Raw genomic sequence first — 44,887 nt, forward strand, 5'->3', positions numbered from 1 at the left:
AAAAGTTTTTTGAAAATCCATTTTATAAAACTGTATAAGTGTTTCTATTAATTTTGGATGAAATAACCTATAAATCATGTTTTATCCTCAATATGAAATTTAGATTTTAAAATTGCATAACTGAAGTAAATAAGAAGTTATTCATACTTAGGCAGTTAAAAAACTTACTTGGCATAAAAGGAATTGCTAGCATAATTAAAAACAAAAACCAAATATTGTACTGCCATTTTATTGAAATATGCTTTTTTAATATTTTCTTAAATAATAATATGCAAATACCAAGAATAGATAAAACGAATGTACTTAACAAGAAATGGATAAAAAATAAATTATACATTTTTATTATTTCCTTTCGCTTTTTTATCTAAAATATCTTTTAATTCATTAATATCATCCTCTGTTAATTTATCCTTTTCTAAAAAGCTTAGAACCATAGAAGATAATGTTCCATTATAAAATCTATTTAAAAAGGAGCGGCTTTCTCGTTCTAAGTAATCTTCTTCTTTTACCAGTGGAGTATACACAAAAGTTCTACTGTTTTTTTCGTAAGTTAGTGCGCCTTTTTTTACTAGTCTTGAAAGTAAGGTTTGAATTGTTTTAGGACTCCAGGTGGTAATTTCTATAAGCTTATCAATAACTCCATTAGTGCTTATAGGAGCATTTAACCATATGATTTTCATAACTTTATATTCTGCTTCTGAAATTTTAGGTAGATCTGACATATAAAACCTCCCAATTATTACATTTGTAATAATTAGATTATAATATTTTAGTTTTTTCTTGTCAATTGTCCTAAAATGTAGAAAAGTTTTTATTGACTTTTAAAAACTACAGCTGTAATATTTTAATTATTACAATTGTAGTTTTTGATAATATTTTTATAAGGAGGCCATTCTGGCTTATAAAGATTAGCGTGAAAAGTTTTTGTATGTGCATTTTGCTTCGATAACATATCTCTATGTATGGTTAAATATCTGGCGTGGGTATTTATAAAAATGAGGGGAGAGTAAGTTAATTTATGAAAAAATTTAAACGTGTATTTATTATATTTTTAGGTTTTGTATTAATTGTAACTATGAGTTCTTGTTCCAATAAGACAAAGGAAACAACTTCAATGAGAGATAAAAAAGTGCAAGAATCTATATTTAAAAGTGGAACCAATGATTCTAATTTTGTGCAGTTAACTAAAATTAATGATAATGTCTGGGTGCATACCACATACTATAACATTAATGGAGTTAGAACTTTATCAAATGGTTTATTGGTTTTAACAACTAAAGGATTGGTATTGCTAGATACACCTTGGACTAATGATCAAACGAAAGAATTAATTAAACTAACAAAAGAAAAATTTAATCAAAACATTATTGCTGCAATAGTAACACATGCACATATGGATAGGATTGGTGGAATTAAAACTTTATTAGATAATAAGATAGATGTTAAATCTACTCCACTAACAGCTCAAATGGCTGAAAAATTAGGTTATGACAAGCCCAATCCAGTTATTACTAATAATGATGAAATATTAAGCTTTGGAGAAACTAAGTTGGAAGTATATTTTCCAGGTGAGGGGCATACAGCGGATAACATTGTTGTATGGTTGCCAAAGTATAAGATTTTATACGCTGGATGTATTGCAAAACCATTAGAGTCTAATGATATAGGAAATACTAAGGATGCAAATATAAAGGAATGGCCTAATTCTGTTCAAAATTTGATAAATAAGTTTCCTAGTGTAGAGATTGTCATACCATCACATGGCAAGTGGGGAAGTAAACAAATACTTACACACACATTTGATTTATTGAAGAAATTATTTTAAGAGGGATTATTTAATGAAAATGAATTTTTTAAATAACAAGTTATATAAAAATAAAAAGTTAGTTCTATTTGTCTTTGTCTTTGCAGTAATTATGCTAATAGCATTTATATCTATTCTCTGGTGGAATAAAGCTAAAGCTACTTTAGCTAAAGAGGCTTTTAATAGTTATGTGAATGCATGGAATAAGAAAGACTTTAAATTTATGTATAATATGATAGACGAAGATAGTAAGAGTAAGATTAGTGAAGTAGATTTTGTTCAACGTTATAAAAATATTCATAATGGAATTGGATTAAAAAAAGTTGATGTAAAGGTTAAAAGTTTAGAGAAAAATAAATACGACAAAGGTATAGAAAATATTAATTTTGAAGTTACAATGGATACTGCAGCAGGTAAATTAACTTTTTCTAATGTTGGTGAGCTGAGGAAGAATAAAACATGGAAAATTATATGGAGCAGTAAGATGATTTTTCCTGAACTTGAGAATGAAGATAAAGTGTGGATAAATACTTTGAATGCTAAAAGAGGTGAAATAAAAGATAGAAATAACAAAACTTTAGCACTAGATGGCACAGCAGCTGAAATAGGCATTATACCAGGGAAGCTTGGTAATGAGGCAGACAAATCAAAGGAGGAGGTTTCAAAAGCACTGCAAGTTCCAGTAGAAGATATAAATAAAAAACTGTCAGCATCTTATGTACAGTCGTATATGTTTATTCCTATAAAAACAATATCGGAAGATGATAAAGAAAAAATTGACTCACTTTTAAAAATACCAGGAGTGATGGTGAATGAAAAGAAAGCAAGGGTATATCCACTAAAGGAAAAGGCTGCACATTTAGTAGGATATGTTCAAGCAATAAATGCAGATGAAATAGAAAAAAATAAAGATGCAGGTTATAAAAATGGTGACGTAGTAGGTAAAACTGGATTGGAAAAGATATATGAAAAGGTCCTTAGAGGAAAGAATGGATATGAAATATATATAGCTAATAAAAATGGGAAAAAGAAAAAGACCTTAATTAGTACAGCTGTAAAAAATGGTGAAGATTTAAAGTTAACAATAGATTCTGATATACAGAATCTTCTATATGATGAATTAAGTAAAGATGCTGGAGCTGCAGTTGCAATGAATCCAAAAACTGGAGAGGTACTTGCTCTCGTTAGTACACCTTCTTATAATCCTAATGACTTTGTAATGGGATTATCACAGGATTTGTGGAAAAATTTAAATGAAGATAAGAAAAAACCTTTGTATAATAGGTTTCAAAGCAATTTATGCCCAGGATCAGTTTTTAAGCCTGTAACTGCTGCAATAGGACTTAAAACGAAGAAGATTGATAAAGAAGTTTCCAAGAATATTTCAGGACTTAAATGGCAGAAGGATAAGAGTTGGGGAAGTTATTTTGTTACAAGAGTTGATGATTACGGACAACCAACAAACCTTATAAATGCATTAGTTCATTCTGACAACATATATTTTGCACAGGCGGCACTAGATATAGGAAAGGGTACACTTCAAACAGAACTTAAGGAATTTGGTTTAGGAGAAAAGATTCCTTTTGAATATGCAATGTCTAAATCACAGTTTGATGCAGATGGAGATATGAAAGATGAAATTCAATTGGCAGACAGTGGATATGGTCAAGGCCAAATATTGTTAAATCCTCTTCATTTAGCAGCTATCTATAGTTCTTTTGTTAATAGTGGAAATATGATAAAACCATATCTTAAGTACAATGAAACTGGAAAATCGGAGATATGGAAGAATAATATTTTTTCAAAGGAGATAGCAGATACAATTTCAAAGGATTTAACTCAGGTTGTTGAAAATCCTGGTGGTACTGGACATGAAGCATATATTCCAGGGTTGAATTTAGCTGGAAAAACTGGAACTGCAGAAATTAAGCTTTCTCAAGGTGATGTTAATGGTACTGAATTAGGATGGTTTGCAGCAGTTAATACGGATAACCCTAACCTTTTGGTAATAGCTATGGCTCAGGATGTAAAAGAGAGAGGCGGAAGTCATTATGTAGTTCCAATGGTAAAAAAAGTATTTGAAAACTTTAATGTTGCTAAATAGTGTTTTTTACATAAGCATGTTAGTTAAGTTGTATTTAGAAAAAGTTTTCTATCATGTTTATTCATTAGGAAATTGCTATTTAGTGGATTTCATTATCCATGTTTCTATCATAAAGCCCATGAAAATTTTAGATTTTCATGGGTTATTTTAAATATTATAATACTAGGGGTAGTGCTATTTAATTATATATTGTGTTAAATAATAATATATAATTAAATTGTAATAGAGTATATTTATTAAGAGGAGGTATCACATTTTGGAAAAGGAAGAAGTAGAATTTTTACCATCAGGAATTTTAACCTGTTTATTAAATGACATGGAAGTACGTATATTAAAAATATCTCCTAAAAAGTTAACTGTGCGTTTGGCTGATGAAATAGACAACATAGATTGTTTAAAAGTAATATTTTATATATTTGATGAAGGCAGATATGAAGAAGTAATAATAAAAGATTATAGCATTATAGAAAAAAGAAAAGGGGATTTTAGTTTAATATATGTTTTTTCTATTGAAGGACAGGAGTATTCAAATAATGTAAGAAATATTTTTAAAAATTATTCAAAGTATGTTAGGCTAAAAGCATTTGGCGATGATAATGAGTTTTCAAAGGAAATGGTTGGATACCCAGCAGAATTGGATTATGAATTTTATAAGTATTATCTACAACAGAAAAAAGATTGGATGTCAGGGTTAAATTATTCAGAATGGAATGATAACATTATTGATTCAATAGAGTTAGCTATTGTTTTGGATAATAATATTTTATATAAGAAGTATATGGACAAAGATATCAGAAACTTTAAAAAAGATTATTTAAAAGAGAATTTTGTAGATAATCATAAACTATTTCAAAAAGATATTACCAGGCTTTACATTGGAAATGAATTTTGCCATAATTTATTTCCACAGATGAAAGAGTTAATGAATATGATGCAAAAGGCCAGAGAAGAAGGACTTCAAATAACTTTATGTTTTACATATATAAGAGATTGTTATATAGAAAAAACAAGAGATATTATAAATAAAGTATATAATTGGTGTGATAAAAATAATACAGAAATAGAGATTATAGTAAATGACTTTGGAATGTTGAAATTGGTTGAAAATAAAACAAATTATTTTAAGTTGTTACTAGGAGTTTTATTGAATAAGAGAAAAAAAGATCCAAGATATGTTTATAAGAAGGGATACATGGAAAATAAAAAACTAATGTCAGAAAACAGCCTTAATAGTTCAATTTTTAATAAGTTTTTGAAAGACTACAAAATACGACGATATGAATATGAAAACTGTGGTTATAAAATTTCTATTGCAGAAGGATGTCACAGTATGCATATTCCTTTTTATCAAACAAATACATCACAATATTGTCCACTATATGCAATGTGTACAACCATGGACAGAGGAAATCAGAAGCTTGTTACTGGATGCCCAAAGTATTGTAATGATTATGTATTCTCTTATCCCAAGCATTTAAAAATGGTTGGAAGGTATAATTCTTTATTTGCTTTTGATGATACTTTACTTAAAAACCCAAAGGAAGTAGAGTATTACATAAATAGTGGCATAGATAGATTTGTTTTGAATTTTATATAATGTAAGGTGTGAGCAGGAAAGTAAACCAATAGGCTTGATACCTTTCCTATTGTACTTAGGAGGAAAATATGATGAAGATAACAGCAGGACTAGGATGTATTGATGATTATAAAACATTAGTGAAAGCTGGGGCAGATGAAGTATTTTGTGGATATGTACCCTATGAGTGGAATGAAAAATATGGCAATCTGTTTCCTTTAAATAGAAGAGAAGTGCTTTACTATAATATTCAGATAAGTTCTCTGGAGGATATGAAAATACTTAAAAGAATGGTTGATGTATATAAGGTGCCAGTGAGTATAACTTTTAATTATTTATACTACCTTGAAGAACAATATGAAATGATAGCCAAAATAATAAAAGATTTAATAGATATTGGTTTTAATGAATTCATTATAGCAGATATTGCACTTATATTATATTTGAAAGAGAAGAATATAAAATGTTCCATACATTTAAGTGGAGAATGTGCTGAATTAAATCGTCTTTCCATTGATTTTTTTAATAAACTTAATATATCCCGCTATATATTTCATAGGAAAAATTCAATTGAAGATATGAAATCATGTATAAATAATAATAAAATGAAAAACTTAGAGTATGAAGCATTTATTCTAAATGAGAGATGTCACTATACCGGAGCTTTTTGTAATTCTCTACACTGTGATGAAATGATACATTTGTGTAAAATGCCATATCAGTTATCAAAAGTGAGTGAATATGCAGATAAGTTTCAAGAAGTAGATAGAAGGCTTGAGCTATATTATAGAGAGTTGGACAATAAGTATAATGAAGAAATTTATATGAAAAATCAATGTTATGCAGGAAATGAAGAGGAAATGGAAGATTCATATGTTTTGGGTAAGACAGGCTGTGGATTATGTTCTTTAAAAGAACTAAAAAAGGCTGGTGTTACACATTTAAAAGTGGTTGGAAGAGGCAATTCTATTGAGAATATGGAGAGAGATGTACGAAATTTAAAAAAAGCTATAGATATGCTGGAGTACATTGAAGATAGCAAGAGTTATGAAAAAGTAGTAAAAGATAAATTGGTACATAGAAAATGTAGTGGGGAATGTTATTATTAACTTAACTTTTACACTATAAAATTTTAGTTTAATATAGTAAGCACATTGTGACACAACTTTTTCAGAGGACAGTGAAGGAGGATTTTTCTCCGCTTTGCTACGAAAAATCACCTTCATTGTCCTATGTCCCCTGTCAATTGTCCTCTTAAAAAAGTTGTGCTGTATAATTTTTTAACTGTGGAAAAAGTTGAGTAATTAAATTTACCTTTAGGAGGGTGCAGCTTTGGACATAAAAGAAAAAATTAAAAAACTGCCTTTTTCACCAGGAGTATATCTTATGAAAGATTCTCTAGATACTATTATTTATGTGGGAAAATCCAAAAATCTAAGAAATAGAGTTGGATCTTATTTTGTAAATTCCAAATCACATTCTCCAAAAGTAATAAAGTTAGTGAAAAACCTTAAGGATTTTGATTATATACTAACAGATACGGAATTTGAAGCTTTACTTCTTGAATGCAAATTAATCAGAGAAATTAAACCAATATATAATAGGCAAATGAAAAATACTAAAGGTTATTGTTATATCAAAATAAACATGCATGAGAAATATCCCAATATTGAAATTGTTAGCGAGACTAATAATTCCGATGGAAATGTTTATTTTGGACCTTATACTAATAAAAATACTATAGAAAAGGGACTTTATGGTATAAAGGAACATAGCAAAATTTTGTGTACTAATAGTTCTCGAAAGGCTTCAGGCTGTATAAAGTATTCTAGAAATTTGTGTATTGGTATGTGTACAGCTAATCCTTCTAAGAAGCACTATTTTGCTTTAGTAGAAAAGATAATAAAGCTTCTTAATGGAACTGATTTGACTATTCTTGAAGAAATGGAGCAGGAAATGAATACTGCTGCTGAAAACTTTGATTTTGAACGTGCAGCTAAATATAGAGATTATATAAGAGAAGTAAAACATTTAATAAGTACTGCGAAAATTATTGCATTTACAGAAGCCAATAAAAATATTGCTTTAGTAGAGTTTTTAAATGATAAAGAAATTAAGTTATTTTTGATAAGATATAATAAAGTAATTTTCAGTAAAAAATATAAAATTAGTGATTTTAGTGTTGATGAAATAAAGTATAAATTAAAAAGCAATATTATATCCCATTTTAGTAATGCTTTAAAAACTTCAATTAATATTGGAAAGAATGAAATAGATGAAGTTCATATAATATATAATTATTTAAAAAGTAAAGAAAGTGCATGTAAATATATAGTCATTCCAGAAGGATGGATTAATGAAGTAGATGGTTTAAGTATTAATAGAGCTGTTGATGAATTTATTTTAGATGATTTGTAATTAATGGGAATGATTCTTGCGGTGGTATAGAATGTGATACTGTGAAAAGTACTACAAATAAGGAGTAATAAGGTAAATTAAAGAGATTTAATGCCTATTGGAAAATCAATTAAAGATAAATGTTTATTTTTATTCTAAATAAGAAGTCTGTAATATGGCAAGAAAAATCTTAAAAGATACTAAGTACTGTCAAATACTTAATCAAGGCAAGTTGGGCGATAATGAATACACTTACTGCATCACTGTCCATCACTGTGTTGCATTGACACACTGTTTATTTTTGGTTAGTATTATATCACCAAGACAGAACATTAAATATTGTGTAAATATATAATAATATATCCAAGTAAGGATTCATATTACAGGTGAATATATGAAAAAGATTATGAATGAACAATTAATTTATGAGATACTTTCCGTTGTGGAAGAAATCCCAGAAGGGAAAGTGGCTACATATGGGCAAATTGCCAGCCTTATTGGTAGAGACAAAAATGCACGACTTGTTGGGAAGGTTCTTAGCCAAGCAGAATTTTATGGGAGATATCCATGTCATCGTGTGGTAAATTATGCTGGAAGGTTGGCACCTGGGTGGCAAGAACAACGATTTCTGCTGTTAGAAGAAGGTGTATCCTTTAAAGATGCAAATCATGTTGATATGAAGGAAAATCAGTGGGATTGTTAGGATGCAGATTAAACATGAATGAAGATTTTAAGTTTATTTATGTTGCTTCTGGTAAGCATACCTTACGAGATGATAAAGGATACATTGAGTAAATTTCACAAGTTTCTAGAAATTACTGTTTCAGGATATGGGAAAACTTTACTACAATTGGTTATAATTATCAACTTATTTGTCTAATCAAGACATTTGCTGTTAAACAAGATATAATATAGATATAAGTTTATACGAAAGTAAAGGAATTGAAATAGATCATGAAAAAAATAGTAGTAGGAATATTGGCACACGTAGATGCGGGAAAAACAACATTATCAGAAAGTATGCTATATTTAAGTGGAAAAATTCGAAAGCTAGGGAGAGTAGACAATAAAGATGCTTATCTAGATACCTATAAGCTGGAGAAAGAAAGAGGAATAACCATATTCTCAAAGCAAGCCATATTTCAGGTAGATGAAGCGCAAATTACTTTGCTCGACACTCCAGGGCATGTAGATTTTTCAGCAGAGATGGAAAGAACACTTCAAGTATTAGATTATGCAATATTAGTCATAAGTGGTGCTGATGGAATACAGGGCCATACCCAAACTTTATGGCGTTTATTGTCTATATATAAAATTCCAGTGTTTATATTCATTAATAAAATGGATCAAGTAGGCACTGATAAAGAAAAGCTTATGAAAGAGCTAAAAGATAGATTAAATGATGGGTGTATAGAGTTTCAAGAAAATGATATGGAGATTTTTTATGACCAAATTGCAATGTGTGACGAAAAGGTTATGGATAATTTTATAGAAACAGGTGAAATTAAAAGCGCTCTGATTTCTGAATTAATAAAGAGTCGTAAGGTTTTTCCATGTTATTTTGGGTCTGCACTTAAATTAGAAGGTGTAGAAGAATTTATTAATGGAATAGTAAAGTATTCTGAAAGACCTTTCTATGGGGAGGAGTTTGGTGCAAAAGTATTTAAAATTTCTAGAGATGATCAAGGAAACCGTCTAACCTTTATGAAGATAACTGGAGGAAGTTTAAAGGTTAAGACAGCTTTAACCAATAAACCTAAAGACATAGAAAACAGTACAGATAATATTTGGGAAGAGAAAATAAATCAAATTCGGATTTACTCAGGTCAGAAATTTGAACTTGTAAGTGAAGCAGAGGCTGGAGCAATATGTGTGGTGACTGGACTTACAAAAACTTATCCAGGTGAAGGGCTTGGCGCCGAAAGTGCATCTTCTAAACCATTACTTGAGCCGGTATTGTCATATAAGGTTATATTACCAGAGGGCTGTGATCCAAGAATCTTGCTTCCAAAGCTGCGTGAAATAGAGGAAGAGGAACCTGAACTTCATATTATTTGGGAGGAGAATTTGCAGGAAATTCAGGTTCAAATAATGGGAGAAGTACAAATTGAAATTTTGCAAAGCATTATAAAAGATCGTTTTGATATTAATGTAACCTTCGATTCTGGAACTATACTTTATAAAGAAACAATTTTGAATACTGTAGAAGGTGTTGGGCATTTTGAGCCTCTAAGGCATTATTCTGAGGTACATCTATTGATGGAGCCTGGGGAACTTGGCAGTGGGCTACAGTTTTTTACAAACTGTAGTGAAGATTGTTTGGAAAAGAACTGGCAGAGATTGATACTGACTCATTTAGAAGAAAAGGCTCATAAAGGTGTTTTAACTGGCTCAATGATAACAGATATGAAAATAACATTAGTTGCAGGAAGGGCCCATAAAAAGCATACTGAGGGTGGTGATTTTAGAGAAGCCACTTATCGTGCAGTGAGACAGGGGCTTATGCAGGCAAATTCTATATTGCTAGAACCATATTATGAATTTCAATTAGAACTGCCGGAAAAAATGGTGGGAAGAGCCATGACGGATATTGAAAGAATGCATGGGACCTGCGAAATAACCGGGGTAAATGGAGACATAGCAACAGTTGTAGGAAGCGCCCCTGTGGTTACCATGAGAAACTATCAAAGAGATGTGATTAGCTATACCAAAGGCAAGGGAAGATTATTTTACAGTTTAAAAGGATATGCACCTTGCCATAATTCAGATGAGATTATAAAAAGCATTGGATATGATCCAGAAAGAGATATAGTAAGTCCTACAGGTTCAGTTTTTTGTGCTAATGGCACTGGTTTCTTAGTGAATTGGGATGAGGTTAAAAATTATATGCATTTAGAGAACTATTTTCAGAAAGAAAAAAGCACTAGTTCACAAATAACAAAGAAATCATCTCAAGCACAGGGAAAATCTATAGGCTTAGATGAAATTGACGAGATTATAAATAAAACCTTTTATGCAAATCAAGGTAAAAAATCTATTTGGAAAAAAAGAAGAACTGCCCTAGAGAGCCATTATAAAACTGATACTTACAGCAGTGTAAATAATATAGCAAAGGAAAACTATCTATTGGTGGATGGTTATAATATTGTTTTTGCTTGGGAGGGTCTAAGGGAAATTGCAAAGGATAATATTGATGCAGCTAGGACAAAATTACTAGATATTTTATGTAATTATCAAGGTATTAAAGGAAATAAAATTATCGTAGTTTTTGATGCTTACCGTGTTCAAGGGCACCAGGTGGAAATATATGATTATAATAACATTCATGTTGTTTATACAAAAGAAGCGGAAACTGCAGATCAATATATTGAAAAATTTGTTCATCAGAACCACGGAAATTACAGTATAACAGTTGCCACTTCAGATAACTTAGAACAGATAATCATTAGAGGAAACGGAGCAGCGTTATTATCTGCTATGGAGCTAATGAGCGAAGTAGAGTGGGCTAATAAAAAAATGATGGAAGAATATAGTGAAAAATATAGGATGAAACGTAATGCTTTATCCGATACGTTATCTGAAGAAGACAAAGAACAATTTAATAAATTTTTAAAATAGTGGAATGGCAAATATAAAGTCCAGTAGAAAGGTACTATAGTTTTTTTATACTGAAATTCAACTTATGCATGCTGAATTCTTCGACGTTTCAACGAAGAATGGCATGTATAAGTTAATAGTTTCAGCAGCTCATCCAACTTTAGGAATTTCTATAAGAAAAGCTATTCTTACTTATGAGAATATTGTTAGAAACAAGGTGTTTACAGTTAATATTCCTAGTGAGAATTATATAAAGGTAATGTGGATAAGTTAAAACCTCCGTTACAATCGTTACGGTGAACCATATCGTAAATAAATGAGAAATTTACTAAAATTGGATATTCGAATGAGAAAAATGAGGAGTATAAGAAAAAATACTCCTCATTTCTTATAGAAATATTAATATCAGTGTATTTGTATTAAGTAATCAGGACCACCCGTTTTACGGGTGGTCCTGATTTTGGAAAATGAGAGCTTTAGACTATGTATAGCAAATTTGATGTGCTCACAAGTATTTCCAGGAGGTGTAAGCAAATTGTTAACAATTTGATCTGCTACATGCATAGTAATTTTAGAAGGATGGATTAATAAAGTAAATGGTTTAAGTATTCATATAGCTGCTGATGAATTTATTTTAGATAATTTATAATTAATGAGAATGATTCTTGTGGTGATATAGAATGTGATACAGTGAACCGTACTATAAGTAAGTGCGGTTTTTAGTATTAGGTATTGATATGATTTGCCTAAAGTTATTTCTATAGGTAAAAATACCGTATCACAAGTAAGTAGGTAAATTGTTTCCTAAAATGCAGTATTTACTAAAAATGTTATAATGTATAGTAATAAGTGTGATGTAAATATAGATTATAAATAGGAATGTGTAAAGGAGAATAATAGTGATATTTACTATTGAGGATAAGTTCCAGAAAGAAGAAATAGCAAGGGAAGTATTATCTAAGCTTCCAGATTGGTTTGGCTTGCTAGAGAGTACAGCGGAATATGTTAATTGTAGTAGAGGCATGCCGTTTTGGGCAGATATAGAGAATGAACAGGTAAGAGGATTTATTGCACTAAAAGAGACAAGTCCTTATACTGTTGAAATTTATGTTATGGGAGTATTAAAAGAGTTTCATAGAAATAAGATTGGTAATAAGTTATTTAGAACTTGTTATAACTATGCTAAAGAACAAGGTTATTTATATATGCAAGTTAAAACGGTAAAAGAAGGATGTTATGATGGATAGTAAGTATGATAAGTGTATAAATGAATGGAATAATATTTTGTCAAAGAAAGTATCTAACGCACCAATAAAGTCAACCTCTGGAAATGAAACTCTTGATAAAGGAATTAGATAGAAAAAACAATAATCAGAATTGGCATAAATCTTTCAAGTGTTATGTTTACATTAATAAAATAGGATATAATATAAACAAGGGAAAAGTTAAATGCTTTTATTGATTTGGATGTATGTTAAATTGGAAAATTATAATCTGCTTTGATGTTATAATTATTGTAAATAAGTTAAAAATTAAAGTGAGTATAAGTTAAATAATAGATTACAATAATTATAAATGGGGGTGATTTCATGGCTATATATTTGAACACTAATAAATCTTTTGAAAATTATAGAGAACTTGTAAATGAAGAATATTTTGTAGATAAATCTTCTATGATAATGTTGCTTAACAAAAAAATATCTACAAAAAATAAATGTATATGTGTAACAAGGCCAAGGCGTTTTGGAAAATCAAGCGTTACCTTTATGTTAGAGTCTTATTATTCCAAGGCTATGGATTCAAAAAAGATTTTTGATAGACTTAGTATAAGTAAGTCTGATGATTATGAAGAGCATTTAAATAAATATAATGTTATAAGTATAACTTTCAATAAGATACCAGATAAAAATAAAAGTTATGAAGGGTATATAGATTTAATAAAAAGTGCATTAATTGATGATATAAAAAGTATGTATCCTAACTTAGAATTTAAAGACTATTTTACTATAAGTGATATGTTATTTTGTACAAAAGATAAGTTTATATTTATATTTGATGAGTGGGATTATATTTTTAATAATAACCTCTTTACAGAAAATCAGAATGATTTTTTAGAATTTTTAAGAAATCTTTTAAAGGATCAGCCTTATGTATCTTTAGCCTATATGACGGGGGTTCTTCCTATAAAGAAATATTCAAGTGGTTCAGCTCTTAATATGTTTGATGAGTTCACTTTTTTAAAGGATAGAATCTTTGGAGAATATTTTGGATTTACAGAAGATGAAGTTATAAGGTTATGTGATAAAAATGGGGAAATGAAATTCAAAGAAATTGAAAGTTGGTATAATGGATATTTAACTGCTAAAGGTATTAAAATATATAATCCGAGGTCTGTAGTAAAAGCACTTCAAAATAATTACTGTGAAAGTTATTGGACTAATACTGGTGCTATGGATGAGGTAGCAGAATATCTTAAATACAATACTTTAGAAATTAGGGACGATGTTATAGAAATGGTATCAGGCGAGGAAATTGATATTATAATAGATGAGGAATTTAGAGCTGGTCAAGGAGCGCCAAAAACTAAAGAAGAGATATACGCTGCTATGATCGTACTTGGATTTTTATCATATCATGATGGGTATTTAAAAATACCTAACAAGGAGCTTATGAAAGAATTTGAAAAGGCATTAAAGGATAAATCATTTGGTTATGTTTCAAAGATATTGGAGAACTCAAAAACAATGCTAAAAGCAACAGTTAATGGAGATACAAAATCTGTGGAAAATATACTACACTATATTCATAATTCAGAAATACCAATACTTCAATATAATGATGAGAATAGCTTATCCTGTGTGTTAACTTTGGCATATCTTTCTGCTAGAGATACATATAGGATAGAAAGAGAAGAGAAAACTGGAAAAGGATATGCAGATTTTGCTTTTCATCCTAGAAGGAAGAATGATATTGCTTTTATAGTTGAACTTAAGAAGGATGAAACTTTGGAAGTGGCAATTAACCAGATAAGAAAAAAAGAATATGTAGAGAAATTTAGAAAAGAGAATGAAGGTAAGAAGATACTAGCAGTGGCAATATGTTATGACTCAAAGAAAAAAGAACATAATTGTAAAATCGAAGAAATTTAGCACTTACGTAAGGAAACCCTGGGTAGAAAAGATTTCAACTCAGGGTTTCTTGTAATTAAGCCTACTTGTTATTTTCAACATAAAACTTTAAGGCTTCTCCAATAAATTTAGAGGCACCATCGCCATAGTTTTTATCCATTGCTTTTTTTGAAATAGACTCTGACAAATACTGATTTGCCTGATAGCCCCAATAATTTTCACCTACTTCTATTTCTAAGGCTTCATGTTGCTTTTCTGTTTCAGCTACTATTTCAGATATAATTTTTTGAATTTCCTTTGATAAAGGGTCTTTACTTAAGTTGGCTGTAAGTCTTTTATATAGTGTTTCTATTTTAGGTTCATAATCTCCTAAATAAGTTTTTAAAGCTTTTCCAATAAATTTAGATGCACCCTCTCCATATCTTTCGTCTATCCATGCCATACCAACTCCGCCATTTTCCTTATCAACTTTTTCTAACTCCTTAGGAAATGTTGAATAAAGTCGTACAATAGTAAGCCAATAATAATCCCCAAGTTCATTTTTAAAAGCATCATAATCTCTTTTAGCAATGTTAGTTATTTCACCAGCAATTTTTTGAATTTCATCTGATGCAGGATCTTTACTTAAGTCAGCTGTAAGTTTTTTATACAGTCCTTTTAGTTCAGGATTTCTTTCATAAAAACAATCTTTTTTAAACTTATCAATTTGTTCCGCTTTAGTCATTGCTACTGAATTATTCAAGTTTTTCTTTACAGCCTCAGCATATTTTTTTATGCTTCCGTATTCTTCCATGGCCATTTTGGCAATTTTTGCTTCTGTATCGGTACCTATTTTAAGCAGTTTATCAAATTTATCTACACTTCCAAAGTGTTTAATTACTTTATCCATATTTTCTTTCTTAAATTCTTCCAGTACATTATAATATTCACTCATATCAAATTCTTTAAAACTCATTGTATTCGCTCCTTTTAAGGTTTTATTTATAAGCTCTATCAAATCATTTAATCTATCTCTTTTTAAAATGATTAATTTCTTATGATTTTTTAGTGCTTCCATCTTATTAAAGTGAGGACTGGTTATGATTTCTTTAATTTCCTTTAGGGGTAAATCAAGTTCCTTAAAAAATAAAATTTGCTGCAGGGTTTCAAGAGCTTCATTGTCATAAAGTCTATAACCTGCTTCTGTCAATTTAGTTGGTTTTAATAATCCAATTTTATCGTAGTGGTGCAGCATACGCACACTTATTCCTGTTAAATCTGAAACCTGTTTTACTGTTCTCATAACTTCACCTCAAACTTTGATTTTAGAGCTTTAATACCGCCTAATACTCTGCCGGCATGAGTTTTATTAGTATTTTTAACCCTTGATTATATATTACACTATGACATAATGTTAGGGTCAACACTTTTAGTAAAATTTAATTTTATATTAAGAAGTAAGTCAATGATATTAAAAAATAACTTGTTTAAGTTATAATAAATATATAAACAGCTTTGTTGATTTTCTGGAATATTACAGAATTTTCAATTGAATATGATATTAATATAAGTTTAGAAAAAAGGACTTACTTTTGTATTATGTAAGTCCTTGATTTGTCCAATAAGAAAGTTATGAAGTAAATTCAAGTATATTATAAAATAGCGTAATGGCTTCATTATTTAGCATATTTTGATTCAATCTTTAAATAAGCAATATAATAATTATTGAGTTAAAGTTGGATTTTTTCTAGATTGTTTGGTACAAAAATTTTTTCACTTGGTGCAAATTACCTTCTTGCTTTACCAGTAATATGCTCAATATTTATTTTTATTACTTTAGTTTTTGCTCCTGCATTTGCAATATATATCTTACCTTTTTCTATGTAATCTGGTGAATATTTTTCTAGCACATTCAAAAGTACAGCATTTTTTTCATCATTGAAGATTTCCTGTGCTTTTCCAAATATAATTACACTCTCATATTTTGTACTAAATTTATCTGGTAATACACAAGTTTGCCCAACTACGCAAAAAGATACTTTATCAGTATTTATTATATTATTTAACTTTTGTCCTTCTACAGCGCAATGAAAATATATTGAATTATTCATATAAACATAACTTATTGGTACACCATATGGATATCCATTTTCACCTATAGTTGAAAGAATACCATAAGTATTGTTTTTTAAAATTTCAATAACTTCATCATTTTTAATTTCTCTGTCTTTTCTTCTAATTTCTTTAAACAAAACAATCACCTTCCTATTTTTTAATCACCTTTATTTTCAATCATTTTAATCTTAGCTATACCATAATGCAAAGCTAAGAAAAGAATAAGTATTCATAAAAGTGTTCGCAGGCTTGGAAATCTAAAAAGTAATTTAGCCTTGTGTATAATTTATAAGAATTCATTTTATTGTAAAAATCATTTGTAGATATAGATCAATTTCACTTTCTTCATACAATATTATATCTAAGGCTAACAACTTATTTAGTATTCATACCTGATCCTCCCTTTTTTATTATAGTTTTAATCTGATATAATAAAAAGTATCAGTTTTAATATGTTTTATGGTATTAGTTATTGGAGTATATAAAATATGCTTGAAATTACACCTATTTGGGACCAATCAAAAAACACTCCATTTTATGTGCAATTGTATAAATATATAAAATATGAAATAGAAAATGGCATAGCTTATTTAATAGGTTGATATTTTATAATTTTATCAAAGGAATGAAGATGATATCTTTTTAATTAAGGCCATAATAAAAACCACCAGTTTGGTGGCTTTTATCATTTTTATTGATTAGTAGTTGTTGTTGATTGAACTGCATCATGAGTTTTTGGAGCAGGCATTGCAGCTTTAATAGCGTCAGCCTTATCTTGAGATATAATTCCAGCAGTTACAAGTTCACTAAACATATCAGTTTTTGTTGTAGTCTTTTTGCTTTCGAAGTAAGCCTGACGTTCAGATTCAGTCATATTTTTGACTTTATCCATTTCAGCTTGTCTTTTAGTTTGCTTTTCAGTAAAGTAGTTTACTATTTTAGTTTCTTCATCCTGAGTAATAGTTCCAGCAGTAACTAGAGTGTCAAGTTGAGTTTTAATTTTATCAGCAGACATACTGTCGCCTCTTTTGCCTTCTTTTCCATCATGACCTTGTGGAAGTGCACTCTTTATAGCATCAGCTTGAGCTTGAGTTAAAGTACCATCAGTTACAAGAGAGGCTAAAAAATCAGCTTTTTCTGAAGCTTTTTTGCTTTCAAAGTAAGCTTGACGCTCAGCTTCAGTCATATTTTTAACCTTATCCATTTCAGCTTGTCTATTTGTTTCTTCCTGACTAATTTTATTTAATATAGTAGTTTCTTGAGCCTGAGTAATAGTTCCAGCAGCGACCAACTTATCAAGTTCTGATTTCATCATGTCTGATTTGTTTCCTTTATTCATTCTAACTTCCTGCTTAGTAGTGCTGGTATTTGAAGAACTTCTAGTACTATTTGCGGCAAAGGCAGCAGTTCCAGTTGAAATTAGTACACCACCAGCTATTACTGCAGTTATTATTTTACTCATTAATTTTTTTCTGTTCATTTTAATACACTCCTTTAAATATCTCGGGCAGCGTATGCTACACGGATTGATTTTTCTATGTTCTCGATTTTTTTAATTTCACAATTTGTTCCTTGGTATGTATATATAATAAATCTTTTGTATTACAAAAATGTTACAGCTTCTTAAAAGTTTTGTGTCAGGTTTAGTTTGTAATTTGATAATACACAATTTTTTCTAAGACATTTATGTGGATAAATATAATATATGGAGAAAAGAGAGCAATTTTATTTTAAAAATGACTATTTTAACATTGTTGAAATAGAAACAAAAATTTAATATAATATTGTTAATGTGCCAACGGAGGGGAGGACAGACTATGAACATGAATAAAGCAGAACAGGTTGTAAGAGGTTTTAGTGATGTATACAACAAAATGGTTTCACTTAATAAGTTTAAGATGGAAGATAGTCTTAAAGATTATAAGTCTTCTGAAGTGCATTGTATCGAATATATTGGAGAAAATGAAGATTCTAACGTGACAAAACTTGCTGAAGCCTTTTATATGACTAGGGGTGCTATAAGTAAAATAACCAAGAAGCTCATAAAAAAAGGGGCAATTGAAAGTTATCAGAAGCCGGATAATAAGAAAGAAATTTATTTTAGGCTTACTGAGCAGGGACAGGAAACTTATAAAGTCCATGAGGAGCTGCATAGGGAGTTTCAAGAGAGGGATAAAGCCGTATTTGATCAGGTAACTGAGGAACAATTAGATATGATGCTTAGTTTCATGGAAAAGTATAGTAGTCACTTGGATTCAGAAATAAAGAAACAGGGTCTAGATATAAAAGATCAAAGTGATTTTGAATAGTGTGATTGTATAAAAAAATTTAAAGCAGAGCTGTATGAAAACGCTGAAATATAAGTGCTTTCATATAGCTCTGCTTTATTGTTGACAAGGAAACAATAAGATGATAGAATAATTATGTTGCCAAGGAAACAAAAATGCAAGTTTTGAAAGGAGAATTTAAATGTCCAAATTTAGATCATACAAGGAAGTGAACACAGAACAAACCATAGATAAAAAAGCTTTAATGTTCGGTATTATATCTATGTTTCTTTGCGGATTAGGCTTCACTATCGCAGCACCTGTTGTCCCATTCTTAGTTAAGCCTTATATAAGCAATCCTGGAGATCAAGCTATAGTTGTTACACTGCTAACTTCTGTTTATGCAGTCTGCGTGTTCTTTGCGGCCCCAGTACTTGGAGCTTTGAGTGACAAATATGGCCGTCGTCCAGTACTTTTAATATGCATTTTGGGTTCAGCAATGGGGTACTTAGTTTTTGGTATAGGAGGAGCTCTATGGATACTATTTGCTGGACGCATAATAGATGGTATAACAGGTGGGGACATAAGCACTATATTAGCATACTTTGCAGACATTATTCCGCCAAATCAGAGAACTAAATACTTTGGATGGGCCAGTGCAGTTGTAGGTGTAGGTACTGTCATTGGACCAATTCTAGGTGGATTACTTGCTAAGCTTGGTTATTCTGTCCCTATGTATTTTGGAGCAATAATAACTATATTGAATGTTGTTTATGGATTCTTTTTTATGCCTGAAAGCCTTGATAAAAATAATAGACTGAAAGAGATTACCTTTATAAGACTGAACCCATTTACACAGCTTGTAAACATACTTTCTATAAAAAATTTAAAAAGGCTGCTTATTTCAGCCTTCTTACTTTGGATACCTAACGGTTCTTTACAAGCAATTTTTTCGCAATTTACAATGGATACCTTCAATTGGAAGCCTGCACTAATTGGACTTATGTTTTCAATTATGGGATTTCAAGATATCATTTCGCAAGGTTTCATAATGTCAAAGCTTTTGATAAAATTTAGTGATAAACAGATAGCAATTATTGGAATGGTTTCGGAGATTATAGGCTACAGTTTTATTGCAGCATCAGCTTTGATTTCATTCTATCCTCTTTTTATTACTGGAATGTTTATATTTGGTTTTGGTGATTCAATCTTTGGCCCTTCATTCAATGGGATGCTATCCAAATCTATTGATTCTAGTGAACAAGGGAGGATTCAAGGAGGCAGTCAATCTATTCAAGCTTTAGCAAGAATGATTGGACCTATCATTGGAGGTCAAATCTATGTATTACTTGGACATGCTGCACCTGCTTTTATGGGTATGATCCTTACAGCAGCAGCAATACCAGTTTTGTATGAGGGTATGCATGTAAATAAGTAAATATTTAATTTACATTGAATAACTATGAAATAGGGCTGTTTGTGTATAGCCATGACTTTAGATATTCCCCAAACTTAATGTTTTATATTTCCTATGTAAATTTTAGAATTTATGCTATGCTATTTTAAATAAGGTGAAAAAGTATTAGTGAATGGATATTTAAAAGAGGAGAATTTTTGACATGAATGAGAATGCATACAACGTTTTATTGGCGAATTTTTTTAAAAGTAAGGGGATTTCTCTTGATGAGGAAAGCATTTCTTTATTAAGTAATATTTCTAAGTCTAGAGTATTAAAAAAGGATATGTTCTTTTTACAGGAGGGTGAAAAATCTACTGAAATAGGTTTTATTATTAAGGGTGTTTTCCGCTCTTATTATATTGATAAATCAGGTAATGATGTAACAAAATATTTTTATGCAGAAGGTGAAATATTATTTTCTTATGTGGCATATCTATCTCAAAAAGAATCTATGTATTGTATACAAGCACTAGAAGATTGTGAAATTCTTGTAGTTAAGATTTCTGATTTTGAGAAAATAGTAGAAGGAAATTATGAATTACTTTTATTTTACAAGAAAATGATTGATAAGGTACTTGTTATAAAAGAAGAGCATGCAATTAGTTTTAAATTATTAGACAGTGGAAAGCGATATAAACAATTTCTTAATATATATCCTGGTTTGGAAGCACGTATTAAACAGTGTCATCTTGCATCCTATTTAGGAATAACTCCTGTGTCTCTTAGCAGAATAAGAAAAAAATTAAATTTTAACAAATGATAATGCAGGAAATCTCCAGGTGATTTATGATGTAGCTAAGTTTTACTACTGGAGGTTGATTATTATGAAAAATGAAATAGTTATTTTAATTACTGGATGCTCTACAGGAATTGGAAGAGAGCTCTGTAATATATTGTTTGACAAAGGATGCATAGTTGTTGCAACAGCAAGAAATGTGGAAACTTTAAAAGATTTACCTGCATCTTTAAAATTATCCATAGATGTTACCCAAAAAGAGTCTATTCAAAGGGCAATAAATCAAGTGGTATCAAAATTTCATAAGATTGATATTCTTATAAATAACGCAGGTTATTCACTTAGAGGAGCTTTAGAAGAAATTGATGCAAATAGTGCTAAAAGTATGTTTGACGTAAATGTATTTGGTATAGTTAACATGATTCAGGCAGTTGTTCCAGAAATGCGTAAAAAACGATGTGGTAAGATTATAAATATTGGTTCCATTTCAGGAAAATTTGTTCAATCTATTAATGGGGTTTATTGTGCATCAAAATTTGCAGTTGAGGCATTAAGTGATACACTGCGTTTAGAATTGCACAGTTATAATATTCAGACCACCGTCATTGAACCGGGTCCTATGAAAACCAATTTTTTTAAGACATTAGAGAATAATTCAGTAGATCTCATGGAAAATGAAAAATCTTGTTATTCACATTTTTATAAATCAGATGCCCAATATAGAAATAAGCAAAAGCGAACTGATTCTAAAGCAGCGGCACAAGCTATTAGTGATATAATTTTGAAAAAACGACTTAATGCCCGTTATAAAGTTGCTGTTCCATTTACATATGGTATGGTTACATATTTCCCTGATTTTATAAGGGAATACCTTATGAAAAAGAGATAAATCAATATCTTAAATTTTGCAATTTGCTTATTATATTAAGTTAAAATTTTCTATGTGAGAAAGTTGAATTAGTGTTTTTATTTAGAAGAAGATGCGTAATCTGTTATAATGTTAGTAGTACTTAAGTATTGGAGGCGTAAGTTATGAAGAAATATCCATTAATTATAGACTGTGATCCTGGAATAGATGATGTTCTTGCTGTTTTGGTAGCTCATTCAAAACCAGAATTTGATATTAAAGCTATTTGTTCAGTATCAGGAAATGTAGGAATTGATTTAACTACTCATAATGCCAGGCTTATGGCTGGATTATTAGGTTTGGATTGCATTATAGCAAAAGGAGCGGAAAAGCCACTTATTAAAAATGTGCTGCCTGCTACGGAAGTACATGGTTTGGATGGATTTGGTGGTTACAGCAGTACATTTAGTGATGATAAGTTATCAAAATTAAGTGATTTAAGTGCAATAGAGGTGCAAAGGAAAATATTAATGGAGAGCAATGAACCTGTGTACATAGCTGCTACTGGACCATTGACCAATATTGCATTACTTTTGTCAGTTCATCCTGAGGTAAAATCCAAAATTGCTGCAATAAGTATAATGGGCGGTGGAATAAATATTGGAAATGCAACTCCATTTAGTGAATTCAACTACTTTACAGATCCCGAAGCCGCATATATTGTTTTTAACAGTGGTGTTAAATTGATGATGTGTGGTTTGAATGTTACATTAAAGGCAACTCTAACTGATATGGAATTAAATAAAATGAGAGAATTTCATAATACAATATCTGATATTACAGTGAAAATTCTTTCATCCTATGCAGCTAATGATGCTGGAATTCATGATCCATGTGCTATACTTGCCATTTCAGATACAGATATGTTTGAATATAAGGATCAATATGTTCAAATTGACACGAGAGCTGGCATTACACAGGGAATGAGTTATGTGGATGAAATACATAATTTAGATAAAAAACCTAATTGTCGTGTTTTTTATGATATAGACAGGGAATCCTTTAGAAAAGCTATTGTAAAAGCTATAAATATATAATACAACGCAAGTAGATATAAAGTGCAGTGGTAGTTTGGATTTTAACTTCAGTTGTACATATTAATATTGATAATTTAGCTCTTAAAAATTCAGGCGAAAGCCTTCAGAATAGACGCATAAATCAAAAAATATTCTTTTTGGTATAATATAATTGTGAGAATTGAAAAGAATGGAATAAAGCAATATATAGCACATAGATTCAAAACTGGAAATAAACCTACTACTTATAGGCTACGCTTTAAGCTGTGATTAGAATAGCTAACTTAAAATATATAGGTGAAAAATAATTATTATGGAAGCTACGCTTTTAAGATAATAGGAATAATAGCATATATGTAGACTGAAGTAAGAAGAAACGTTAAGCTGTATGAAGACTGATATATGTTGTGAAGGAACATTCGAGCAAATTTTAGAAGTTCTTTGCTTGAGATATTGAAAAATACCGTAATTTTTGCCAGGACGGCAAAAGCTCTGAAAGCGACAGGACGTCGCATTTGAAGAGGTAGGTATTTTTCAATATCTTAAGCAATTAGAACTTCTTAATGAAGTGAGTGTTCCTGCACAACATATATCAGCCGTAATACAGCTTAACGTTTCTTCGGTTACTTGAGTAACATTATGCTTTATAGTATGTGTAAATTTCTTAATGCAGTAACTTTGTTTATGTTATAGTGGAGAATTAAATATTACAAATTTCAATAATCCTTCAGACATAGAAGCAATATCTGTGGTTGAGATATTTGATAAATCATGTACATTGCTATTTAAAGTAATCAATTCTACTTTGGCATTTTCTTGAACACATTTATCATAAAGTTCTTTTGAACTTTTGTAAGGAACCATAGGATCAAAACTGCCATGTATTATTAATGTACTTGGACTTTTCTTGCTAACATAATTCATAGGGTTAAATTTTTTTATAACAGTATCCTTATCTTTTATTGAATTAAAAATTTTTGTTAAGTCATAATTTAAATCGCTTGTATTTAAAAGACTTAAATCAGTTGGACCTGCAAAATCAATTAAATATTTAACCTTAGATGAATACTTACTTAAATCTTTGTCATCAGTAAAATCATCATTGCCGCTATAACTAGCTAGAAGAGAAAGATGAGCACCTGATGAAACACCAATAACTCCTATTTCATTTGGGTCAAGATTGTAAGTAGATTTATTTTTAGATATCCATCTTATAGTATCTTTAACATCTGCAACTTGTTTATTGAAATTAGCTTTATCTCTACTTAGTTCGTAAGAAGTGCTTATAATGGTATATCCTTCTTCTCTAAAAGTATTGAGCACAGGACTTAATGCGTCTGGAATACTTTTATCACCATAAACCCAGCTGCCACCATGAACATATAAAATTACTGGAGAGGGACCATTATTCTTTTTTAGTGAAGAATAAATATCCAGTGTTAGTGGAACTCCATTAGTATTTTTGTATATAATATCTCTGTAATTCATAGATTGAGACATTTTTAATCCATCAATTGCTGGAGTTCTCATATTATCATTTTTTAAAGAAATATACTTATTAACTAGGGTATAAGTTAATATAATTCTTTTATGAAATATAGCAACAAAAATAATGAGTGCAGCAACTAAAATAATTAATAATCGTTTAAAAAATTTTTTCATTAAATTCCCCTATACCTAGTAGTAAAAGTTGATTTAAGGTTTTGTACTAGGTTTATCCTCCTTATTTAGTGGTTGAAAATTATATAAACAAGCTTTCATAGTTAAAAAACAATTATATATATATCATTTTTTATAAAAAAAATCAACAAACATCATAAAACATTAAATTCCACAATAAAAAGCAGCTATTGAAAAATAAGATACTTCTTATTGTGGAACTTAATGTAATTTTAGCTTTTACATCTATTATTTATATTAGCTAAATAAACAGCATAAAAACTCTTCTTTTGTAACTTTTCCTAAATAATCATTTATGTTAGTATCCTGTAAAACCTTTTTTACTTCCTCCTCATCATACTTTACGTTTTTTAATTTTTCCTCTAAAATTTCTATGTCACACTTACCAAAAAAGTCACCATATATTTTACAATTTTCTATTAGTCCATTTTTTACATGAAGTCTAACATCTACACATCCACCTTCAAACCTATTATATCCTTTATAGTTAAACTTAGGTGAATTGCCAAAATTCCATTCCCAGGTGCCATATTTCTCATCCACCATTTTTTGTATAGCTTTTTTATCATCTTCAGTTAATTCATATGTTTCTACAGGTTCATTTAAATATGTAAATATATTTTTTAACAATAATTCTTTAAATTTTAATACATCAACATCATATTTAACATGAGGCTTAATATTAGTAACTCTGCTTGATACAGATTTTATACCCTTTGATTCGATTTTATCTCTTTTTACATTTAATCCTTTAGACAATGTATCTAATTTAGAATCAAAAAGTAATGTGCCATGATTTAATATTCTTTCTCTTGAAACGCTTTGAGCAATTCCAGAAAATTTCTTGCCATCTATTACAAGATCATTTCTACCTGATAATTCACATTTTACTCCTAAATTTTCTAAAGCTTTAATTATAGGAACATTATATTTTTTAAAATCTATTTTGGCATTATGTTCTTTAATTTTTGTAATAAATGAAAAATTTAAGTTGCCAAGATCATGGTATACAGCACCGCCGCCTGTAACTCTTCTAACAACGTTAATGTTGTTTTGTTTTACAAATTCCATATTAATTTCTTCTACTGTATTTTGGTGTTTTCCAATAATAATTGATGGGCAATTTCTCCATAATAAAACATATTCACCCTTTAAGTTTCTAAATGCATATTCTTCAAGAGCTAAGTTATAATGTGGATCTGTTGAAATATTTTCTATAAATTTCATTAAATGCATCCCCTTTGTTAATTTACATAAATTGTTTCTATAAGTAAAGTGCCAGTTTTATTCTATCAATTTTATGAAGAAAAATAAACATTAAAGTTTAAGAAAGTTAACTTTTGTATATGTTTCACATTTTTTGTTTTTGGTTGTTGACTCTAACGTAACGTAATAGTATATAGTATAGCTATACTAAAGGAAAAGAGGTAACAAAATGAATATTAAAGCCATTAGATCTGATGAAATTTATAGGAAAATAATTTTAGCAAAGCCTTGTGAACGTGAGGATATATATAGGTATGAGCTTATGAAACCATTTGAATTTAAGTATTCTTGTATTGGTGTTCCAATTAAAGCAGAAAAGCCAGGTGGTTATGATGTTGTTATGGCAACTACTATGGCAGGTGCTTTTGCTCCAAATAACATAGGTAGTGAGCGAATTAGTGATGTTGAAAAAATTAGTGATGAAGGATTTTGGAAAGCCTGTGAAGAAAGTATTAGAAAAACATTTGAGGGATTTGAAGCTAGTGGTGTATCACTTCCTGTAAAAGATTATATTTTTACTGTTTTGCTAAATGATCCAGAAAATCCAATGGCAAAAATGAGTGGTGATTATTGTGGAGATGGTGGAATTCCTGGATATATCATAGGAACAATTATTCCAAACGAAAAATCGCTTAAAATGCTGCCAGTAGCACTTGCTCACGAAGCAAACCACAATGTAAGATGGCAGTTTATGAAGTGGAGTAATAAGATTACATTAGGAGATATGATTGTCAGTGAAGGTTTAGCAGAAAATTTTGCTGCTTTTATGTTTGGAGAGGATAAAATAGGAGTGTGGGTTACAAGTACCACAAAAGAAACACTAGAAAATGTTATTAAACCTGCAATTAAGGAAAATATTAATTGTGATGATTTTAATAAGCTTTCAGTATTTCTTTATGGAGATGAAATTATGGCTCTTAATGGTAGTGTTCAAGTTGGTATGCCTTATTGCGGGGGATATGCCTGTGGATATTCTTTAATCAAATATTATCTTAAGAAGACAGGTAAAACAATATTTGAAGCTACCATCACACCAACTGAGGATATTTTAAAGGAGGTACAGGATTTTTGGAACTGAAAATTAACGAGGTTGCAAAATTAACAGGAGTTACTGTAAGAACTCTTCATTATTATGATGAAATAGATTTACTTAAGCCAAGCAAGGTTTCTGAGGCCAGTTATCGTTTATATGATGACCATACTATTGAGCTGCTTCAGCAAATATTATTTTTCAAAGAGCTGGATTTTCCACTTAATGAAATTAAAGAAATTGTTAAAAATGCATCATTTGATAGAGCGGAAGCACTAAAAAAACATAAAGAGCTGCTTATTAAAAAACGTAAAAGAATTGACAGGCTAATAAAGCTTGTGGAAAAAACAATAAAAGGAGAATGTAATATGAGTTTTAAAGAATTTGATAATATTGATTTTGAAAATGCAAAAAAGAAATATGAAAGAGAAGTTAAAGAACGTTGGGGAACAACTGATGCTTATGCTGAAAGTGAAGCAAAGACTAAAAATTATGGTAAAGAACAGTGGCAGCAGGTAAACGAAGAAGGTGGTAAGATTTTAAAGGCTTTTGCTGAGAATATGGAAAAAAGTGCTGACAGTAAAGAAGTTCAAGCACTTGTTAAAGAATGGCAGGATTACATTACAAAAAGATTTTACAAATGTACTAATGAAATTTTAAAGGGCCTTGGACTTATGTATTTACAGGATGAACGTTTTAAAAAAAATATTGATAGTTATGGAAAGGGAACAGCAGAATTTATATCACAAGCAATTGCAATTTATTGTACAAAGTAAGTGGAAGGATATACAAAGTTATTTTTCACATTTGAATATTTAACTCAACTTTTCCAGTTTAAAAATAATATGAAGTATTATTTTTAGAGAATAATTAACAGAGGACAGAAGACAGTGAATGTTGATTCTTCACTGTCTTCTGTCCTCTAAAAAGTTGTGTTTCAATTTGATGGATTTCCTTTGAAGAAGGATCTTTGCTCAAGTCAGATACAATCTTTTAGCATAGTTGTTTCAATTTTGGATTTTATCCTCCAAAGAGTCTTTTTTAAATTTATCATATTGTTCTTCATGATACTATTTAAATTAAATGTTGACTTATACCTTAGGTATAAGTTTATACTTAAATTGTTGTTAATATTTTTATTTAGTTGTAAATGATGGAGGTATGTTTAGTGAACATTAAAGTTGTATCAGAAATAACTGGCTTAACTAAAAAAGCTATTAAGTATTATGAAAATGAAGGATTAATTTCTCCTTTAAAAAATATTGAAAATAACTATAGGGAGTATACAAAAGAAGATATTGTAAAGCTTAATTTGATAGCTGCATTAAGAATGTTGGATATTCCAATAATTGAAATAAAAAATGTAATTGAAGGTAAAAAATCAATATTGGAAGTTATGGAAGAAACTAAGAATAAAATAAATAGAAATATAGATAATTTAGAGAAAAGCAAAATGGTTATTCAATGCATTATTGATAAAAATTCTGAGGATTATACCCAAATTGGGGAGGAGGTTAAAAAGTTAAAAGAAACATTAGAACTTTCAATAGAAGAAAAGAAAGAATATATATCTACTGCTATAATGAGAAAATTTCCAGGTGGGTTTGGCAAAATTTTAATATATATGTATGAACCTTTTCTTAGAGTTGTCGTAGATAGCGATGAAAAGAAAAGAGTATGGCTAGATATGGTAGAGTATTTAGATGAATTAGGTGATCCAGATGAGAATCACCCTTTTATCAAAAATTTTAATAAAGCGCAGGAAAATAAAGAGGATAATAAAAACGAAGAATGGAGCATCCAATGTAGAAAGTTAATAAAGGGTGATGAAGAAATAAAAAAAGAAATAAAGAATAATTTAGGTTTGATGTTTAAAGTTATGCAGGAAAATGAATTAGTAAGAAATAATTGTAAAGAAACTAGTAGGCAGTGTAGAGAATTTTTGAATTCAATAGGTTATAAAGACAATACCTTTGATGATTTTTTAGTTTTATTAAGTGAAGATTATAAAAAATTAAAGGAAGCTTACAAAATAATTAGAGAAGAATTAGAAAATGAATCTGGAATAAATATTAAGCAAGTTATGAGGGATAGTATGAAGTGATTTTTAGAAATACTGAAGCTTGCTTATGGAAGATATGCCTTATCAACACAAAACTTTAGGACTTAGAGAAACTTATCATTAGGTAGATAGCACTTACAGTATAATGACTTCAAATTGGTGAAGTATGTTAATTTTAATACATACCATATAAGTACATATGGTATGCATTGAGCAAAATGATATAAAAAGAGAATTAACAATGTGAAAAAGAGAGGAAGACGTTTTATTATGGGTAAACTAGCTAGTTTGTTAAAATTAAAACCATTTATAAAAAAATACTGGACACTTTTTGGAATAGGAGCTTTTGGTATAATTTTAAGTTCAATTGCTGCCACTCCTGTTCCATATATAATAGGATATTTGATGGACAAGGTGCTTTTAAATAAAAAAAGTTATAATGAATTATATGTATATATTGGAGTAATTGCATTACTTTATATATTTAAATATGTTATCTCATTTTTATCAAAGTATATATTTGCAAAAATAAACAACCTAGTAGTTAATGAACTTAGATATTCTGTTATGGATAAGGTTATGGATTTGCCTATGAGTTATCTTTCAAATACTGAAAAAGGGTATGTTCAAAGTAGAATATCAGAATGTAGTTCTGTGGGAAGTATTTTTTCACCTTCAATTATTAGTATATTTTTAAGCATTATAGATGCTGTTTTAGCACTTGCAACTATGTTTGCAATTAACTATAAATTAGCCTTTGTTGTACTTCTTTTAGCTCCTATATTTTTCTTTTCGGCAAAGAATTCAGCTAAAAATTTCATGAAAAATACAATGGAGGCTATGGAATCAAATGCAATATTAAATGGGGAATGTTTCGAAATTATAAATGGAATTGAAGATATAAAAATACTCAATGGAAAAGAAACACACCTTAGAAAATTTAAAAATAAATTAGATGAACTTATAAAAATTAGTATAAAGCAAAGTAAATCTATAGTAATGTTTATGGAAAATATAGGACTTATAAATAACTTTGGATCACTTTTAATTTTACTTATTGCTGGACTTTTAATTTTGAAAGGACAATTTACAGTAGGATTGTACACTTCATTCTCTTTATATATAGGCACAGTTTTTGGAAGTACACAGGGCTTAGCTACTATAGGAACTACAATAAAACCAGCATGCCTTAGTATAGAAAGAATATATGAACTTTTAGATATGAAGGAAGAAAGTTATGGAAGGAATAATTGTATTAAGGAAAATATAGAATCATTAAAGTTTCAAAATGTAAGTTTTAAATATAATGATGATAAAACAGTATTGAATTCTTTAAACTTTCAAATAAGTAAAGGGGATAAGGTTCTTATTAAAGGTGAAAATGGATCTGGAAAGTCAACTCTTATAAAGCTTCTTCTTGGATTATACAATCAAACTGAAGGAAATATATTATATAACAATATTGATTCAATGGAAATTGATATTAAAGAGTTGAGAAAGAGAATAGGGATTGTATGTCAAAATATTTTTTTGTTTAAGGGAAGTGTTTTAGATAATATCTTATATGGACAAACTAATAAAAAACGTGAAGATGTAGAAAAAATTATTAAAGAATTACACTTGGAAGAGTATGTAAGTAGGTTGCCTAAAGGGCTAGATACTGAAATAATTCAAAATACTGCAGGAGTTTCGGGGGGACAAGCACAAATTATAGCTTTTATAAGATCAATGGTTTCAGAAAAAGATATATTAATCCTTGATGAGCCAATTTCAAATGTAGATGCAGAGACAAGAGAAATTGTTTTAAATATTTTGAGAAACATGAGCTTTAATGGAATTTTAATTGTTGTTTCACACTTAATGGAAGGTATGGACTTTATAGATAAAGTTATTGAAATATAAGTTTAAAAGGACTCTTTGTGTAATTATGTGTGTTGTATTTGGAGAAGTAATATACCAAAATTATATATGTATGCACAAAACGTACTTCTGACTAATGAAGAAGATAGTTGCAATAACAACATATATATGCTATATTAAAATAGTTGCCAATACAACGTATATTATTTATAGCTATAAATTTTGTTGTTACAATTAAATTAAGGAGGAAGTTATATGCAAGATGAGTCATTTGGAAGATATATATCTGTAATCTATAGGTATTTACAAATACTTCTTAATCATCGTTTAAAGTCTTATGGTATTGGAAGTGGTCAGTATATATTTCTTTCTGCCATATACAATAATGAAGGAATCTCACAAAAGGAATTAACTAACTTGATTAAAATTGATAGAGCTACAACTGCCAAAGCTCTGAAAAAGTTAGAAAAAAGTGGATATGTAGATATAATTCAGGATACTGAAGATAAGAGGTATCATAAATTATATCTAACAAAAAAAGGAATAGAATTTATACCTGTTTTGAATAGCATTCAACATGACTTAACTAACATGTTAAATATAGGAATGAGTCATGAACAATATACTGAAACCTTAAAGTCATTAAATTTGATTTTAAATAATGTACAAAAGTCTGTGGAACTATTAAGAAGTGAAGAGGAAATTTAAAATATGCATCCTAATAAAAGGATGCATTAAAAATCCATAATAGTTGCAATAACATCATATTTTTAAAACATCAAAAAAGGAGACAACTTAAAAATGAAAAAATTACTTAAAGTATCTGTATTGTCGATTTCCATGATTACTGTGATGGCTGGTGCGGCAGTATCTCCTGCACTTGGAAATATAAATAATGCATTTCCTAGTGCAAGCGCAAACTTGATAAAAATGATTCTAACATTGCCAGCAATATTTATAATTGCTTTTAGTTTATTATCAGGTAAATTAACATCTTTACTAAGTAAAAAACAAGTACTAATCATTGGAATATTAATTTATATCATTGGTGGAGTAGGGCCGGTTTTTGTAAGTAGTTTAACTCATGTACTCGTATTTAGAGCTATTTTAGGTATGGGGTGCGGATTAATTATGCCTATTTCACAATCTCTTATTGCAGATTTTTTTATAGGTGATGAAAGAACAGAAATGATTGGTTATTCTAGTGCCGCTTCAAATTTAATGGGAATAATATCTTCAGTTGTTGTAGGAACATTATCATCAATTAGATGGAAATATGGTTTTTATATATATTTAGTGGCACTAATTGTATTAGTATTAAATGTTATTGCACTTCCTAAACAGAAAAATAAAGTAGGAAGTAAAGTAAAAAGCAATTTAAATAAAGAAGTATATTTTTTATCAGCATATATGTGTTTAATAACTATTGCTTTTTATGCAGTACCAACTAATATATCATTATTTATGAGAAAAGAACATATTGGAAATTCCAGTTCAGCTGGTCTAGCAATTGCAGTATTTACCTTTGGTGGTTTTATATCTGGTATAATTTTGTCTAATATAAAAAAGAAGTTAAAAGAATTTACAATTTCAGCGGGAATAGGGATGATGTTTTTAGGATATATAGTATTATTATATTCTCATAACATATCCAATTTATTAATATCTGTTGCATTGGTTGGATTTGCTTTTTCTATGATTTATCCTTTAATATTTTTAATTACAAGCAGTATTTCAGACAAAAATTCAAATTCTAAAGCAATTTCAATAGTAAGTAGTTCTATGTTTTTAGGTCAGTTTTTATCTGCTATAGTACTGCAATGTATTGGAAGTATTTTAAGTAATAATTCTATAAGATTCAATTTTAAAATTCTTTCTGTATGTCTCGGGGTTGCTTTAGTAATATCATTAATATTCCAGTTTAGATTAAAAGTAAATTCTGATATATTTAGCAAATCAGCTTAATAATTATGAATATAATTATAGTAAGGGTATTGGAAAATAGGAGTCATTTCACTAAAGATATTCTAATTAGTTAATAATACTTTTTTATTTATTTCATCGATACCAGTGCTAACACTTCATATTTTGTGAAGATGGATAGTTACCTTAGAAATTGAGTTAAACTATAAGGCATGTGGAAGAAAATAACAAGTTCAATATGTGACGGATATTTTTTGTAAGACAAAGAGATAGGTTCCGTAGAAGCTTAAGCTATCTAAGAGTTCTGTCGATGCAGTATTACAAAAAATAGACTAGCATTTGAACTTGTTATTTTTTGAAGATGCCTAAGTTGTTTTAGTTAATTCTGGAGACTAAAATATCTATAATGTTTTATCTGCATTATTAGAAAGCATGTTAAAGTATTTTTATCAGCAAACGATAAATTACATTGCTGCAATAATTATCTAGAATTAATTAAAAATAGGAGGTAAAGTTATGTTTAAAACAATTAGAGTAAAATTAATTTTTCTTGTGGGAGCACTAGTTTTAGCACTAATTTCAATTGGAATTTTATCTATTAACAATTTAAAATTAGTTAATGAACAATCTAGTATTATAAGTAAAAACTGGCTGCCTGGTGTAAGATATTCTGAAGAACTAAATACAATGACTTCAGATTTTAGGATAATGGAATATGAGCATGTAATTGCAAATGACAATGATGTAATGGCTTCAAAAGAAAAAGAAATGGATGAAAAAAGTAAAGAAATATCTAATACAATGACTTTATATGAAAAATCTTTTTATAATGATGAAGATAAAAAATTACTTGAAAGCGTTAAAGATGAATGGAATAAATATTTAGAATTACATAGACAAGTTATTAAATTAAGTAGAGAATTAAAAACTGCAGATGCTACGAAGATTATGAATGGTGATGGAAAAAAAGCTTTTGATAGTGCATCTTCAACCTTACTAAAGCTAGTTAAATTTAATCAGACTATGGCAGAAAAAGCTAGTAAGCAAGGGGATGATATTTATTCACTATCAAGAAATACATCTATAGCCATTATTTTTGTGATTTCAATTGGTGCAGTAGTTTTAGCATTTTTCATAATAAGTAACATTATAAAATCACTAAAAAGTATTAAGAAGGAATTGGAATTATTAGCTGATAAAGGTGGAGATTTAACTCAAGAGATTCAAGTAAAATCTAAAGATGAAATTGCAGAATTAGCTGATAGTATAAATAAGTTTTTGTCAAATATAAGAATGATTGTAAAAAGTGTTGACGAAAGTACTGAACATGTTATAGAGAAAAATGATAATATATCAAGTAAAATAACTAATTTAGCATCTAATGTAGAACAAGTGTCAGCAACTACAGAAGAAATTGCCGCAGGAATGGAGGAAACAGCTGCATCTTCAGAAGAGATGACTGCATCTTCTCATGAGATAGAAAGGGCAGTACAATCTATTGCTGAAAAATCTCAACAAGGAGCAGTGGCTGCAGCAGCAATCAACAAAAAGGCTGAAACTTCTAAGCATAGTTTTATTGAATCTCAAAGAAGAGCACTATCTGTTTTTAATGAAACAAAGAATTCACTTGAAGTAGCTATTGAAAATTCTAAAGTAGTTGAACAAATCAATGTATTATCGGAAGCTATAATGGATATTACTTCCCAAACTAGTTTATTAGCGCTAAATGCAGCTATAGAAGCAGCAAGAGCTGGTGAAGCAGGTAAAGGATTTTCGGTGGTTGCTGATGAAATACGAAAACTTGCAGAGAAATCAAGTGATACGGTTGTTGAGATACAGAATATAACAAAAAAGGTCACAGAATCTGTAAGTGATTTATCTGATAATTCTAATCAATTATTAACCTTTATGTCTACAGATGTATATGATGATTATAAATCAATGTTGAAATTAATAGACAAATATAGTTCTGATGCACAATTTGTAGATAATCTTGTAATGGAATTTAGTTCTACTTCCGAGGAACTGCTGGCATCAATACAAGATATATTAAAAACTATAGATCAGGTAGCGCAATCTTCTAATGAAGGTGCGGCAGGAACTAGTGAAATTTCAGAAAAAATAATAGATATAACAAATAAAACGGACGAAATTGTAACTGATTTAGATAGTTCTAAAGAAAGTGCCAATAAATTAATTCAGCAAATATCTAAGTTTAAGTTTTAAATAGTAGAGGTTATGAAACTTATAGAACCAATAGGAAAGAATTAACACTTGATAGAAACATATCAAGTGTTTTTATGTTTTAGTATTATGAAAAGATATTTTATGTGATGCTAATAAAATAGCAGTTATCATAGATATAGTGTTACTGACAAGAAAATTAAAGTTCAAAGTTGTGGTATAATATGGTTACATCTAAGTTTAATTTTGAGGTGAATTTTATGACTAAATCTCGTGTTACCGAAAATGCTTTAGCTGCTTCTTTAAAAATGCTAATGAAACAAAAGCCAATAAATAAAATATCAGTAAAGATGGTTACTGATACATGTGGAGTTACAAGACATACATTTTACAATCATTTTCATGATATTTATGAATTACTTGGATGGATATTTGAAAACGAGGTTATTGATGAACTTGATGAATATTGTAGCTTATCGAATTGGAAGAAGGTATTGTTTATTGTGCTCCAATATACATTAGATAATAAAGTGATCTGTATTAATACCTGTAAGTCTTTAGCACGTGAAAATCTCGAGATATTCTTATGTAAAATATTTCAGAAGGTATTAGAAGGTGTTATAAAGGATATAACAATAGAGAGAAATGTTGATGAAAAAATAAAGAAAGAAACTGCAGTATTTTTTTCCTATGCAATAACGGGTCAGTTTTTAGAGTGGATTAATAATGGATTAAAAGAAGAAAAAGAAGATATTGCTGACAGAGTTGAAAGAATGTTGAATGGTACTATACTTAGAATTATGGAAGTTAATAGTGAATAACTTACACATTTTAAAGTGTCTGTGAAAATTTTTCACAGATGCTTTTTTTGTTCATTGAATGTGCTTTTGTTCAAAAGTAATATAAGTGTATAGGACAACAGTAAATTATTTATTGAAGAAAGGAAGCATTTTTTATGAATAATTATCAAAGAATAAATCCTATTGCACCAAAGAATATTGAAAAAAGAAAAGCATATTTAATTGGAGGCGGAATAGCTTCTCTTGCTGCTGCTGCATTTTTAATAAGAGATGCTCATATGCCAGGAAAGAATATTCATATAATAGAGCAGCTTGATGTTGTTGGAGGTTCAATGGATGGAGCAGGAACAGCTGAGAAAGGATATACAGCAAGAGGGGGAAGGGAAATAGAGGAACATTTTGAATGTTTTATGGACCTTTATAGTTTCATTCCATCTTTGAAGGATAAAGATAGAAGCGTACTAGATGAATTTCGTGAATTAAATATAGAAGAACCTATTGAATCACACTGCAGATTAGTTCAGAATCAGGGAGAAAAAGCTGATTTTTCAAGTCTTGGATTATCAACAAAGAATGCGATGGAGCTTGCAAAACTTCACATGTTAACAGAGCAAGCACTTGGAGAAACCACTTTAGAACAATATTTCCATGCAAGCTTTTTTGAAACAAACTTTTGGTATTTCTGGGCAACAATGTTTGCTTTTAAAAAATGGCATAGTGTAATTGAATTTAAACGTTATATGGAAAGATTCATGCATCTAATTGGTGGCATGAATAAATTAAAGGGTATACTTCATACCGAATACAATCAATATGATTCTTTAATACTTCCACTTATTACATGGCTTAAGAAGCACGATGTATGCTTTGGTAGCGGCTGCGAAGTTACAGATATTGACTTTGATTTTTCAAATAATGAAAAGGTAGCTACAGCAATTTATTATACTAAAGATGAAAAGAATAAAATCATCAATGTAAAAAAGGATGACATTGTATTATTTACAAATGGTTCCATGACACAAAACACAACAAGAGGTGATATTGATCACCCTGCTGTTTTAAATAGATCAGGGAACAAAGGTTGTTTTAGTGTATGGGAAAAGTTAGCCAGGAAATCACAGGATTTTGGTCATCCAGAAAAATTCTGTAGTGATATTGATAAATCAAAATGGTTATCATTTACTATAACATTAAAGGATGATGATATTGTTTTCCCTTATATTTATAAGCTCACAGGAGATAAATCTGGTATGGGTGGGCTTGTTACAATAAAAGATTCAAGCTGGTTTATGAGTTGGGTTGTACCAAAACATCCACATTTTATTAATCAACCTGATAATGTAAAGGTACTTTGGGCATATGCATTAAATATAGATGAGACTGGTGATTATGTAAAAAAGACATTATCAGATTGTACGGGGCGCGAGATGTTTGAAGAACTACTTTATCATATGGGATTAAAGGACAAAATTACTGAAATTCTTTCACATACAGTAAACGTAATTCCTAGTATGATGCCTTATATTACTTCACAATTTATGCCTCGTATAGCAGGAGACAGACCAGATGTAATTCCAAAAGGAAGTAAAAATTTCGGTTTCTTAGGACAATATTCAGAGGTTCCAAATGATTGTGTGTTCACAGTAGAATATTCAGTAAGAACTGCAATGACAGCTGTATATGGACTAATGAATTTAGGAAAGAAAGTAGATCCTGTGTACCCAAGTCAGTATGATATCCGTGTTTTGACAAATGCAGCAAAGACCTGTCTTGGTATAGATAAACTTCCATTAAAGGATATACCATTAGGTACATTAATGAAAAATACAGAACTTCTAAAATTATTATAATTTAAATGGATAAGCTATTTTCAGAAACATGCTGAACAGAGTTGTTCAATAAGTTATTGCTGAAATTATAATATATTTATCTGAAGAAGGTAAAATTTTAAAAGAAGCTGCAACTAAAAAAATTACAGTTGCTGAAAATGAAAAAGTTAAAGAAAACAAAAATTTGAAGTTTACTATTAAGCTGATGATATTGATTTTATAACTTTAGCAAATAACCATTTTACAGAAATTATATCAAATGGGTTTGAAGCACTTAAAAGCATTAAATTCCACAATAAGAAGCGACTATAATCGTTTCTTATTATGAAATTTAGTGCTATTTTTGCAGTTTGAAAGTAAATTAATTAGTTTAAAAAACATATGACTTATTAATCAGGCTAGGGTAGTTCATAACTAAATGAAGTGTCCTTATACCAGCTTTTAATATTATTCAGCACTTAATCCAGCTAAATTCAACAAATTCCAAGGCTTATTGTAATGTGGCTGGAAGAAGAAATCAACAAAAGCCAGTTCATCTATAGTCATTTTATTCTGAATACATACTGACATTGTGTTTATAGATTGAGTTAAATCTGCCTTTGAAATAATTTGAGCACCCAAAATTCTTCTAGAATCTTCTTCATAAACTACTTTTAGTTTTGCTAAATCATAAGTAGGCATAAATTCTGGACGGTAGTTATCTTCAACCATTACTGTTTTTACATTTATTCCATATGCTTTAGCGGAATTTTCAGTTAAGCCTGTAGAAGCTATGTTATAATCATAGATTTTAATTCCAGAAGTTCCTTGAGTGCCCATGTATTTTGTAGTTGGCTTAACTAAGTTCCTAGCAACTAATGTGCCCATACGAACTGCATTTGTAGCTAGTGGAATATATTCTTGCTTTCCTATTGGATTATATTTAACAGCACAGCTATCTCCAGCTGCATATATATCTTCTTTGCTGGTATGCATATATTCGTCTACTACAATAGCACCATTACCTAACATTTCAAGCTGTCCTTTAAATAGCTCTGTGCTTGGTTTGAAACCAATAGAAAGTATAACTAAATCTGCTTCATATTCGCCCTTGTTTGTAATTACTTTTGAAACCTTTCCATCTATGCCCTCAAATCGTATAACTGTTTCACCTAAGGCCAATTTTATATTATGGTCTGTCAAAGCTTTTTCTGCTTTATCTGTAAACTCTTTATCTAAATATTTACTTAAAATACGATGCTGACTATCAATTAATGTTACCTTTTTATTGTTCATTTCAAAGGCTTCTACCAGTTCAACACCTATATATCCTGCTCCTATAACCACTATATTGTTGGCTTTTTGTGATTTTTCAATTATAGTGTTTGAATGGTAATAATTTTTGGATATCAATATATTTGCTAAATTGCTTCCATCAACCTTAGGAAGTATTGGCCATGAACCAGTTGTTACTATTAATTTATCAAAAGTATCTTCAAACCCTTCTTTTGATTTTAAATTACGAACTTTAAGCTTTTTTTCAGTTAAGTCAACAGATATTACATCATGAGACATTTTAGTGGATACTCCAAGTTCCGCTAATTTCTCTGGTGAACTATAAAATAATCCTTGGGGGTCTTTTACTATTCCTGCTACATATAATGCTATACCACAGGATAAAAATGAAATTGTATCATTTCTCTCATATACAGTTATTTTTGCATCTGGATATAATTTAGCACAATTTACTATAGCTGCAGTTCCAGCGTGTGTACAACCTATAACAACTATTTTCATTATATTTCCTCCTTAAAATCTCATATGTTTTTATGATGCCCTGCCATTTTATGTCTTACTCATGATATTTGTGTCTAGTTTATATAATAATTTATATCTATTGTTTTTAAGAATTAGTAGTATAATGTAAATACACTAAATTAAAATATTAATAAGTAAATTATGGACAAACATTACTATAATAAAAAAGTAAGAAAGGTGATTTAGATATATGTTTGAATCTGTTAAATTTTATATAATAGTCAGTGATAAAAGCTTTATTATTAAAAAGGAGAAGGAAAATTTAGAGAATAAAATTGATTTTACATCCTTTGTACCTAATGTACCTTTTTATCATCATTTATTTGATGAAGATAAAAATTATATGGACAATATGAAAGCTGTAGTTAAAAATTTAAAAATAAGAAATTTAACTATGATTGTTCCAGATGACTGTATAGACCTTACAGTAGATAAAAGAATACTTACCGAATTTTTTACACTTTGTGGAGTAAGAAAGATTCAAATAGAGGCTCAATGCTTTTTTCTAAACTTAGAGAATAAAAGGTATGTATCTCTTTCTAAAACTGCAAGAAACATGGTTTTACAGTATATTGTTAATGGTAAATCTATTGCTAAAAAATACTATGACAAAAATTATGAAGATATTAAACAAATTTCATTAGACATGAAGAGTATTCATACAGACTGTCAGTATGAATATGCACCTGTATATATAAATAATATGAATAATAATATGGATAGGTTTAGTGATATTGGAACTTTAGTTTCACTAAATGATATTACTAAAAATATTATGAATTGCTAGTGGTTAAGGGAGAAAATTTAAAACATGAATATTGACTTTTTTATTAAATTAGCTAAAAAAGTACCTGGCATTATTTCTTCTATAATACCATTAACTATTCTACTATTTATATTTAATGCTATAAAAATTCCAATACTGGAACCTTTTCATGGCTTAATATTTTTTATTTCACCGCTTTTAGGGATAGCAGGTTGGTTTTTATGCCGTTTAGCAGCGAAAAAATGGGAAAATAGCTTTTTTAAAGTTGGTTCTATTATTAATCTAATTATGGTAGTTGTGAATGTTTTTATAATAATTTGTGCAGGAATAATTTTTTTATAGGAGTTATTATCAAGTGATTCTTAGACTCAGGTGGAGTTTGCCTGTGAGGAATACCTCTTACCGGAGCAGAGCTCGTAAAATGCCATTTAGGCATTTAGTTCCTGAGCAAAAGCTCGTTAAATGTCATTTAGACATTTAACCCATCTGAGTCTTAGAAGAACTTATCCAGGCGCGTAAAGTAGCTATCCCACACTTAAAGAAAAGCAGATATCCCAAATCTTTGATTTGATGATAGTCACTTTCGCTGTGTGCGATGGGGGTATTAGCAATGGTAGCGATCGGATAAAGAAATAGGGCTGTTACACTAAGAATAAATTTTACAATGTAGTATGTTTGTAGCTAATTTCTAAAACAATACATTATATATGAATTTCTTAGTGTGACAGCCCTTTGAATCTATATTCCTAAAATACTAAATATGTCCAATGCTTGCCTTACTTTAGCACTGTAATTATAGTTTCGGCTTCATAGTTACCATCAACTGTAGTTGCAGTGATTTTTACAAAACCTACAAAAAGTAATTTAGAAGTAATGTTTGCTGTAACCTTTCCATTTTCATCTACTGTTGCAATGGAAGTATTACTAGATTTCCATATAACATTTTTATTGGTAGCTTCATCTGGGGTTATTATTGCAGTTAAAGTTTTACTTTGGCCATTTTTTAAAGTTAAGAACTTTTTGTCTATACGTACGCCTGTTACAGGTGTGGTGTTTGCTGCAATGACTTTAATATTACAGCTATCTTTAAAGCTTCCATCTACAGTTGCTACTGTTATTTTAGCAGTTCCTGTACTTAAAGCTTTTACTTCACCATTTTCACTTACAACGGCAACCTTTTCATTATCAGATTTCCATGTAACATTTTTATTTGTTGCATTATGAGGTAGTATTTTTGCAACTAAAGTATCGCTTTCTCCAACTTTTATTGTAGCTTTCTTCTTGTTTAAAAAGACACCCAAAACTGGAACCTTTGCGGCAGTTACTATTGCTTCAGCTTTATATTTTCCATCATCTGTAGTAGCTGTTATTTTTGCTGTTCCTATTAATAATAGTTTAGAAGTTATATTTACAGTAACTTTTCCATTTTCATCTACTGTGGCAACAGAAGTATTGCTGGATTTCCAAGATACTTTTTTATTTGTGGCATCTTTTGGAAGTACTGTTGCAATTAAAGTTTCACTTTCTCCATTTTTTAAAAATAAAAGTTTTTTATTAAGTTGAATTCCTTTTACAGCAATTGGGGCAGTTACTGTTACCCTGCAGCTTGCTTCAAAATTACCATCTTCTGAGATTGCCTTAATATTGGCTATACCACTTCCTATAGCTTTTACCATTCCTGTTTCATCTACAGTAGCTACTGCTTCATTATCACTTTTCCAAATTACTTTTTTGTTTGCTGCATTTTCAGGAGTTACTGCAGCAACTAATTGCTCTGTTTTAGTTGGTTCTAAAGTTATATTTGTTTTATTTAAAGTTATACCTGTTACTGCTACCTGCGCTTTTGATATATCAGCAGCCGTTCCTACTGACAACTGGTATCCATCATCTAATTTAGGAGAAGTGGAAAATTGAGATACTGCTGCAACCACATCTACTTTATCATTAACTGCTATATTGGTTAGTGCTGGCATTTTATATATTGAAATAGTTCCTGTTTCATCCTGTAGGGTAGAAGATGCTGTATTATTTATACTTGTTAAAGTGACGTTCTTTAATTTAATTAATTGTCCTTCCAAGGTTTCGTTAATTTCATCAATAGTTACAAGCTTAGGGACTATTGTATTTCCTTTACTTATAACTTTAACATTGTCTACTGAAGCTGGTGTGATTTCTAAAAGTCCTTTATACTCAGTTAGCGGTCCTGTTACTTTAATTTTATCTCCTTTATTTACAGAGGCTTTTGCTGAATTATATACACAAATTCCATAATTAGTACCTGAAACGTCTTCCTGCATAAATATGTTTTTACCATTTACAGTAGAGACTGTTCCTGTAAGTGTAACAGTTCCACTTTTTTGGGCTCTTGCCTGTGCAATAGTCATTTCCTGTGCAGGACTTATTGCAGTTTGATTATCTACTCTATTGTTCATAACAACGGTAATAGTCTTCTTTGTTCGAACATCTTCCAGTAGGGCATCTCTTACAGTATGAAGCGAATCTTTAAAGGTAGCTTTAATTTCTGGAACTGAAAACTCTGTAAATGTATCTCCGCCAGTTGCCATAAAATCTGGTGCTGCTACTTTTAATACATCACTATCTTTTATCACAGAGTTGTCCTTTTCTCTTAAAATTTTTATTACTCTTTGACCAGGTACTTCTGGAGTTACAATATTGCCTGCTGTGTCTAATACTGCTGGTTTATAGGATGGTTTAGTAGAATCATATACAAACTTAATACCAGATATTTGTATACCTTTTCCATTATCTTGGACAGCTTGTTCTAAAAGTACCTTTAATTGAGTTCCAGTCATAGTTGCTGTACAAATTGTATTATCAAAGGGCATAAGATAAAATATAGTTCCTACAGTTATATTTCCTGCTGGTATAGGACTTAATCTAATACCACCATTATTTTGCATGCCTACATCTGCATTTGCATAATTTTTTATAACATCACTCATCCAGTTTCCAAGCTGTGATTCTCCAAAAGGTTGATCTGTTTGATTTTTCGTTAGAGCTTTTGTAGTGGTTCCAATTACTTCATCAAATATAGGTTTTAAATCCTCATTTGATTTATCTACTATTGCTTTTACTTCTGGGTCTAATGGTGTTGAATCTTTTACTGTAAGAGGTTTAAAGTTTCCAGTAGAAAAGCTTAGGGTTTTGTCTGCTTTAAGGGTAACTTTTAAATCAACATATCCCTGACCTTTAGCTTTTGCATTTACAGTTGGTACATTTTTTCCGTCTGAATCCTTTATTACTGTGTCTAGTGAAGCATGGTTATGTCCTCCAAATACTACATCTACTCCACTTAATTTTGGAACTATGTTATTTAATGAATCTCCACCATCATGGATAGTAGCAACTACAATGTCTGCTAAATTATTTTCTCTAATTTCTTTAGCAGCAGAATTAACTTCTGTGGCCACATCTTTGAAGTTATAATCCTTTGTATTGGCTGGTAAAATGATTGTAGGAGCTTCTTTTAATATTGCACCAATTACTGCTATTTTTACTCCATCCCTTGTGAATATTTTGTAAGGGTTATACTTTCTTTTATTGGTTACTTTGTTATACATATTAGCGCAAACTATTGAATAACCTGCACCATTCATGGTTTCTTCATCTATAGTCTTTAAGCCCCAATCAAATTCATGGTTTCCTAAGGCAGTTGCATCCATTCCTATATTTGTCATCATTTTTTGAACTGGAACTCCATGAAGTACATTAGATACTGGTGTTCCCTGATAAAAATCACCTCCACCAACAATTAGTGTTCTATCTGGATTACTGGCTTTTACATCCTTTACGACCCTTGCTAGTGCTGCACCTATCTGTTTTGTTCCTGTAGAGTCTAAAAGTTGACCATGAAAATCTGTAATTCCGATAAAATCAAACACCCTGTCTGTTGATGCAGATACATTTGATGCTGTTTTTATCTTTTGAAACTCTTCATTTGAAATGGTTGTCCTATCTGCTTTTACAGTTTGAGATCCATTTACTCCTATAAAGTTGGATAATATTAGTGCTAGTACTATAACCCAACTTAATATTCTGTAAGGTTTCCTTTTTAACATTAAAAAATCCCCCCTATAAATCCATATTCGTATATACTTGTTTTAAAATATGTTTGTTAGTGGCATCTCCTTATTTATTAGTTTCATTAATATAAGTATTCAAAAACAAGAAATACATTCTGTTTTTCTATAGATATTTACCATATGTCAGAATATGAATTTACATATTTGGGTTAAATAAATTTTTAAACTGCAAAAGTTTAGTTGAAAGCCCAGGTAATTTAATGGAGTTTATTATGATGATATGTAATTAAGATACAATGTAGATATAACTATACACTTAACTATAAATTTAAAAAGATACAATATATAAGTATTTGAACTATAGAAAACTAACTATTAAGTTAAATCGGAAAAGGTATATTTTCAGGATAATGAGTTATTTGAAGAATTTATTTTAATAACTTTAGTTCTGCAAAATAAAAACCTAAATTGGCAATACTACCAAAAAATAAATATGGCATATTTTTAACCACCGTGTTATATAAAAGTTACCACACAAATACACACACGGGAGGTAATAAAT

At 29.6% G+C, this 44,887-nt stretch carries 34 protein-coding genes; 26 read left to right on the forward strand and 8 right to left on the reverse strand.

Annotation, left to right across the window (positions count from 1 at the left end; genetic code table 11):
- Positions 1–329 precede the first annotated feature (329 nt).
- Complete coding sequence (locus tag HBE96_RS14815; protein ID WP_169298521.1) at positions 330–722, reverse strand: BlaI/MecI/CopY family transcriptional regulator; 393 nt, start codon at positions 720–722, stop codon at positions 330–332.
- A gap of 296 nt (positions 723–1,018) precedes the next feature.
- Between HBE96_RS14815 and bla the strand changes: the two genes are divergently transcribed.
- The 10 genes from bla to HBE96_RS14865 all read left to right on the forward strand — a co-directional run bounded on the left by bla (position 1,019) and on the right by HBE96_RS14865 (position 14,627).
- Positions 1,019–1,825, forward strand: a complete 807-nt coding sequence (bla, locus tag HBE96_RS14820) for a subclass B1 metallo-beta-lactamase (protein WP_169298522.1) — start codon at positions 1,019–1,021, stop codon at positions 1,823–1,825.
- A gap of 19 nt (positions 1,826–1,844) precedes the next feature.
- Positions 1,845–3,908 (forward strand): penicillin-binding transpeptidase domain-containing protein, encoded by a 2,064-nt coding sequence (locus tag HBE96_RS14825; protein ID WP_169298549.1) that lies wholly within the window; start codon positions 1,845–1,847, stop codon positions 3,906–3,908.
- Between the two features lie 256 nt (positions 3,909–4,164).
- Positions 4,165–5,505, forward strand: coding sequence for a hypothetical protein (locus HBE96_RS14830; RefSeq protein ID WP_169298523.1), 1,341 nt, complete (start codon positions 4,165–4,167; stop codon positions 5,503–5,505).
- Between the two features lie 71 nt (positions 5,506–5,576).
- Positions 5,577–6,593, forward strand: coding sequence for a U32 family peptidase (locus tag HBE96_RS14835; RefSeq protein WP_169298550.1), 1,017 nt, complete (start codon positions 5,577–5,579; stop codon positions 6,591–6,593).
- 223 nt (positions 6,594–6,816) lie between these two features.
- Entirely contained in the window at positions 6,817–7,902 is a 1,086-nt protein-coding gene (locus HBE96_RS14840; protein ID WP_169298524.1) for a UvrB/UvrC motif-containing protein, read from the forward strand.
- Between the two features lie 373 nt (positions 7,903–8,275).
- The gene (locus HBE96_RS14845) at positions 8,276–8,584 is read left to right on the forward strand and encodes an MGMT family protein (protein ID WP_169298525.1); all 309 of its coding nucleotides are present in this window, start codon (positions 8,276–8,278) and stop codon (positions 8,582–8,584) included.
- Between the two features lie 251 nt (positions 8,585–8,835).
- Entirely contained in the window at positions 8,836–11,499 is a 2,664-nt protein-coding gene (locus tag HBE96_RS14850; protein ID WP_169298526.1) for a translation factor GTPase family protein, read from the forward strand.
- A gap of 103 nt (positions 11,500–11,602) precedes the next feature.
- Positions 11,603–11,752 (forward strand): hypothetical protein, encoded by a 150-nt coding sequence (locus HBE96_RS14855; protein ID WP_206154952.1) that lies wholly within the window; start codon positions 11,603–11,605, stop codon positions 11,750–11,752.
- A gap of 625 nt (positions 11,753–12,377) precedes the next feature.
- Positions 12,378–12,725 (forward strand): GNAT family N-acetyltransferase, encoded by a 348-nt coding sequence (locus HBE96_RS14860; protein ID WP_169298527.1) that lies wholly within the window; start codon positions 12,378–12,380, stop codon positions 12,723–12,725.
- Between the two features lie 342 nt (positions 12,726–13,067).
- The gene (locus tag HBE96_RS14865) at positions 13,068–14,627 is read left to right on the forward strand and encodes an AAA family ATPase (RefSeq protein ID WP_169298528.1); all 1,560 of its coding nucleotides are present in this window, start codon (positions 13,068–13,070) and stop codon (positions 14,625–14,627) included.
- Between the two features lie 61 nt (positions 14,628–14,688).
- Here HBE96_RS14865 and HBE96_RS14870 read toward each other — a convergent pair whose 3' ends face one another.
- The 3 genes from HBE96_RS14870 to HBE96_RS14880 all read right to left on the reverse strand — a co-directional run bounded on the left by HBE96_RS14870 (position 14,689) and on the right by HBE96_RS14880 (position 18,180).
- A complete protein-coding gene (locus tag HBE96_RS14870) occupies positions 14,689–15,888 on the reverse strand; it encodes a MerR family transcriptional regulator (protein ID WP_169298529.1) in 1,200 nt (399 codons plus the stop codon).
- A 484-nt stretch (positions 15,889–16,372) separates the two neighbouring features.
- Positions 16,373–16,837, reverse strand: a complete 465-nt coding sequence (locus tag HBE96_RS14875) for a pyridoxamine 5'-phosphate oxidase family protein (RefSeq protein ID WP_169298530.1) — start codon at positions 16,835–16,837, stop codon at positions 16,373–16,375.
- 554 nt (positions 16,838–17,391) lie between these two features.
- Complete coding sequence (locus tag HBE96_RS14880; RefSeq protein ID WP_169298531.1) at positions 17,392–18,180, reverse strand: hypothetical protein; 789 nt, start codon at positions 18,178–18,180, stop codon at positions 17,392–17,394.
- 343 nt (positions 18,181–18,523) lie between these two features.
- Here HBE96_RS14880 and HBE96_RS14885 point away from each other — a divergent pair, with 343 nt between their 5' ends.
- The 5 genes from HBE96_RS14885 to HBE96_RS14905 all read left to right on the forward strand — a co-directional run bounded on the left by HBE96_RS14885 (position 18,524) and on the right by HBE96_RS14905 (position 23,106).
- Positions 18,524–19,009: a MarR family transcriptional regulator gene (locus HBE96_RS14885; protein ID WP_169298551.1), complete on the forward strand. Its 486-nt coding sequence runs from the start codon at positions 18,524–18,526 to the stop codon at positions 19,007–19,009.
- Between the two features lie 160 nt (positions 19,010–19,169).
- A complete protein-coding gene (locus HBE96_RS14890) occupies positions 19,170–20,405 on the forward strand; it encodes an MFS transporter (RefSeq protein ID WP_169298532.1) in 1,236 nt (411 codons plus the stop codon).
- A gap of 181 nt (positions 20,406–20,586) precedes the next feature.
- Positions 20,587–21,186, forward strand: a complete 600-nt coding sequence (locus HBE96_RS14895) for a Crp/Fnr family transcriptional regulator (protein WP_169298533.1) — start codon at positions 20,587–20,589, stop codon at positions 21,184–21,186.
- Positions 21,187–21,250: 64 nt separating this feature from the next.
- The gene (locus HBE96_RS14900; RefSeq protein WP_169298534.1) at positions 21,251–22,051 is read left to right on the forward strand and encodes an SDR family oxidoreductase; all 801 of its coding nucleotides are present in this window, start codon (positions 21,251–21,253) and stop codon (positions 22,049–22,051) included.
- Positions 22,052–22,194: 143 nt separating this feature from the next.
- Positions 22,195–23,106 (forward strand): nucleoside hydrolase, encoded by a 912-nt coding sequence (locus HBE96_RS14905; RefSeq protein ID WP_169298535.1) that lies wholly within the window; start codon positions 22,195–22,197, stop codon positions 23,104–23,106.
- Positions 23,107–23,772: 666 nt separating this feature from the next.
- Here HBE96_RS14905 and HBE96_RS14910 read toward each other — a convergent pair.
- Positions 23,773–24,747: an alpha/beta hydrolase gene (locus HBE96_RS14910; RefSeq protein WP_169298536.1), complete on the reverse strand. Its 975-nt coding sequence runs from the start codon at positions 24,745–24,747 to the stop codon at positions 23,773–23,775.
- Positions 24,748–25,002: 255 nt separating this feature from the next.
- Complete coding sequence (gene lplA, locus HBE96_RS14915) at positions 25,003–25,992, reverse strand: lipoate--protein ligase (protein WP_169298537.1); 990 nt, start codon at positions 25,990–25,992, stop codon at positions 25,003–25,005.
- A gap of 208 nt (positions 25,993–26,200) precedes the next feature.
- On the opposite strand from lplA, the gene HBE96_RS14920 reads away from it, so the two are divergent.
- The 9 genes from HBE96_RS14920 to HBE96_RS14960 all read left to right on the forward strand — a co-directional run bounded on the left by HBE96_RS14920 (position 26,201) and on the right by HBE96_RS14960 (position 37,740).
- Complete coding sequence (locus HBE96_RS14920; RefSeq protein ID WP_169298538.1) at positions 26,201–27,109, forward strand: DUF2268 domain-containing putative Zn-dependent protease; 909 nt, start codon at positions 26,201–26,203, stop codon at positions 27,107–27,109.
- Positions 27,106–27,837, forward strand: a complete 732-nt coding sequence (locus HBE96_RS14925) for a MerR family transcriptional regulator (protein WP_169298552.1) — start codon at positions 27,106–27,108, stop codon at positions 27,835–27,837. Before HBE96_RS14920 ends, HBE96_RS14925 begins: the two co-directional genes overlap by 4 nt.
- Positions 27,838–28,229: 392 nt before the next feature.
- Complete coding sequence (locus HBE96_RS14930; RefSeq protein WP_169298539.1) at positions 28,230–29,165, forward strand: MerR family transcriptional regulator; 936 nt, start codon at positions 28,230–28,232, stop codon at positions 29,163–29,165.
- Between the two features lie 228 nt (positions 29,166–29,393).
- Entirely contained in the window at positions 29,394–31,025 is a 1,632-nt protein-coding gene (locus tag HBE96_RS14935) for an ABC transporter ATP-binding protein (protein ID WP_169298553.1), read from the forward strand.
- A 213-nt stretch (positions 31,026–31,238) separates the two neighbouring features.
- Positions 31,239–31,691 (forward strand): MarR family winged helix-turn-helix transcriptional regulator, encoded by a 453-nt coding sequence (locus HBE96_RS14940; RefSeq protein ID WP_169298540.1) that lies wholly within the window; start codon positions 31,239–31,241, stop codon positions 31,689–31,691.
- Positions 31,692–31,784: 93 nt separating this feature from the next.
- The gene (locus HBE96_RS14945) at positions 31,785–32,948 is read left to right on the forward strand and encodes an MFS transporter (RefSeq protein ID WP_169298541.1); all 1,164 of its coding nucleotides are present in this window, start codon (positions 31,785–31,787) and stop codon (positions 32,946–32,948) included.
- 474 nt (positions 32,949–33,422) lie between these two features.
- Positions 33,423–35,132 carry a methyl-accepting chemotaxis protein gene (locus tag HBE96_RS14950; protein ID WP_169298542.1) on the forward strand — a complete coding sequence of 570 codons (1,710 nt, stop codon included), beginning with the start codon at positions 33,423–33,425 and terminating at the stop codon, positions 35,130–35,132.
- 218 nt (positions 35,133–35,350) lie between these two features.
- A complete protein-coding gene (locus tag HBE96_RS14955) occupies positions 35,351–35,911 on the forward strand; it encodes a TetR/AcrR family transcriptional regulator (protein ID WP_169298543.1) in 561 nt (186 codons plus the stop codon).
- A 134-nt stretch (positions 35,912–36,045) separates the two neighbouring features.
- Positions 36,046–37,740, forward strand: a complete 1,695-nt coding sequence (locus HBE96_RS14960) for an oleate hydratase (RefSeq protein ID WP_169298544.1) — start codon at positions 36,046–36,048, stop codon at positions 37,738–37,740.
- 426 nt (positions 37,741–38,166) lie between these two features.
- Here the strand turns inward: HBE96_RS14960 and HBE96_RS14965 are convergent, their stop codons facing one another.
- The gene (locus HBE96_RS14965) at positions 38,167–39,495 is read right to left on the reverse strand and encodes an FAD-dependent oxidoreductase (RefSeq protein WP_169298545.1); all 1,329 of its coding nucleotides are present in this window, start codon (positions 39,493–39,495) and stop codon (positions 38,167–38,169) included.
- Between the two features lie 211 nt (positions 39,496–39,706).
- Here HBE96_RS14965 and HBE96_RS14970 point away from each other — a divergent pair, with 211 nt between their 5' ends.
- Positions 39,707–40,303, forward strand: a complete 597-nt coding sequence (locus tag HBE96_RS14970; RefSeq protein ID WP_169298546.1) for a hypothetical protein — start codon at positions 39,707–39,709, stop codon at positions 40,301–40,303.
- A 24-nt stretch (positions 40,304–40,327) separates the two neighbouring features.
- Entirely contained in the window at positions 40,328–40,624 is a 297-nt protein-coding gene (locus HBE96_RS14975) for a hypothetical protein (protein ID WP_169298547.1), read from the forward strand.
- Between the two features lie 434 nt (positions 40,625–41,058).
- Here HBE96_RS14975 and HBE96_RS14980 read toward each other — a convergent pair whose 3' ends face one another.
- Positions 41,059–44,361, reverse strand: coding sequence for an Ig-like domain-containing protein (locus HBE96_RS14980; RefSeq protein WP_169298548.1), 3,303 nt, complete (start codon positions 44,359–44,361; stop codon positions 41,059–41,061).
- Positions 44,362–44,887: the final 526 nt, after the last annotated feature.

Source organism: Clostridium muellerianum (assembly GCF_012926525.1).
Lineage (GTDB): Bacteria > Bacillota > Clostridia > Clostridiales > Clostridiaceae > Clostridium_AM > Clostridium_AM muellerianum.

Excerpts from the sequence above, each read along its gene's own strand:
- HBE96_RS14815 (WP_169298521.1), bottom strand. The coding sequence starts at position 722 with ATGTCAGATCTACCTAAAATTTCAGAAGCAGAATATAAAGTTATGAAA.
- bla (WP_169298522.1), top strand. The coding sequence starts at position 1,019 with ATGAAAAAATTTAAACGTGTATTTATTATATTTTTAGGTTTTGTATTA.
- HBE96_RS14825 (WP_169298549.1), top strand. The coding sequence starts at position 1,845 with ATGAATTTTTTAAATAACAAGTTATATAAAAATAAAAAGTTAGTTCTA.
- HBE96_RS14835 (WP_169298550.1), top strand. The coding sequence starts at position 5,577 with ATGAAGATAACAGCAGGACTAGGATGTATTGATGATTATAAAACATTA.
- HBE96_RS14845 (WP_169298525.1), top strand. The coding sequence starts at position 8,276 with ATGAAAAAGATTATGAATGAACAATTAATTTATGAGATACTTTCCGTT.
- HBE96_RS14850 (WP_169298526.1), top strand. The coding sequence starts at position 8,836 with ATGAAAAAAATAGTAGTAGGAATATTGGCACACGTAGATGCGGGAAAA.
- HBE96_RS14855 (WP_206154952.1), top strand. The coding sequence starts at position 11,603 with ATGTATAAGTTAATAGTTTCAGCAGCTCATCCAACTTTAGGAATTTCT.
- HBE96_RS14865 (WP_169298528.1), top strand. The coding sequence starts at position 13,068 with ATGGCTATATATTTGAACACTAATAAATCTTTTGAAAATTATAGAGAA.
- HBE96_RS14870 (WP_169298529.1), bottom strand. The coding sequence starts at position 15,888 with ATGAGAACAGTAAAACAGGTTTCAGATTTAACAGGAATAAGTGTGCGT.
- HBE96_RS14880 (WP_169298531.1), bottom strand. The coding sequence starts at position 18,180 with ATGAACAGAAAAAAATTAATGAGTAAAATAATAACTGCAGTAATAGCT.
- HBE96_RS14885 (WP_169298551.1), top strand. The coding sequence starts at position 18,524 with ATGAATAAAGCAGAACAGGTTGTAAGAGGTTTTAGTGATGTATACAAC.
- HBE96_RS14890 (WP_169298532.1), top strand. The coding sequence starts at position 19,170 with ATGTCCAAATTTAGATCATACAAGGAAGTGAACACAGAACAAACCATA.
- HBE96_RS14895 (WP_169298533.1), top strand. The coding sequence starts at position 20,587 with ATGAATGAGAATGCATACAACGTTTTATTGGCGAATTTTTTTAAAAGT.
- HBE96_RS14900 (WP_169298534.1), top strand. The coding sequence starts at position 21,251 with ATGAAAAATGAAATAGTTATTTTAATTACTGGATGCTCTACAGGAATT.
- HBE96_RS14905 (WP_169298535.1), top strand. The coding sequence starts at position 22,195 with ATGAAGAAATATCCATTAATTATAGACTGTGATCCTGGAATAGATGAT.
- HBE96_RS14910 (WP_169298536.1), bottom strand. The coding sequence starts at position 24,747 with ATGAAAAAATTTTTTAAACGATTATTAATTATTTTAGTTGCTGCACTC.
- lplA (WP_169298537.1), bottom strand. The coding sequence starts at position 25,992 with ATGAAATTTATAGAAAATATTTCAACAGATCCACATTATAACTTAGCT.
- HBE96_RS14920 (WP_169298538.1), top strand. The coding sequence starts at position 26,201 with ATGAATATTAAAGCCATTAGATCTGATGAAATTTATAGGAAAATAATT.
- HBE96_RS14935 (WP_169298553.1), top strand. The coding sequence starts at position 29,394 with ATGGGTAAACTAGCTAGTTTGTTAAAATTAAAACCATTTATAAAAAAA.
- HBE96_RS14940 (WP_169298540.1), top strand. The coding sequence starts at position 31,239 with ATGCAAGATGAGTCATTTGGAAGATATATATCTGTAATCTATAGGTAT.
- HBE96_RS14945 (WP_169298541.1), top strand. The coding sequence starts at position 31,785 with ATGAAAAAATTACTTAAAGTATCTGTATTGTCGATTTCCATGATTACT.
- HBE96_RS14950 (WP_169298542.1), top strand. The coding sequence starts at position 33,423 with ATGTTTAAAACAATTAGAGTAAAATTAATTTTTCTTGTGGGAGCACTA.
- HBE96_RS14955 (WP_169298543.1), top strand. The coding sequence starts at position 35,351 with ATGACTAAATCTCGTGTTACCGAAAATGCTTTAGCTGCTTCTTTAAAA.
- HBE96_RS14960 (WP_169298544.1), top strand. The coding sequence starts at position 36,046 with ATGAATAATTATCAAAGAATAAATCCTATTGCACCAAAGAATATTGAA.
- HBE96_RS14965 (WP_169298545.1), bottom strand. The coding sequence starts at position 39,495 with ATGAAAATAGTTGTTATAGGTTGTACACACGCTGGAACTGCAGCTATA.
- HBE96_RS14970 (WP_169298546.1), top strand. The coding sequence starts at position 39,707 with ATGTTTGAATCTGTTAAATTTTATATAATAGTCAGTGATAAAAGCTTT.
- HBE96_RS14975 (WP_169298547.1), top strand. The coding sequence starts at position 40,328 with ATGAATATTGACTTTTTTATTAAATTAGCTAAAAAAGTACCTGGCATT.
- HBE96_RS14980 (WP_169298548.1), bottom strand. The coding sequence starts at position 44,361 with ATGTTAAAAAGGAAACCTTACAGAATATTAAGTTGGGTTATAGTACTA.